The organism is Rothia sp. HMSC066H02, from assembly GCF_001814995.1.
Classification (GTDB): domain Bacteria; phylum Actinomycetota; class Actinomycetes; order Actinomycetales; family Micrococcaceae; genus Rothia; species Rothia mucilaginosa.
Map to the genome: position 1 here is coordinate 57672 of NZ_KV818688.1, position 57671 is coordinate 115342.

General features: G+C 58.7%; 49 protein-coding genes and 1 tRNA gene (2 of these 50 cut by a window edge). 20 read left to right on the forward strand and 30 right to left on the reverse strand.

The window, feature by feature from the left end; translation table 11 throughout:
- The 9 genes from pafA to HMPREF2999_RS07620 all read left to right on the forward strand — a co-directional run.
- Window positions 1-1057, forward strand: partial view of a Pup--protein ligase gene (gene pafA / locus HMPREF2999_RS07575; RefSeq protein ID WP_070697759.1) — the 3' portion only. Its footprint begins 416 nt before the window's first position; 1057 of the gene's 1473 nt are visible here — the last part of the coding sequence; the start codon falls outside the window, past its left edge; the stop codon is at window positions 1055-1057.
- A gap of 217 nt (window positions 1058-1274) precedes the next feature.
- The gene (locus HMPREF2999_RS07580) at window positions 1275-2336 is read left to right on the forward strand and encodes an FKBP-type peptidyl-prolyl cis-trans isomerase (RefSeq protein WP_070676363.1); all 1062 of its coding nucleotides are present in this window, start codon (window positions 1275-1277) and stop codon (window positions 2334-2336) included.
- Between the two features lie 130 nt (window positions 2337-2466).
- Entirely contained in the window at window positions 2467-2862 is a 396-nt protein-coding gene (locus tag HMPREF2999_RS07585) for an FKBP-type peptidyl-prolyl cis-trans isomerase (RefSeq protein ID WP_005508667.1), read from the forward strand.
- Window positions 2863-3011: 149 nt separating this feature from the next.
- Window positions 3012-5279 (forward strand): WYL domain-containing transcriptional regulator, encoded by a 2268-nt coding sequence (locus HMPREF2999_RS07590; RefSeq protein WP_070697760.1) that lies wholly within the window; start codon window positions 3012-3014, stop codon window positions 5277-5279.
- A 437-nt stretch (window positions 5280-5716) separates the two neighbouring features.
- Window positions 5717-5962 carry a Sec-independent protein translocase subunit TatA gene (gene tatA / locus HMPREF2999_RS07600; RefSeq protein WP_005506024.1) on the forward strand — a complete coding sequence of 82 codons (246 nt, stop codon included), beginning with the start codon at window positions 5717-5719 and terminating at the stop codon, window positions 5960-5962.
- Between the two features lie 133 nt (window positions 5963-6095).
- The gene (tatC, locus tag HMPREF2999_RS07605; protein ID WP_083315096.1) at window positions 6096-6977 is read left to right on the forward strand and encodes a twin-arginine translocase subunit TatC; all 882 of its coding nucleotides are present in this window, start codon (window positions 6096-6098) and stop codon (window positions 6975-6977) included.
- Window positions 6978-7261: 284 nt separating this feature from the next.
- Entirely contained in the window at window positions 7262-10339 is a 3078-nt protein-coding gene (locus tag HMPREF2999_RS07610) for a DEAD/DEAH box helicase (RefSeq protein WP_070676361.1), read from the forward strand.
- A gap of 228 nt (window positions 10340-10567) precedes the next feature.
- On the forward strand, window positions 10568-11746 hold the full coding sequence (locus HMPREF2999_RS07615; RefSeq protein ID WP_070676359.1) for an amidohydrolase: 1179 nt from the start codon (window positions 10568-10570) through the stop codon (window positions 11744-11746).
- Window positions 11747-11880: 134 nt separating this feature from the next.
- A complete protein-coding gene (locus HMPREF2999_RS07620) occupies window positions 11881-12615 on the forward strand; it encodes a polyprenol monophosphomannose synthase (protein ID WP_070676358.1) in 735 nt (244 codons plus the stop codon).
- A 218-nt stretch (window positions 12616-12833) separates the two neighbouring features.
- Here HMPREF2999_RS07620 and HMPREF2999_RS07625 read toward each other — a convergent pair whose 3' ends face one another.
- From HMPREF2999_RS07625 to HMPREF2999_RS07650, 6 genes are all read right to left on the reverse strand, one after another.
- Complete coding sequence (locus HMPREF2999_RS07625; RefSeq protein ID WP_005506034.1) at window positions 12834-13172, reverse strand: RNA polymerase-binding protein RbpA; 339 nt, start codon at window positions 13170-13172, stop codon at window positions 12834-12836.
- 189 nt (window positions 13173-13361) lie between these two features.
- On the reverse strand, window positions 13362-14357 hold the full coding sequence (locus HMPREF2999_RS07630; protein ID WP_005506035.1) for an SPFH domain-containing protein: 996 nt from the start codon (window positions 14355-14357) through the stop codon (window positions 13362-13364).
- Window positions 14358-14450: 93 nt separating this feature from the next.
- Window positions 14451-14900, reverse strand: coding sequence for an NfeD family protein (locus HMPREF2999_RS07635; RefSeq protein ID WP_070506293.1), 450 nt, complete (start codon window positions 14898-14900; stop codon window positions 14451-14453).
- Window positions 14901-15409: 509 nt separating this feature from the next.
- Window positions 15410-16480, reverse strand: a complete 1071-nt coding sequence (gene trpD / locus HMPREF2999_RS07640; RefSeq protein WP_070676356.1) for an anthranilate phosphoribosyltransferase — start codon at window positions 16478-16480, stop codon at window positions 15410-15412.
- 113 nt (window positions 16481-16593) lie between these two features.
- A complete protein-coding gene (locus tag HMPREF2999_RS07645; RefSeq protein WP_005506039.1) occupies window positions 16594-16947 on the reverse strand; it encodes a HesB/IscA family protein in 354 nt (117 codons plus the stop codon).
- A gap of 246 nt (window positions 16948-17193) precedes the next feature.
- Entirely contained in the window at window positions 17194-18588 is a 1395-nt protein-coding gene (locus tag HMPREF2999_RS07650) for a M20/M25/M40 family metallo-hydrolase (RefSeq protein ID WP_070676354.1), read from the reverse strand.
- A gap of 116 nt (window positions 18589-18704) precedes the next feature.
- On the opposite strand from HMPREF2999_RS07650, the gene HMPREF2999_RS07655 reads away from it, so the two are divergent.
- Entirely contained in the window at window positions 18705-19334 is a 630-nt protein-coding gene (locus HMPREF2999_RS07655; RefSeq protein ID WP_070676352.1) for a DUF3043 domain-containing protein, read from the forward strand.
- Window positions 19335-19520: 186 nt separating this feature from the next.
- On the opposite strand, the gene HMPREF2999_RS07660 is transcribed toward HMPREF2999_RS07655, so the two are convergent.
- From HMPREF2999_RS07660 to HMPREF2999_RS07700, 9 genes are all read right to left on the reverse strand, one after another.
- Window positions 19521-20165 carry a DUF6318 family protein gene (locus tag HMPREF2999_RS07660; RefSeq protein ID WP_070676350.1) on the reverse strand — a complete coding sequence of 215 codons (645 nt, stop codon included), beginning with the start codon at window positions 20163-20165 and terminating at the stop codon, window positions 19521-19523.
- 238 nt (window positions 20166-20403) lie between these two features.
- A complete protein-coding gene (locus tag HMPREF2999_RS07665; protein WP_049353089.1) occupies window positions 20404-22488 on the reverse strand; it encodes an AIPR family protein in 2085 nt (694 codons plus the stop codon).
- 441 nt (window positions 22489-22929) lie between these two features.
- Window positions 22930-23658: a DUF6318 family protein gene (locus tag HMPREF2999_RS07670; protein ID WP_070676348.1), complete on the reverse strand. Its 729-nt coding sequence runs from the start codon at window positions 23656-23658 to the stop codon at window positions 22930-22932.
- 451 nt (window positions 23659-24109) lie between these two features.
- Window positions 24110-25198, reverse strand: coding sequence for a quinone-dependent dihydroorotate dehydrogenase (locus tag HMPREF2999_RS07675; RefSeq protein ID WP_049341239.1), 1089 nt, complete (start codon window positions 25196-25198; stop codon window positions 24110-24112).
- A 92-nt stretch (window positions 25199-25290) separates the two neighbouring features.
- Window positions 25291-26079 (reverse strand): isoprenyl transferase, encoded by a 789-nt coding sequence (locus HMPREF2999_RS07680; RefSeq protein WP_070676346.1) that lies wholly within the window; start codon window positions 26077-26079, stop codon window positions 25291-25293.
- Window positions 26080-26254: 175 nt separating this feature from the next.
- The gene (gene recO / locus HMPREF2999_RS07685; protein WP_070676344.1) at window positions 26255-27106 is read right to left on the reverse strand and encodes a DNA repair protein RecO; all 852 of its coding nucleotides are present in this window, start codon (window positions 27104-27106) and stop codon (window positions 26255-26257) included.
- A gap of 213 nt (window positions 27107-27319) precedes the next feature.
- A complete protein-coding gene (locus HMPREF2999_RS07690) occupies window positions 27320-27595 on the reverse strand; it encodes a hypothetical protein (protein WP_049353093.1) in 276 nt (91 codons plus the stop codon).
- A gap of 414 nt (window positions 27596-28009) precedes the next feature.
- A complete protein-coding gene (locus tag HMPREF2999_RS07695; protein WP_049327177.1) occupies window positions 28010-28969 on the reverse strand; it encodes an L-lactate dehydrogenase in 960 nt (319 codons plus the stop codon).
- Between the two features lie 276 nt (window positions 28970-29245).
- On the reverse strand, window positions 29246-30790 hold the full coding sequence (locus HMPREF2999_RS07700) for an amidohydrolase (RefSeq protein ID WP_070676342.1): 1545 nt from the start codon (window positions 30788-30790) through the stop codon (window positions 29246-29248).
- 339 nt (window positions 30791-31129) lie between these two features.
- On the opposite strand from HMPREF2999_RS07700, the gene HMPREF2999_RS07705 reads away from it, so the two are divergent.
- Window positions 31130-32215 (forward strand): 2,3-butanediol dehydrogenase, encoded by a 1086-nt coding sequence (locus tag HMPREF2999_RS07705; RefSeq protein ID WP_070676340.1) that lies wholly within the window; start codon window positions 31130-31132, stop codon window positions 32213-32215.
- A 189-nt stretch (window positions 32216-32404) separates the two neighbouring features.
- On the opposite strand, the gene HMPREF2999_RS07710 is transcribed toward HMPREF2999_RS07705, so the two are convergent.
- Window positions 32405-32490 (reverse strand) — tRNA-Leu (locus HMPREF2999_RS07710).
- A gap of 221 nt (window positions 32491-32711) precedes the next feature.
- Between HMPREF2999_RS07710 and pepN the strand changes: the two genes are divergently transcribed.
- Together pepN and HMPREF2999_RS07720 are read left to right on the forward strand one after the other, a co-directional pair.
- Window positions 32712-35384, forward strand: a complete 2673-nt coding sequence (gene pepN, locus HMPREF2999_RS07715; protein ID WP_070676338.1) for an aminopeptidase N — start codon at window positions 32712-32714, stop codon at window positions 35382-35384.
- Between the two features lie 388 nt (window positions 35385-35772).
- Complete coding sequence (locus HMPREF2999_RS07720; RefSeq protein ID WP_070676336.1) at window positions 35773-37026, forward strand: HIRAN domain-containing protein; 1254 nt, start codon at window positions 35773-35775, stop codon at window positions 37024-37026.
- A 220-nt stretch (window positions 37027-37246) separates the two neighbouring features.
- Here HMPREF2999_RS07720 and HMPREF2999_RS07725 read toward each other — a convergent pair whose 3' ends face one another.
- The 6 genes from HMPREF2999_RS07725 to HMPREF2999_RS07750 form a co-directional block, all read right to left on the reverse strand.
- Window positions 37247-38419 carry an LCP family protein gene (locus HMPREF2999_RS07725; RefSeq protein ID WP_070676334.1) on the reverse strand — a complete coding sequence of 391 codons (1173 nt, stop codon included), beginning with the start codon at window positions 38417-38419 and terminating at the stop codon, window positions 37247-37249.
- A gap of 327 nt (window positions 38420-38746) precedes the next feature.
- A complete protein-coding gene (locus HMPREF2999_RS07730; protein ID WP_005506069.1) occupies window positions 38747-39001 on the reverse strand; it encodes a type B 50S ribosomal protein L31 in 255 nt (84 codons plus the stop codon).
- Between the two features lie 252 nt (window positions 39002-39253).
- Window positions 39254-40132 (reverse strand): TrmH family RNA methyltransferase, encoded by an 879-nt coding sequence (locus tag HMPREF2999_RS07735; RefSeq protein WP_070676332.1) that lies wholly within the window; start codon window positions 40130-40132, stop codon window positions 39254-39256.
- The gene (locus HMPREF2999_RS07740; RefSeq protein WP_070676330.1) at window positions 40129-40917 is read right to left on the reverse strand and encodes an ABC transporter ATP-binding protein; all 789 of its coding nucleotides are present in this window, start codon (window positions 40915-40917) and stop codon (window positions 40129-40131) included. The genes HMPREF2999_RS07735 and HMPREF2999_RS07740 overlap by 4 nt, the downstream gene beginning before the upstream one ends.
- Before the next feature lie 191 nt (window positions 40918-41108).
- Window positions 41109-41852, reverse strand: a complete 744-nt coding sequence (locus HMPREF2999_RS07745; RefSeq protein ID WP_049353098.1) for an SDR family oxidoreductase — start codon at window positions 41850-41852, stop codon at window positions 41109-41111.
- A gap of 72 nt (window positions 41853-41924) precedes the next feature.
- Window positions 41925-42641: a beta-ketoacyl-ACP reductase gene (locus tag HMPREF2999_RS07750; protein WP_005509097.1), complete on the reverse strand. Its 717-nt coding sequence runs from the start codon at window positions 42639-42641 to the stop codon at window positions 41925-41927.
- Between the two features lie 286 nt (window positions 42642-42927).
- Here HMPREF2999_RS07750 and HMPREF2999_RS07755 point away from each other — a divergent pair, with 286 nt between their 5' ends.
- The gene (locus HMPREF2999_RS07755; RefSeq protein ID WP_049354629.1) at window positions 42928-43155 is read left to right on the forward strand and encodes a hypothetical protein; all 228 of its coding nucleotides are present in this window, start codon (window positions 42928-42930) and stop codon (window positions 43153-43155) included.
- 187 nt (window positions 43156-43342) lie between these two features.
- On the forward strand, window positions 43343-44071 hold the full coding sequence (locus tag HMPREF2999_RS07760; RefSeq protein ID WP_070676329.1) for a metal-dependent hydrolase: 729 nt from the start codon (window positions 43343-43345) through the stop codon (window positions 44069-44071).
- A gap of 783 nt (window positions 44072-44854) precedes the next feature.
- On the opposite strand, the gene HMPREF2999_RS07765 is transcribed toward HMPREF2999_RS07760, so the two are convergent.
- Entirely contained in the window at window positions 44855-46453 is a 1599-nt protein-coding gene (locus tag HMPREF2999_RS07765) for an ABC-F family ATP-binding cassette domain-containing protein (RefSeq protein WP_070676327.1), read from the reverse strand.
- A gap of 293 nt (window positions 46454-46746) precedes the next feature.
- Between HMPREF2999_RS07765 and HMPREF2999_RS07770 the strand changes: the two genes are divergently transcribed.
- From HMPREF2999_RS07770 to HMPREF2999_RS07780, 3 genes are read left to right on the forward strand one after another with little or no spacing between them, the layout of a single operon-like run.
- Window positions 46747-47379 (forward strand): biotin transporter BioY, encoded by a 633-nt coding sequence (locus HMPREF2999_RS07770; RefSeq protein ID WP_070676325.1) that lies wholly within the window; start codon window positions 46747-46749, stop codon window positions 47377-47379.
- Window positions 47380-47411: 32 nt separating this feature from the next.
- Window positions 47412-48320 (forward strand): energy-coupling factor ABC transporter ATP-binding protein, encoded by a 909-nt coding sequence (locus HMPREF2999_RS07775; RefSeq protein ID WP_070676323.1) that lies wholly within the window; start codon window positions 47412-47414, stop codon window positions 48318-48320.
- On the forward strand, window positions 48310-48984 hold the full coding sequence (locus HMPREF2999_RS07780) for an energy-coupling factor transporter transmembrane component T family protein (protein WP_070676321.1): 675 nt from the start codon (window positions 48310-48312) through the stop codon (window positions 48982-48984). The genes HMPREF2999_RS07775 and HMPREF2999_RS07780 overlap by 11 nt, the downstream gene beginning before the upstream one ends.
- A gap of 78 nt (window positions 48985-49062) precedes the next feature.
- Here the strand turns inward: HMPREF2999_RS07780 and HMPREF2999_RS07785 are convergent, their stop codons facing one another.
- Window positions 49063-49917, reverse strand: coding sequence for a DUF4253 domain-containing protein (locus HMPREF2999_RS07785; RefSeq protein WP_070676319.1), 855 nt, complete (start codon window positions 49915-49917; stop codon window positions 49063-49065).
- 549 nt (window positions 49918-50466) lie between these two features.
- Here HMPREF2999_RS07785 and HMPREF2999_RS07790 point away from each other — a divergent pair.
- Entirely contained in the window at window positions 50467-50967 is a 501-nt protein-coding gene (locus tag HMPREF2999_RS07790) for an HD domain-containing protein (protein WP_070676317.1), read from the forward strand.
- Between the two features lie 81 nt (window positions 50968-51048).
- Here the strand turns inward: HMPREF2999_RS07790 and HMPREF2999_RS07795 are convergent, their stop codons facing one another.
- The 6 genes from HMPREF2999_RS07795 to HMPREF2999_RS07820 form a co-directional block, all read right to left on the reverse strand.
- Window positions 51049-51651 (reverse strand): Ltp family lipoprotein, encoded by a 603-nt coding sequence (locus HMPREF2999_RS07795; protein ID WP_070643262.1) that lies wholly within the window; start codon window positions 51649-51651, stop codon window positions 51049-51051.
- 238 nt (window positions 51652-51889) lie between these two features.
- Window positions 51890-52219 carry a metal-sulfur cluster assembly factor gene (locus HMPREF2999_RS07800; RefSeq protein ID WP_005506103.1) on the reverse strand — a complete coding sequence of 110 codons (330 nt, stop codon included), beginning with the start codon at window positions 52217-52219 and terminating at the stop codon, window positions 51890-51892.
- Window positions 52220-52258: 39 nt separating this feature from the next.
- Window positions 52259-53017: a Fe-S cluster assembly ATPase SufC gene (sufC, locus tag HMPREF2999_RS07805; protein ID WP_070676315.1), complete on the reverse strand. Its 759-nt coding sequence runs from the start codon at window positions 53015-53017 to the stop codon at window positions 52259-52261.
- A gap of 19 nt (window positions 53018-53036) precedes the next feature.
- Window positions 53037-54311 (reverse strand): Fe-S cluster assembly protein SufD, encoded by a 1275-nt coding sequence (sufD, locus tag HMPREF2999_RS07810; RefSeq protein ID WP_070676312.1) that lies wholly within the window; start codon window positions 54309-54311, stop codon window positions 53037-53039.
- Complete coding sequence (gene sufB / locus HMPREF2999_RS07815) at window positions 54311-55768, reverse strand: Fe-S cluster assembly protein SufB (protein ID WP_070676310.1); 1458 nt, start codon at window positions 55766-55768, stop codon at window positions 54311-54313. Before sufB ends, sufD begins: the two co-directional genes overlap by 1 nt.
- Before the next feature lie 220 nt (window positions 55769-55988).
- The gene (locus HMPREF2999_RS07820) at window positions 55989-56837 is read right to left on the reverse strand and encodes a helix-turn-helix transcriptional regulator (protein WP_049327159.1); all 849 of its coding nucleotides are present in this window, start codon (window positions 56835-56837) and stop codon (window positions 55989-55991) included.
- 175 nt (window positions 56838-57012) lie between these two features.
- Between HMPREF2999_RS07820 and HMPREF2999_RS07825 the strand changes: the two genes are divergently transcribed.
- On the forward strand, window positions 57013-57671 hold the 5' portion of the coding sequence (locus HMPREF2999_RS07825) for an ABC transporter ATP-binding protein (protein ID WP_070676307.1). It continues 475 nt past the right edge of the window; the window shows 659 of its 1134 coding nt (coding positions 1-659); the start codon lies at window positions 57013-57015; the stop codon falls past the right edge of the window.

Here is a 57671-nt window from a genome sequence, read left to right on the forward strand (position 1 = left end):
CGACCTGATTGCCCAGCTCGTGCCGTTCCTGGTGACCCGCCAGATTCTGGTCGGTGCCGGTAAGACCCACCCGAATGGCGGCCCGGTGCCCGGTTCGACCGACCCGGCATCCAGCACGGGTGTGCCGTCGTATTCGTTCTCGCAGCGTGCCGACCATATTTGGGAGGCGGCGTCCACCTCGACCTCGCGCGCTCGCCCGCTCATTAACACCCGCGACGAGCCGCACGCGGACGCTTCGAAGTTCCGCCGCATGCACGTCATTAATGGCGATTCGAACATGGCGGAGCCGACGACCCTGCTGAAGATTGCCAGCACCGACATGGTGCTACGCATGCTGGAGGACCGTTTCCCGGTCACCAGCCTGGATATTGTGTCCGTCCCGGCGGCTCTGCGCGCTATCAGCCACGACCTGACCGGCACCGCAACCTTCGAAACCACGGACGGTAAGCACTACACGGCGTTGAGCGTTCAGCGTCACTACCTGGATGCGGCACGCCAGTACGTGCAGCAGTACGGTGCGCACCACCACCACGTGGAATACGCCCTGGACCTGTGGCAACGCACCCTGGACGCTATCGAATCCGGCGACTACAGCAGCATTGACACTGAGATTGACTGGGCGATTAAGAAGAAGCTTCTGGATGCGTATATTGCCCGCGCCCGCGCGGCTGGTCAGCCTGCCGATTATGCGAGCGCCCGCATCCGTCAGCTGGATTTGGCGTACCACGACATCGACCCGGAGCGTAGTGTCTTCCATGCGCTGGTTCGTCGCGGTGCGGTCAAGCGCATCCTGCCTGAGGGGGCTGCGGAGGCGGCGAAGACTCAGCCGCCGAACACTCGCGCTCTGCAGCGTTCGCGTTTCATTAACGCGGCGATTGCGGCGGGGGAGCAGTTCACCGTGGATTGGGTGCACTTGAAGCTCAACGCCTACCCGCAGCACACGCTGGTGTGTAAGGACCCGTTTGCAACTGACAGTGAAGGCTTGGAGGAAGTGCTGACCCTGCTGGAGGGCAAGGCGCGTCAGCATCAGGAGGCGGCATTCCCGCCGCCCTGCTAAATAGCGCCGCTAAACAGCATTGCTAGAAACTCTCTGATGAGGGGAAACCCGCCGGCGGTCGGGGTTGTGGGCCTTCGGGAACACCTCGGCCGCGACACAGCCTGAACACAGCTACGTGCCGTAGCATAAAACAGCTAAACCTATACCTGTAAACTGTTCTGTGGCACACGGGCACTCACACGCCCCACTCGCACAGAAAACCCCAGAGGATAACACTATGACCAAACGCTCTAAGCTCACTATTTTCGGTGCCAGCGCGGCTGCTCTTGCGCTTGCACTGTCTGCATGTGGCGCGCAGTCCAGCAATGGCGATTTGTCCAAGGTGCAGTACACCTTGAAGAATGCGACCGCTGCGCCTGAGGCGTCCTTCGCGACTCCCTTCGCCGCTTCTAGCCCCTCCGCATACGTCATTGAGGAAGGTAACGGCGACTCCATCAATGATGGTGACTACGTGCTCGTTGAGGCTGCCGTGTTCAACGGCACCGACGGCAAGCTTAACGGTTCCACTTACTCCAGCGAGCCGATTCTGCTGCCGATTAACGATCAGCTGAAGCAGGCTGCACCGCAGGTGTACGAAACCCTGAAGAAGATTAAGGTTGGCGGTTCTTTCTCGTACACCACCAACGTTCTGCAGCAGCGCAGCACTGCGGGCGTGACCACTACGACCGCTTCGCCCGGTGCCGCAACTAACGTTGAGGTGTACACCGTGAAGACGAAGCTGCCCAAATACGCAACCGGTAAGGCTGTTGAGGCTGACCCGTCGCTGCCGTCCTTCACTCTGGATGAGTCCACCGGCAAGGCTGAAATCAAGCTGCCCGATAACAAGCCGGAGGTCACCGAGCTGACCGCTAAGACCCTCATTGAGGGCGAGGGCGCCGAGGTCAAGGAAACCGATACCGTGTACGTGCGTTACATTGGTGTGCAGTACTCCGACGGTAAGGTCGTCGACGGCAACTATGACGCCGCCACCCCGATGGGCATCTCCCTGCAGGGCGTTATCAAGGGCTGGACTCAGGGTCTGAAGGGCAAGAAGGTCGGCTCCCGTGTTGAGCTGGTCATCCCGGCGGATTTGGCGTACGGTAACGACACCGGCGGTTCCAAGCCTTCTGGTCCCCTCGTGTTCGTGGTTGATATTCTGGGCGCGGAGGAGAACCCGCAGACCCTGCAGCGTGCCCAGGCGGCTTCTAGCGCAGCTGCTGCGGAGGCGAGCGCCTCGGCAACCGCTGATGCTTCTGCGACCGCAACCCCGGCAGCGTCCGCTTCGGCTACCGCACAGTAGCCTGGGACCTATATTTTCGGGACCCACGTTTTTACGTCACATTTTTATACCGCGCTCGCCGCCTATACGGCTTAGGCGGCGAGCGCACCCACTATTTCGATGTATGTCGAACCAATCAAAGGAGACACCCATGTCTTTCGGTCAGCGTAACCTCGACCGCGAAAAGCCTGAAATCGATTTCCCCGAGGGCGACGCCCCCACCGAGCTGGTCATTACCGACCTGATCGAGGGTGCTGGCGCTGAGGTTGTTCCCGGCTCCCGCGTGCTCACCCACTACGTTGGTGTGGCATTCTCCACCGGTGAAGAGTTTGACGCTTCTTGGAACCGCGGCGAGCCGCTGCCGTTCCAGGTGGGCGTTGGCCAGGTTATCCGCGGTTGGGATGAGGGTCTGCTCGGCATGAAGGTCGGCGGCCGTCGTCGCCTGGAGATTCCCGCCGACATGGCGTATGGTGACCGCGGCGCTGGTTCGGTCATTAAGCCCGGTGAGTCCCTGATTTTCGTGGTGGACCTGCTGGACGTCCGCTAAGGACTAGCCGGTAAGGTTTTCGCGTTTTTCGCGCTTCTCACGTAAGACGCGCAGCCCGGTGCTTTCTCCCGATTGTGGGAGGGGCGCCGGGCTTTTGCGTACCCGCACGCAAAGTAAGTGCTGCGGAACACACACGGTATGATGGAATCATGTCCACCGCAGCCCAGCTTTACATGACTCTTCACCGCCTCGCCACCGCCGCCGAGGCACCCGATGCCGCAACCCGAACCCAGGGCATCAGCCGCAACGAGCTACTGACCCTGCTCGGTATTAGCACGCGCGCTAACGGCTCCCTCAGCGAGGCCCAGGAACGCGCCTTTGAACGAGCCAAGCAGACCCTGCGTGATGCCGGCGCACGCATTACCCACGTGACCACGGACCTGGGGGAGCGCTACCGCCTCGAAACCAGCAACGCCGCGCAGCTGCCCGCCTGGAACCCCACCGCCGAGGAGTTCCGCCTCATCAACACCATCCTGCGCGGCTGGGAAGGCACCGAACTGCAGGATGACGCCTACCGCATCCTGCGTAAGATTGCGCTGACCAGCGAGAACCTCACCGATGAGGCGCTCGCCGCCGCGAAGATCCTGGAGCCGAAGACCGGCAAGCGTCAGCGTGCGAAGAACCTGTACACCTACCGCGAGCCTCTTCAGCGCATTTACTTTAGCGATAACCCGCACCTGAATGAGCTGTTCACAGCCTATGCGGAGCGTAAGACGGTCACGTTCACCTATCAGACGGCTGCCGGTGCAACCCGCGTGCAGGAGAAGGTCAGTGTTGCCGGTATCGGTTACCGTTACGGCACCTGGTATTTTGTCGGCTACTACACCGAGAGCGCGGAGCGTAAGGAGTACACGTTCCGTGCCAGCCGTATTCAGAAGCTCACAATGCTTTCACGTATCGATTCGACCCCCATCAATGCGACGTTTAAAGCCAAGAACTGGCTTGAAGACATTAAGGGCTACGAAGAGAGCCTGATTGTTGCCGAGGTCAGCGCCGATTCTACGCTGTCGGAGCCCTTCACCGTGCCCTCGTACGGCACGATTGATAGCGCTGTGGCGGCGACCAGCTACAGCTGTGTGATCGAGCCGCCCGAGGAATCGGAGGCTGCCTCTACCCGCCAGCGTGACAGCTACGCCGCCCAGCAGCAGCTGTTGCGCACCCTCACCGACCTGCACAGTGGCGCAGTTGAAGACCCCGGCACCTGGGCAGATATCAACCAGCGCAACCGCAACAACTCCCTCGACGACCTTGTTGACCTGCTCCTGGGTCTGCACCGTGCCGACCGCTGGGCGAGCGCCCACGATGAGGCGCCCATGCCGTTGAACCAGCTCAACGCCCTCTACAGTGTGGACACCGAGAAGAACCGTGCCCTCGGCAAAACCATTGCCGAGATTTTCGCGCAGGTAGACACCGTTCCCTTCGATTCTGATCCCAAGGACCCGGACGCCCTCAAGCCCACCTACATTAACCTGCTGCCGGACTTTGGCGGCGCCACCCCGAACACGCTACTGAACTACGCGCGCCTTACCGACACTGAGCTCGCCATTCTCGTCTTCACCCTCTCTGCCGCAGATATTCTGCACCCGGCGGATGCGCGCCTGGGCAGTATCCGTGCGGCGCTCGCCGCTGCGTACCCGAACGCGCCCGTCTATGCGCAGCATCTGTGCTTCGCCCCGGAGGAGCCTCTGCTGCAGGAGGCGACTGCCGCCTTGAGTAGCGGCAATGCCGTGACCATTGGGTACGGTACTTCTGAGCGTGCCGCTGATCGTCTGGTGGACCCGTATGCGTTGGTGTTGCACCGCGACCACATGTACCTGCATGCGTGGTGCCGTACCGCTGAGGAACGCTACTATGCGGCGCGCGGTGAGGAAGTCCCCGAGTACGTACCCGAGGCTTTTGCTCACGCAGCCACCGGCGAGGCGGGAAACAACGAGACTGCCGACAGCGCGGCGACGGATAGTGAAGCAGGGGAGAAGACCCCCACTTTCTGGCGTAACTTCCGCCTCAGCCGCATCAACCACATTCAGGAGGCGGGTGCGGGTCGTACCCACCCGGTCACCGGTGACACCGTCCCGCATTGGCACGCGCAACAGCACAGCACTCAGACCAACCCCTTCGCTGAGTTGCGGATTCACCCGACCGAGCACATTCCCAGCGGTGAGCCGCTCGATACTCTCACCGCAACGTACATGCGTCGAAGCACCCACCACGTGAAGAAGGCTTCACGCACCCAGTACGTGCGCATCCACTACTACAACAACGCCCACGGTGCTGGCGATAAGAACATTCTCGATACCGTCATCGCGCACCGAGGTGCCCTTGAACTGGTCGGTCCCGCGCACCTGCGCGCGGCGCTGCTTGACCAGTTGCAAACCCTCAACGCGAGTAGCCGCAGGGGTGCGCCCGCAGAAAAATAGAACTTCACCCACAAGCAAAAACGCCCTAAAAACCCATCTAAGGCGCCAAAACATTAACCTAAAACTTGTATAATGGTGCTCATGTCTTGGTGGTTCTGGATTTTGCTATGGGGCGCGCTCATCATCTGCTCGCTCCTCTATTTGGCATGGTTCACCTACAAAGCACTCACTCGCGGTTTCACACTCCTTGACGAAACCGTAACCTGGGTCGAGTCAATCGAGGGACAATTCGACGCAGCGCAAGCGAACGCAAGCCGAAAACTCCCACGAGACACCACCCTCGGGGTATTCACACCCATCACCGAGGCATACAATAACTACGAACAAGGTAAGCAGACACGCAGGTCTGAGCGGATCAAGCGACGGGTCTCCCGACGAGATCGACTCGGCCAACCTCAAAACATCGGAGACCTGCTCTAACAGAAAGGCACACCACCATGGGCCAGATTTTCAGCCACCCCGCGACCATCATCGTCGTTATCCTCCTCATCGTCCTGCTCTTCGGCGCACCCAAGCTGCCCGGCATGGCACGCAGCCTCGGCCAGTCCATGCGCATCTTCAAGACCGAAGTTGAGGGCCTGAAGAACGACTCCAAGAAGGACCCCCGCGAGAAGGACGGCGAAGAGGTCGTCACCGCTGAGGTCGTAGACAACGGCAAGGACGGCAAGACCGAAACCAAGTAACGGTCCCGCCACCGACGCACCAAACCCGTGCCAGCCCACCGGCCGGCACGGGTTTTGCGGCACCACCCCATAAACACCCCACCAGACCCCCTCAGCCGAATCACACACGGCACCGACACCCAGAGGACACCACGTGGCAACACCTGACCAGGACGTGCGCAACCGCAAAATCAATCCTGAAGCACGCATGGAACTCAAGGAACACCTGCGCGAATTCCGCGACCGCCTCATCAAAGCGGCTATCGCAACCGTCATCGCAGCCATCATCGGTACGGTCTTCCTCTACCAGCCTTTCATCGAAATGATCTCTGCGCCCCTGCAGCAGATCAACGCAGAAACCGGCCGCAACGCAAACCTGAACTACGGTAGCGTCGCATCTCCTTTCGACCAGCTGCTGAAGGTCGGTATGTACATCGGCTTGGTGATCGCCTCTCCCGTCTGGCTCTACCAGGCACTGCGATTCCTGCTGCCGGCACTGCACACCAAGGAGAAGAAGTATCTCTTCGGCTTCCTCACCGCATCTATTTTCGCGTTTGCCTGCGGTGTCGCCATTTCGTACTTCACCCTCCCCGGCGTGGTCTACGCGCTGCTGAAGTTCACCCCCGTCAACGAAAGTAACTACATTGACGCGGGCGTGTACATCTCCTTCATCCTGAAGTTCGTTGTGACGTTCTCCTGCGCCTTCATCATCCCGGTGATTCTGGTCGGCATTAACATGCTGGGTCTGATCCGCGGCACCACCATTTTGAAGGCTTGGCGCTGGGTTGTCGTGCTCGTTGCGGTTATCGCAGCGCTGACCGCACCCGGTAGCGACATCATGATGATGTTCGTGCTCATGGCGCCGCTGCTGATTTTCTTCTTCGCAGCAATCGGCATCTGCATGATCAACGACAAGCGCCGCGACCGCAAGCTTGCCAAGCTGGCGCAGGGTTCGGATGAAGCAAGCCTGAACACCGCAACCAGCAGCGAAGACCTGGCGAAGATGGGTTACTTCGAGGAAGAGAAGACTTCCTAAATTGAATAGCTCGCTTTGAGCAACCTAGCCGAAAGGGGCGGGGTACAGAGAACCTGTACCTCGCCCCTTTCGCATATTCCGCAAAAGCGTCTCGAGGCGCACAGACGAAGAGGCGCACAGACGAATTTTTACAACGCCCGCCGGTACATCCCGGCAGAAACTGAGCATAAATTGCGCCGAAACCGCGCAGCTGATGCGCTCGCTGTTCGCCCATACCGGATTAGTGCCCGTGCAGGATGCTTTCTGAAGGCTTGCGGCGGGTGAACCGTTACACTGGACATACTATGAGCAAGCACCACGCACAGCACACTTCTGACGCACATACTTCTAACTCTTCTAACGCACAGACCCCGGCGGAGCGCACCGACTACGCTGCCGCCTACGCCGCATCCCGAGAGCGCGCCGCCTACGCGAAGACCGCCCTCGGGGCTTTTGAGGCGTCCCTTGATTTTCCGCTGGATGATTTTCAGCGTCAGGCGTGTGCCGCCGTGGAGGCGGACCGCTCCGTCCTCGTTGCCGCGCCTACGGGTGCCGGTAAGACCATTGTGGGTGAGTTCGGTATCTACCTGGCGTTGCGCCGCGGCATGAAGGCGTTCTACACGACCCCCATTAAGGCGCTGAGCAACCAGAAGTACCACGACTTTGTGCGCGCGTACGGTGAGGATTACGTGGGTCTGCTCACCGGCGATACGAGCATTAACACGGAAGCACCCGTGGTCGTGATGACCACCGAGGTGCTGCGCAACATGCTCTACGCCAACTCGACCACGCTGACCGGCCTGGGCTATGTGGTGATGGATGAGGTGCACTACCTGGCGGACCGTTTCCGTGGCGCGGTGTGGGAAGAGGCGATTATTCACCTTCCCGAGCACGTGAACGTCATTTCTCTGTCTGCTACGGTGTCGAACGTTGAGGAGTTCGGCGCGTGGCTGGATACGGTGCGCGGCGGCACGGACATTATCGTTTCCGAGCACCGCCCGGTGCCCCTGTGGCAGCACATGATGGTCGGTCACCGCGTGGTGGACCTGTTCGTACCCGAAGACAACTCCGCGCAGGGCAAGAACCACACCCAGGGCAAGAACCAGGAGCCGGAGGAGAAGCTCTCCCGCAAGCAGGCGAAGAAGGCACAGAAAGCTAAGCAGCGCGGCGCAACCGTGGAGGCGGGCGCCAACCCTCTGCTTGCCGGTCTGCGCCTGAACCCGCAGCTGAAGGCGCTACGCCCCGGCTTCCGTTCCGCACCGGGCCGTGGCCGTTACGGCGGCAAGCGTGAACGTTTCCGTCACCGCCGTGAAGGCTGGCTGAATGAGACGTTCAGCAGCGGCGAGCGCGGCCGCTCGGACCGTCGTGACCGTTTCAGCAATGATCGTTTCAGTAACGACCGGGACTTTGATGCGCGCGGTGAGCAGAAGCCTCTGCGTCCGCAGCGTATCACCCGCCCGGAGATGGTGCGCGCCCTCGACAAGCAGGGTCTGCTGCCCGCAATCTGCTTTATCTTCTCCCGTGCCGGTTGCGACGGCGCGGTCAGCCACTGCGTATCCGCCGATATTACGCTGACCACCCCCGAACAGCAGCAGACCATCCGCGCCTACATTGCGGAAGCGACCGCTCACCTGGACACCCGCGACCTGAACACCCTCGGCTACTACGAATGGCGTGACGGACTGATTCGCGGTATCGCCGCACACCACGCCGGCCTACTGCCCCTGTTCAAGGAGGTCGTCGAAACCCTCTTCGCCCAGGGCCTGATCAAGCTGGTCTTCGCCACCGAAACCCTCGCACTGGGCATCAACATGCCCGCACGCACCGTCATCCTGGAAAAGCTCACCAAATACAACGGCGAATCCCACGTAGACATCACCCCCGGCGAGTACACCCAGCTGACCGGACGCGCAGGCCGCCGCGGCATCGACATCGAAGGCCACGCCGTCGTCATGTGGCGCCCCGGCATGTCCCCGGAACACGTGGCAACCCTCGCCTCAACCCGCACCTACCCGCTGAACTCCTCATTCCGCCCCACCTACAACATGGCGGCAAACCTCATCGCCTCCTACGGCGCCGAACGCACCCGCAAAATCCTGGAATCCTCCTTCGCACAGTTCCAGGCAGACAAATCGGTCGTCGGCGTCGCCTCCCGCGTACGCAAAAACGAAAGCGCCCTAGAAGGCTACCGCGAAGCAATGGCATGCCACCTGGGCGACTTCACCGAATACGTCCAGCTCAGCCGCCAGATCACCGAACTGGAAAAGAAGGCATCCAAGAGCAACGAACGCCACGCACGCGCACAAGCACACCACAGCATCCAGCAGCTACTGCCCGGCGACATCATCTACATTCCGCACGGCCGCTCCCGCGGCTACGCAGTCGTCATCACCCGCTCCGATTCGCACGCCGACCCGCGCATCGGCATCGTCACCGAGGACGCGCACCAGCGCACCGCCTCAACCCGCGATTTCGAAGGCGCCGTCGAACCGGTCTCACGCATCAAAATCCCCAAGCGCCTAAGCCTCAAAACCGCCAAGGAACGCCGCGACACCGCAAGCCGCATGCGCCAGGCACTCTACGACGGCCGCGCCCCGCGTGCGCTCGCACAGCAGAACATCCCGGCTCGTCAGAACAGCATTGACGCGCAGCTGGAGGCTCTGCAGGCTCAGCTGCGTAACCACCCGTGCCACGGCTGCTCCGACCGCGCGAACCACATGCGTTGGGCTGAGCGCTGGCAGAAGCTCAACTCCGAGACCGAAGGGTTGCGCCGTCAGATTGCCCGCCGTACCAACACGATCGCTCAGGTCTTCAACCGCATTGCGCGTCTGCTGGAGAGCTACGGCTACGTCGAACGCACCGAGGACGGCGAACTGTCGCTCACCACCGGCGGACAGGCGCTACGCCGCATCTACGGCGAGCGCGATCTACTGACCGCCCTGTGCCTGGATGCGCACTTCCTCGACGGACTGGAACCCGCCGCCATCGCGGCAACCGTCGCCGCACTGACCTACCAGGGCAAGCGCGACGCCGTGGAATACCTGGCTCACTACCCGCACCCGTCCCTGCGCGCACCCATCGCGACGATTACGCAGCGCCTCGCCGACCTGAACGCAGCCGAGGAACAGTTCAAGGTCAACCCGACCCCGGCATGCGACTTCGGCCTGGTCGAACCCATGTACGCCTGGGCAAACGGCGCACACCTCGCAAAGGCAATCGAGGACACCGGCCTTGCCGCCGGCGACTTCGTACGCTGGGCAAAGCAGGTACTGGACGCTCTGGACCAGATCGCGCACATCCGCTCACTGGACCCGGTCATCCGCGCCCGCTGTGAAGAAGCAATCGAGGCGGTACGCCGCGGCGTAGTCGCACTGGACGTCTAACCCGCACCTTAGTGCTACACCCTGCTCGACCGGTTCGAACTACCACCCCCGCTACTGTGCATTGTTCTGCATCATCTAAGTTCCGCCTCATCTAAGGACGAACGAACTACCACAGGCAGCGGGGGTGCTTCTATACTCAAATGAGACGCTCAGCTAAGCTACGCGAGCACAATTGAAGTGCCCGCCCCGTGTGCGCTTTCGGCGCGCCTCAAAGGTGAAAGGAATCTAATGTCTACCCGTATTTTCGTAGATGGTAGCGTGTACAGCCCGGTCGACCCGTACGCAACCGCAATGCTCGTCGAAGACGGCTTCGTCCGCTGGGTTGGTTCCGACTCCGGGGCGCGTTCAATTGCCGACGAATCAGCCACCATCACCGAACTCGACGGCGCCCTGCTAACCCCCGCCTTTGCGCGCGCACTAGCACCGGTAGCAGGCAAAGAAGCACCCGAAATCCTCGACTACCTGCAGGCATACCGCGCAGCCGGCTACCACACCCACACCCTACTCGCCGGCATGGAAGACGTACCCGACCTCGTCTCCGCACTCAGCTACTACAGCGCCGAACACGGCGTACCCGACATCCGCCTCATCCTCAACGCCACCGGCGTAGAAACTGACGAACTCATCAGCGCCATCAAGGCACTACGCCCCCTCACCGAAGGCGAACGCGCCATCAAGGGCCTGCAGCTAGTCGGCATCTTTGTCACACCCACCGAAGCGTCCGCAGCAGCACAGGTCGCCGAAGACGCCGCACTCCTGCTCTCCATCGACGCATCCACCAGCTTTGCCGACGCAGCCGACGCCGCGCTCGCCGTACGCGAGAGCCGCCCCTGGCTCTCCATCCGCCTCGACGCAGCAATCAGCACCCCGCAGGACCCCATCACCGACGAACACCTCACCCAGCTGGCAGAAGCACGCATCAACCTGGGCCTGAGCGTCTGCGAACCCGAAGAAGACGAAACCGCCAACGACACCGTCCAAGCACTCCTCGCACACGCCGGGGGAGAAGCACGCGAATCTGTGGCATCCGTAGCCCGCCGCGCAAACGCAGCCGGCACCTCCATCGCGCTGGGCTCTGATGCTCAGCTGTACGCACCCGGCGCCTGGTCCCTCATCCGCGAACTCGTCAACGACGAATACGGCATCTCCGCACGCAGCGCCTTCGCCGCCCTCACCCGCGGCGTATACCGCCTAGCCCACGAAGAAAACCCCTTCACCGGCCAGTTCGCACCCGACACCCCCGCATTCGTAGCACAGTGGCGCGTAGAAGCCCTCATGGTCCAAGCACCCGACTCCCGCGTCGCATCGTGGAGCACCGACCCCCGCGCTCGCATTCCGTTGCTTCCGGTGCTGGATGAGGATTCGCCTCTGCCCATCCTGGAATCTATTTACACTGAAAGTAACTAATTTTTTAGCTTGTCGACACCTTTTTAGGCGGTTTAGGGGCAGTGGAAGCCCCCGAGGATTCAGTTACCCGCATGTTTACCCGGTATACTGGATACCTACACTGCCTGTTTTATATGCACCTGTGGGGGAGTAATATGCGCGTTCTAACTGTCATCCCGACGTATAACGAGAAGGAGAACCTACCCATCGTGGTAGAGCGTCTTCGTAAGGCAGCTCCCGAGGTGGACATTCTCGTGGTGGATGATAACAGCCCCGACGGCACCGGCCAGATTGCTGATGAGCTGTCGGCTAAGGATTCCCAGATTCACGTTCTGCACCGCACCGTTAAGGACGGCCTGGGTGGCGCGTACCTCGCTGGCTTCGATTGGGGCCTTGAGGCAGGCTACGACATTCTGATTGAGATGGATGCTGACTGCTCGCACCAGCCTGAGCAGCTTCCTTCTCTGGTTCGTGCCGTGGAGGCGGGCGCTGACCTGGCTATTGGTTCGCGTTACGTTCCCGGCGGCAAGACCAAGAACTGGCCGGCTCACCGTCAGATTCTCTCTCGCGGCGCTAACCTGTACACCCGCCTGATTCTGGGTACCTCCATTAAGGACATTACCGCTGGTTTCCGCGCGTACCGTCGTGAGGCTCTGCAGCGTCTGAACCTGGACGGTATTGACTCTAAGGGCTACGTGTTCCAGGTGGATTTGGCATGGCGTTCTGAGCAGGCTGGCCTGAATATTGTTGAGGTTCCGATTACTTTCGTTGAGCGTGAGATTGGCGCTTCGAAGATGGACGGCAACATTATCTTTGACTCCATGTCTAAGGTGACTCGCTGGGGCATGACTAACCGCGTTCAGAAGCTGAAGAAGGCTCTGGGCAAGTAAGACTTCTTACTCAGACGCTTCTCGCACCTGAGGTTTATACGAAAGGACCGGGGGCGGATACATTATGTATCCGCCCCCGGTCCTTTCACTTTCTGTAGCGCTCTATCCTGGCTCACGTGCCGACGGGAAGCCCCTACCAAAACAAGAAAGCCCGCCTCAGAGCACGGGTGGCTCTTAGCGGGCTTCTACAGCGTTTCTACGGCATGTCTACGGTGCTTTTAGAGCGCGTAGTGCTTGCGGTAGTATTCCAGGCGGTCTTCCAGGGTCTTTTCCAGCTCTTCGATGCTACGGCGTTCCATGAGCATGTCCCAGTGGGTACGTGCGGGCTTCTCTTCTTCGGCGTCTGCGGTGGAGTCGCCGTTGACGAGGTATGCTTCCTTGCCGGACTTTGCGGTCCATACCGAGGGGATTTCTGCTTCTGCCGCGAAGGTCACGAAAACGCGGTCACCGTCAGCGGTACGGTATTCGACGCGCTGGCGGGGCGCGGGCTGTACGTTCGATTCGGTTTCCATCGACTGGGAACCCAGGCGCATACCGCGCAGGCTACGATCGCTCATTTTTCCTCCAGTGTCGTCGGGTGCGCTCTTCGGCGCTTTAGGCATAACGTTGGGCGGGGGAGAGCTATTCCCTCGAACGTTTACAAAACATCCATTATATCGGTAATAGTCTCCGCCCGCCCAACGTGATGGTGTTTATTCGGCGTGATTTTTGGTGATTCACGCCTTTTTATGCGTTAGATTTCGCGTTTAGCCGTTGATGCCGTAGCTTCCGGGTGCCTGCGGTGCGCTCTTGGGTGCCTCTGCTGCGGGCTTCTTCGGTGCGTCTGCCAGGTCGGATGCGGGCAGGGTGCCGAATGCGTTGCCCAGGCCGCGCAGTGCATCGCCGAGTTCGGTCGGGATGAACCAGAGCTTGTTGGCGTCGCCTTCGGCGAGCTTGGGCAGGGTCTGCAGGTACTGGTAGGTGAGCAGCTGCTGGCTGGGGTTGGATTCGTGGATTGCTGCGAAGACCTTCTGCACGGCTTCGGCTTCACCGTTTGCGCGCAGGATTGCGGACTGTGCGTCACCTTCTGCACGAAGGATTTGCGCCTGCTTTTCACCCTCTGCACGCAGGATTGCGGCGCGGGATTCACCTTCTGCAGTCAGAATGTCGGACTGCTTCTGGCCTTCTGCGGTGAGGATTGCGGCGCGACGGTCACGCTCTGCACGCATCTGCTTCTCCATGGAGTCCTGGATGGACACCGGGGGCTGGATTTCCTTGATGTCCACGCGGGAGACGCGCAGACCCCAGCGGCCGGTGGTGGAGTCGAGTACGCCTCGCAGTTCAGCGTTGATTTGGTCGCGGGAGGTGAGGGTCTGCTCCAAGTTCAGGCCACCGACGACGTTACGCAGGGTTGCGCTGGTCAGCTCGTCCACGGCACGAATGTAGTTGGTAATTTCGTAGGTTGCCGAGCGCGGGTCGGTGACCTGGAAGTACACGACGGTGTCGATGCCGACCACGAGGTTATCTTCGGTAATCACGGACTGCGAGGGGAAGGAAACGACCTGTTCACGCAGATCGATGAGGGGCAGCACGCGGTCAACTACAGGGATGACGATGTGCAGGCCGGGGTTGAGAACGGCGTGGAATTTACCCAGTCGTTCGACGATGCCGGCTCGTCCCTGCGGGATGACGCGCACGGTCTTTGCGAGCATCGTCAGCACGAAGAGGATGAGTAGAACCGTCAGAATAAGGCTGATAGGCATTGTTTCTCCTTATCGGTGAGTTATATGGTGTGTTCTAGGGCATCTGAATTGGCATTTGGAGCCGGTATTCAGATGGGTCTTAGTTTGTTGGTCTTAGTCATGGGGGAGAGGCTCTACGATTGCGGTAGCACCCTCAATGGCTCGTACCCTCGCGTGTGATCCTGCTACGAGCGTTCCGGAGGCGGTGCGTGCCGTCCAGGTGTCGCCAGCTAGTACAACCAAACCGGTTTCACTAGTCACATCTTGAGTGACGCGCACCTCAGTACCAACGAGTGCTTCAGCATTAGTGACAGCTCCGGTGGCTGATTTATTGAGCTTTTTCAGCAGCGGCGGGCGCAGGCCAAGAACCAAAATCAGGCAGATCACCACGAAAATAACGGTTCGAATCAGCATATTATCCACGAAGGGCGATATTGCTGCGGTGATGCCTGCGCTAATCGCCAGCATGAGAAAGAACAGGTCGAGGCTGAGCATTTCTATGACGGCGAAAACGAGGGCGAGTGCAACCCAGAGTGTCCAGGGTGTCTCAAAGAGCCAATCCACGAGTTTTCTCCTTTGGTGTACATCAACCGGCGTGGTTGATGTTGAATCTGCACACGAGGCGACAGCACCTTCGTGATGCGGGGTATATCCATTATTTCAGGTGGATTGAGTGCTGGCGACAGTTCTGGTGACCGGGTGAGGTTAATACATGAACTGTTAAGACTTTATTTAGACACGGGGAATCTTGGGTTCATTCTAGACCTCCCTAAAAAGCCGATAATATACATTATGTAAAGTAGACCTATTTTTCACTACCCCACCGGCTGCCCACCGATGCTTTCTACGCTCTAGTTGGCACAGGCCAAACCTAGGCTCCTCATAATGCAACCGGTGCGACTGCGCTGTTCCATTCGTGGCTCTGAGCTCCGCGCGCCTCAGCTAGCCGTACGCTCACATGCTCCGAACCTCGGATTCCTCAACGCCTCCCGTTAAACGACAAACACCCGAGACGAGCTCACACCATTCGGTGCGCCCCATCTCGGGTGCCTATCATCAGCTACTAGGCTTCTTTATTCTGCGTGCCTGGAGCTGAACTCTACCCAGGCGTTGAGCACACGCTCTGCTGCACCGGATGCAATAGATTCGCGGGCATCAGCCAAAGCCTGCGTGAAGCGAGCCTCAAAGCTTTCGCCGTTAGTCGGGCGGTACGCGACCAGGCCAGCGGCAGCGTTCATCAGCACAGCGTCGTGAATGGCGCGCAGCGGGCTCTTCGGGGCCTCGCCCTCCCCCGCCAAAATTGCACGGAAAACGCCCGCGTTGTACTCGGCGTCGCCGCCGCGCAGCTGCTCCAACGGTGCGTTCTGCAGACCGTACTCGGTCGGGTCAAAACGATACTCGGTCAGCTCGCCGTCGACAGCCTCCCACAGGCGGCTGGTGGTGGCGATGGTCAGCTCGTCCAGGCCGTCATCACCGCGGAAAATCAGGGCGTGATCGCCGCGCTCCGCGAAGACGTGAGCCATCTTCTCAGCCATGACCGGGTTAGCAACGCCGATAGCCGAGGACTTCACGCGAGCCGGGTTGGTCATGGGGCCCAGGTAGTTGAACGCGGTCGGAATGCCCAGCAGGCGGCGGGTCGGGCCCACGTGGCGCATTGCCGGGTGGAAGGTCATCGCAAACAGGAACGTGATGCCGGTCTCGCGAGCGCATTCGGCGACTGCGGGAATGGGCATGTCGAGGCGGATTCCGAGGGCTTCGAGGACGTCTGCGGAGCCGGATTTGGAGGTGGAGGCGCGGTTGCCGTGTTTGACGACGGTGGCGCCGGTTCCTGCGATGACGAGGGCTGCCATGGTGGAGATGTTGACGGTGTTTTGCTGGTCGCCGCCGGTGCCGACGATGTCTACGGCATGGGGGTTGATGTCGACGGTTTCGGCTTTGGCGATCATACCGGCTGCGAGTGCGCCGAGTTCTTCGGGGGTTTCGCCTTTGGAGTGGAGGGCGGTGAGGAAGGATGCGAGGATCGGCTGTTCGGTTTGGCCGGTCATGATGTGGTCCATTGCCCAGGCGACTTCGGTGTCGGTGAGGTTTTGGTGTTTGACGAGCTGGTTGAGGATGTATTTCCAGGTGATTTCGTGCGTAGTCATGTGTTAAGTGTAAAACCCCCGCCGCGTATCTGCATGGTTGGGTGCAGTATGCGAGACGGGGGTTTGTGAGGCGTGTTGCACCGTGGGGTGCTTAGCGCTGGGGTGCCTTCGGTTTAGTGGAAGGAGTCACCGCATGCGCAGGAGCCTGCTGCGTTGGGGTTGTCGATGGAGAAGCCCTGCTTTTCGATGGTGTCTTCGAAGTCGATGGTGGAGCCGTCGAGGTAGGGTGCGCTCATCTTGTCGACGATGACTTCTACGCCGTCGAAGTTGCGGACTGCGTCGCCGTCGAGGACGCGCTCGTCGAAGTAGAGCTGGTAGATGAGGCCGGAGCAGCCGCCGGGCTGGACGGCGATGCGCAGGCGCAGGTCGGTGCGGCCTTCCTGTTCGAGGAGGGTGCGGACCTTGGTCTGTGCTACTTCGGTGAGGTTGACGCCGTGGGTCGGCAGTTCGGTGGTGGTTTCACTCATTGGTGTTGTCCTTTTGTTTGGTGGTTGCCCGTGTGCGCCGCGTGTGGGTGCGTGTGGGCGTTTTAGCCTTCACGATACGCGCCGGGGAGAGCTGAGCACAACCTAGGGTGTGCATAGTTCGCCGGGGGCGTGAGTTTTGGTGTGGGGGCTTGACATGTAATTCTGCTTCTAGGATACCGAAAAAGTGGGGGTTGGGGTTTGCGACCCTTCTCCCCCACTTTTTGTGGATGTTCCTAGCGAGCGCGTTTAGCGGGTACCGAGTGCGCTCAGAAGCAGCGCCTCCGCGAGGATTGCGTTCTTGAAGTCCGGGATGTAGAGGGACTCGTTGGCGCTGTGTGCGCGGGTATCGGGGTCTTCTACGCCGGTGACGAGGATCTGTGCCTGCGGGAAGAGGTCCTTCAGGTCGGAGATGAACGGGATGGAGCCGCCCATGCCGGTCTGTACGGGTTCGACGTCCCAGGCGGCGCGCATTGCGTCGAGTGCGGTCTGTGCGCCGTCTGCGTCGACTTCGGTGGCGAAGGGCATGCCGGAGTCAACGGCGGTGTAGTTCGCCTGTGCGCCGTGGGGTGCGTGTGCCTTGATGTGTTCGGCGAGTGCGCGGTGTGCGTTTTCGGGGTTGTCGCCGGGTGCTAGGCGGGTGCTGATGCGTGCGCGGGATACGACGGCGAGGGTATTAGAGGAGGTTGCGATGGAGGGGATGTCCATGCCGATGACGGAGATGGCCGGCTGGGTCCACAGGCGGGAGGCGACGGTTCCGGTGCCTGCGAGGGGTACGGAGTCGAGGATTCCGGAGTCGTTGCGGAAGTCTGCTTCGGCGTATTCGAGTTCGGGTTCGGGGGCTCGGTGTAGGCCTTCGACGGCTACGGCGCCGGTGGCGTCGTGCAGGGTTGCGAGGAGCTGTGCCATGAGGGTGTGTGCGTCGAGCATGGGGCCGCCGAACATGCCGGAGTGGATGGCGTGGCTGCCGACGCGTACTTCGATGTCGCCGGATGCGACGCCGCGCAGGCTGGTGGTGAGTGCGGGTACGCCGGCGCGCCAGTTGGCGGAGTCTGCGACCACGATGTAGTCGGCGGACAGTTCCTCACGGTAGGTGTTGAGGAAGGAGACGAAGGAGGGCGAGCCTGCTTCTTCTTCGCCCTCAATGAAGAGCTTCACGCCAAGCTTGAAGTCCTCGCCGAGAGTTTCGTTGAGGGCTGCGAGCGCGGCGAGGTGCACGAGGATGCCTGCCTTGTCGTCTGCTGCGCCGCGGCCGTAGAGGCGGTCGCCCTTGCGGGTTGCGACGAAGGGTTCGGTGTCCCACAGGTCGAGGTTGCCGGCGGGCTGTACGTCGTGGTGGGCGTAGAGCAGGATGGTCGGGTAGCCTTCTGCGGCGGGGCGGGAGGCGATGACGGCGGGCATGCCCTGCTTTTCGGTGCCGTCGGCGGTGGTGTAGGTGGCGCGTTCGATGCGTACGTTGTTGAAGCCTGCCTTGGTTGCGAGCGCGGCGACTGCCTCAGCGCTGCGGTCTACCTGGGTGAGGTCGTGCGATTCCCAGGCGATGGAGGGGATGGCGACGAGCTCGGTGAGGGTCTGCAGGGTTGCTTCGAAGTTTTTGGTGACGGCGTCGCGTAGGGCGCTGTGGTGGGTGAATTCAGTAGTCATGTTTCTACCTTACCCCCACCTTACCCGCCGCCGCCGGGTGGTTGGGGTTGTTTCAGTTGCTGGTGTGCGCTTGTGGGGGGCGGGTTTGGTGTGTGCCGTTCGGGTATGATGGGAGGGTGTTTGGTCGTAAGAAAGAGAAGGCTGAAGCGGAAGCTGTTCAGCCGCAGGTTGTAGAGGAGCCTCAGGCTCCGGTTAATCCGAAGTTCACCCCGAAGAAGGGCCGTCCTACTCCTTCGCGTAAGGAGCAACAGGCGGCTCGTCGTCAGCCTCTGGTTGTTAATGACCGTAAGGAGGCGAAGGCGCGTGAACGTGAGGCGATGGCGAAGGCTCGTGAGCGTCAGAATGATGCGTTGATGGGTGGCGATCAGCGTTACCTGCCCGCCGTGGACCGTGGTTCGCAGCGCCGTTATATCCGTGATTACATTGATGCCCGCCGTAATATTGGTGACGTCATGTTGTTTGTCATGCTGGCGTTCTTTATTTTTACCCTGTTCATCCCCGGTTTCTTTGGTTCTGCTGAGGCTGCGGAGGGTTTCCAGCGTATTACTACGTACGTCCTTTGGGGTCTGCTGCTGCTGTGGATTGGTGATTCCTGGCTTTTGTGGCGTGGCCTGAAGAAGAAGGTAATTGCGAAGTTCGGTGAGATGGAGCCTCGCTCCGGCATGTACACGTATAACCGTGTGATGGTTCCTCGTCGTATGCGCCGCCCGGTTCCGATGGTGAAGTACGGCGAGTACCCGCACTAAGTCGTTAGTGCCTTATAGGTGCTTGGGGAGAGGTCCTGAAGGTTCAGGCCTCTCCCCTATTTTTATGTTCTTACGCGACTCTCTTACGTGAGAAGCCACATGTGTTTCGAGAAGCTACTTCTTTGGTGGCTTTTCGAAACACATGTGGCTTCTGGACGTATATGTCGCGGTTAGACGCCGGTACTGTTAGGCTTCGATTCGGGAGTAGAGGATCTGCCATTTGCCGTCGCGGTGTTCAAGGGCGAAGGTGTAGATTTCTTCTTCCTTGTCGCTGCTCCAGGTTTCTTGGCGGCCGTCGGGTTCTACCTCGGTGTGTTTGTCCCATTTGTGGTTGGTTTTCAGGTAGTAGGTTTGATGGTCGTCGCTCCGGGGTATGCCTTCGGGTTCGAAGTGTTCGATGCCGTCGATGACCCATCCGCCGCGCTGGTAGAGCGCTTCTATTTCCCGGTAGATTTTGAGTTCTCCGTCGTTTGATGAGGAGAGGAATTCGCGGGCTTTGCTGTAGTCGCCGGTTTGGACGCCGTAGTTGATCCATTGGTTCCAGGCGTCCATGGTTTTGAGGATGCCGTCGGGGGTCTTTGCGCGGTATCCGTTTTCGGGGGCGTTGGGTTTGGGGACGTTCTGGGCGGGGCCTTTGGCGTCTGCTTTGCGGTATTCACCGTTACCGGCGCTGTTGCTTGAGCTGCTGTTGGTGGCGGCCCTGCCGGAGGCTGTGGATCCGTCTCCTGCAGTTGTGATGTCGTGCGGCACGCAGGCGGCGAGTAGGGTGCTGAGGCTGATGAGGGTGCCTCCGGTCAGCATTGAGCGGCGGTTCAGCATGTTGGGGTTCATGGTTGGTCCTCCACATCGTTGTAGTGCACATCGCTGTAGTGCATGGTCTCCCGCTTATCTCCATTATGCGCGAGCGCGCACTGGGAGCCTAACATTGATTTCTCAAGTTTTAAGTTACTTCTTCTTAGACATCAAGACACTAAAAATAAGTATTATTTTCTACCATATATCGGATATAAATATATGGCGTACCCCGAATCTTCAACAGTTTCGAGGTACGCCATATATTGTAGCAATTCTATCTTGCCAAAATTGCATCAATCTGCTTAGCAAAATCCGGACTCTTATTTATTTCATTTCGCTCGACTCCGGCATTATGAATGGTTTCAATTGCCTCATCAATAACATCTTTTGATTCACAAAAAACTTCTTCAAGGTCCGTGAATCCATTTTCAAACTCTTTAAGATACACCTCGAGAAGATTTTTCATCTTCCGCAGGTTACCATGATTAGTAACATCATCCAGAATAGAAATATTTTTCTTCGAATACAAATCCCGTTGGATTATTCTAGATACCGCATACATAAGATGCCATCGATTGCGCTTATACTCAGTGAGAATCTTTTGATTCCTCAGCCAATCATCCAAATCAACATAAATTCGTGCAGCGAGATAGTAAGACTCACAGTTATGGATCTCGGAAAATATACCCGGATTGTCGCGCGTTGCTAGCTTGCTGAGCTTCCCATAGTATCGAGCACTATCATGGGGACGGTTGAGATAGATGCTTGCAAACGATTTCATTAACTCAACGACACCGATTTTATGCTTAAAAGATCCAATTGAATTGAGATATTGATTCTTCCTTCTTTCGTAGACCAAAACCCCTTGGTTTTTGTTTTTAAAATAATATTCCAGCTCTTTATTAAATGAAGAGCGCGAGGAAAGAACCAAGTCATTGACGGGATTTTGAGTGTTAGTAGATGAAATAATCATATCAATAACATCATCATTTTGCGTGTGAATTATTCTAATTGGAATGCAAATAGAAGACTCCACATCTTTAATAAATGCTTGATGCTCTTTAAGGTTTTCAATATTTGAAGTAAGATTCTCTATCCAATCTTCACCGAGATTTTCTCCCGACTTCATAGCCTTATAGATACTCTTCATAATACCTGTCTCATCCTTGTCAAGATATTCTATAGGAACTTTTTTTTGCAAATCTTTTAACTTATTTTTTAATTCCGTGTAATATTCATGAAGTATGTGACTCGTCTGACACCCATTGACAATCTGATAGCCCCTAATACGCATGAGGGTGGCCGAGCCCTTGGGCTCCTCGAGATTTTTAGCAATAATCGTAATTCCGTTATTCATTGCGAAGAAAAGATCTCGACCAATCCTTCGATCTTCCTCCGTTTTCGTATTGCCTTGATTCCTTCCATTACGAAGAGAGTCTTTAATTGATTTATTAATATTTGCAGTATCTAGATACCCTCGAACATTTTCACTGAAAATCCCACCTTTAAGATTCCCAGATTCGTCATGAATTATATTCAGGTATTCCCCAAGAGATAGGTATCCTGTATATATTTTATTAATACCGTGCCTTGATATATTATTACTTTCCTCAAAGGACTTCAGCGTACCCTTGTAAAACTCTGCCGTAGATCCAATAAAAATATCCTCATAAATACTGCGAATTGTTTCACTACCAGCAAATAGGGTATCATGCACAGAATATTCTCCCACTTTTTCAAGGTTTCTAATATTCTGCGCAATCTGCTCCTTTGCCCCCTCTAGGCTATCATTTTTATTTTTTTCACTTGCAGCAACTGCATAGCAGGTATATACATTAATGTTCTTTCCAAAGGGTAATTTTTTCACCTTTCCATCTATATTTATCTTTCCACTTTCTATAACGTTCTTAATTTCAGCAAAATTACGAAGTGAAGGGGTTACTCCCTCTGGAAGTTTTTCAGATTCCAGAATTGAACATACCCCAGAAATAAACTTGCTGTGATTCCCCAAGATATCCGAATATTTATCAGAGTATTTTGACTGTGTAAAAACGTATGACACTTCCATCATATTGCCAAAATCTTTATATTTTTCTTCAAGATACTCAACGTTAGGAACAACGATCCCATCAATAATTACAGCCGCTGAATCAATTGACCTTTCACTCCCTGGGGTGCCTTTACTTTGACCAGAGCAAATATCTTGTATATCAAAATTATAATCTGAGGCATATTTACAGGTCATCAAATAGGCAATAAGTTTTTCAAAAACCTTCTCGCCTTCTTCACCGGGTTCTATATCTTTATCAAAAAGAATTCTAAATTGATTTATAATGTCATCAATGAGCATTTTTGACATTTCAATCTCCTTTGAATGTGTAGTGTGGTGGTGCAATCGTCGGTGCTGCACCACTCTGATAGTACTATCGCTCCAGGTCAGGGTGCAATCCACAACACACCAAACGTCAACAGAATCTCAAGTAAAGCTTCAGGTCTCCTCCCCTCAGATCTCAGCACAACCATCCCTTACACGTTGAGTAGGCATGCAAAAGAGAGCACCACATCCACCCCAACGGGTAGAGAACGGTGCCCCCTTTCAGTGCGCCGAGTCAGCACGCCGGGGAGCTTGAAGCCCCGCCTGTACACCTTTTAGCAGCGATCGACGAAGCCGAAGCGCTTGCCCTGATAGAAGCCTGCTGGCTGCACGCCGCAAACAGAGCGGATGCACCAAAGAAAGTAACGCCACTCAACACTGCACGGCGGCTCAATACATCAGAATCCTGCAAAAATTTCTCCATGATTAGTCATCCACACCTTCGTAGCCTACAATTTCCCACTTTGTTCCGTTATGTTTAAATTCATATTTAAACGTATCATCGGTCTTATCGTCGTTATTCCATCCACGCCAGCTACCATCATATTCAACATATATCTCACGATTCCATTCTCGGTATACCTTCCAGAAATATGTCTCTCCATCTTCTGACCAAGGCGGTTCATTAGCAACCATATTTTCTATTCCATCAATTACCCAACCTCCACGTCGATAAAGTTCTTCAATATGATCGTATTCTTTTAGTTCACGTTCAAAAGTCGGTGATATAAACTGACGAGCCATTGAATAGTCACCAGTCTGCACGCCATAATTACCCCATTTAATACATGCATCCATCGTCTTACGGATACCTTCAATAGACTTTTCGTTACAGCCTTCTTCAGGGGCGTTAGGTTTCGGAACATTCTGAGCGTTACCGTATTTATCGGCAGGGCGATACTCGCCGTCGGGGGCCTTCGAACCACCCGAATAGCCACGAACAGTAGACGGGGTGGCGCTCGCAGAGGGAGATTCAGATGCCGCTGCGGAAGCCGATGCCGATTCGCTCGGCGCGGCAGATGCGGTGGCTACCGCCTCGTTATTAGCCTGCTGGCCACACGCCGCAAGCAGGGCACCAATGCCCACAAGTGCGCCGCTACCCAACAGGGTACGGCGATGAATTTGGGTACGGTAAAGGAAGGTACGAGGCTCCATGACGGTGCGCTCCTATCATCGGTGATGGTGTGTATGCACTTGTCAGGCTGGTAAAAAATGGTCGTTACTTGACCACCGGAAGAACCCAGCCGCACAGCGTACCCGGCAGACGCAACAATGCATCACGGGACGCTACATATAAAACCCTACCGCATATTTACAGTCGTTTGCTTTGCAATGAGTGTAATAGCAACAAATCGCCACTATTCGAACAATTCAATGCTTTATGCATCAAATAACTACGCGGGCTCAGAAGCCACATGTGTTTCGAAAAGCTACTTCTTTAGTGGCTTTTCGAAACACATGTGGCTTTTCGGCGGAATAGTGGGCACACAAAAGGGGGCACCGCCTCCACCCCCTACGGGTAGAGAACGGTGCCCCCTTTCAACACGCAGAGTCAACACGCCAAGTCAGCACGCCGGGAAGCATAACGCTCCCGCCTGCAAACCTTTTAGCGGCGAGCGCGGCGCAGCTTCACCAGGCCGCGGTTAATGTGTGCCGCCCAGAGCGGACCCTCGTACAGGAAGGCGGTGTAGCCCTGCACCAGGTCGGCGCCAGCGTCCAGGCGTTCCTGCACGTCCTCGGCGGTGGTCACGCCGCCAACGGAGATGATGGCGAGGTCGTCACCAATTTCGCGCTTGAGCAGGCGCAGCACCTCGAGGGAGCGGGGCTTCAGCGGCGCGCCGGAGAGGCCGCCGGCACCGATTTCCTTGACCTTAGTCATGTCGCTGGTCAGGCCCAGGCCGTCGCGGGCGATGGTGGTATTGGTGGCGATGATGCCGTCCAGCTTCAGTTCCTTAGCCAGGGCTGCCACCTCGATAACGTCCTCATCGACCAGGTCCGGCGCGATCTTCACGGTCAGCGGTACGTGGCGGTTGGGGCATACGCGGTCTGCCTCTTCACGCACGGCAGCAAGCAGCGGGCGCAACGACTCGATAGCCTGCAGGGTGCGCAGACCCGGAGTGTTCGGGGAAGAAACGTTGACGACCAGGTAGTCTGCCTGCGGTGCCAGGGTGCGGGTAGAGATCAGGTAGTCCTCGATAGCGTTCTCGAGCTCAACGACCTTGGTCTTGCCGATGTTCACGCCGATAACCGGGCGTACGGCGCCGCGGTATTCGGTTTCGAGGTCTGCGCGGGCGGCGGCAACGCGCGGGCCTGCCGCTGCGGCACCGTCGTTGTTGAAGCCCATGCGGTTGATGACCGCCTTATCTTCCACGAGGCGGAAGAGGCGCGGCTGCGGGTTGCCGGGCTGCGCCTGACCGGTGATGGTGCCGATCTCGACGTGGCCGAAGCCGATACCAGCCAGCGCGGCAATTCCCTTACCGCCCTTGTCGAAGCCCGCGGCCAGGCCGAAGGGCGAGGGGAAAGTAATGCCCATGACGGTGGTTGCCAGTTCGGGTGCGGGCTGGAAGTACTTGCGCAGCGCGCGGGTGATGCCGACGTTACGCAGGGTCTGCACGCCCCAGAAGCCGACGTGGTGTGCCTTCTCGGGGTCCATGCCCTTGAAGAAGATGTTGAAGAAGGTCGGGTAGATGCGCATTTGTTCTCCCTAGTGTTGGAGGTGTGGGTGGTTTATGGGCGGCGAACCGGGTCGTCGCGTTGGGGCGCTAACGCCTGGGCTTAGTGGTCGGCCTACTCGGTGGCGACGGCGTCGACAGCGCCACCGTAGCGGCGGTCGCGGCGCGCATACTCTTCGACAGCTTCCCAGAGGGTGCGGCGGTCAACGTCAGGCCAGAGCACGTTCATGAAAATCATCTCGGCGTAGGCGCTCTGCCACAGCAAAAAGTTCGAGATGCGCTGCTCACCGGAGGAACGCAGGAACAGGTCAACGTCGGGCAGGTCGGGCTCGTCCAGGTACTTCTGGATAGTCTTTTCGGTAATGTTGCCGGGCTTGATCTTGCCCGCCACAGCGTCCGCTGCGATAGCTGCCGCCGCGTCAGCGATTTCTGCGCGGCCGCCGTAGTTCACGCACATGGTGAGGGTGCAGACGGTGTTGTCGATGGTTTCGCGCTCGCAGTGTTCGAGCTCTTCGATGACGTTCTTCCACAGCTTGGGTCGGCGGCCAGCCCAGCGGATGCGCACACCCCAGGTCTTGAGGGTTGCCAGCTGACGCTGCAGCACCTCGGTGGAGAAACGCATGATGAACGCGACTTCGCTGGGTGAGCGCTTCCAGTTTTCGGTGGAGAACGCGTAGGCGGTCACGTACGGGATGCCCATTTCGATAGCGCCCGCAACAACGTCCAGCAGTGCCGCCTCGCCGGCGCGGTGGCCCTCGGTGCGGGGCAGGCCGCGTTCGTTCGCCCAGCGTCCGTTACCGTCCATGACGACGGCGACGTGCTGCGGAATGAACTTCTTCGGAATCGGCGGCGGGGTTACCCCGGTGGGGTGTGCGGGCGGGGGTACGGGCTGGGTGCGTGCCATGTGTGCCTTTCTTCCCTGGCGGGTTCTCCCCCGGGGTCGTTTGCCTAGATATGCGCCAGATATAAACCTGGCGTGCTGTTAGCTATTTTACCGTGACATAGCGCGCATGGGTGGGTGCTTCGGGGGTTATTTTGCGTCCTGGTTAGCCCATGTTTGACGCGCCGGCGTGCATCTTTTACGATGCAGGAATTTCTGCTTCGAGGGCGCTCGCCGTTTTCAGGGGGTGTTCGAGCAGGTTTTGGGTGGTTTTCAGGTAGAGTCCCAGAATTTTGGAGGCGACCGGCACCGGTGCTGCGTCAATAGTCACCCAGGCGCGCGGATCTGCCGATGCGGTAGCGAGCGCATAGCCGAGCTCTTCGGCGCGCAGGCCGGTCAGGGGTGTGTCGGTGGCGGGTGCACATTGGGGGCAGAGGACCGTGTGGTGCCCGTAGGTGTGGGCGGTGTGGAAGGCAATGTACCTGCCGCTTCCGCTTGTAGCGCCGGGGGTGCTACTGTCTGCCCCGTTATCGCCCCGGCCATCGGTGCTCGCGAGCGGGTTGCCGCATCGGGTGCAGTTCTCACCGATGAGCGGCCAACCGGCGGCATTCATACTGCGCGCCAGGTAGCGGGTCAGAATCCTCTGCGGCACGTGCTGCCCGTGCGCGAGCGCGGCAAGCGCCCCGTGGGTGAGGGTGTAAATATCGGCGGTGCTGTCGGTGTCTTTGGTGAGTGCTTCCGCCAGTTCGGCGATGGTGGAGGCGCACGTGTACGCATCGTAGTTCGCCATGATGGGTGCGGTGTAGGCGTGCAGGGTTGCCGCCTGGGTGATGGTGTGCAGGTTGGTTCTGCCGCGGCTGAAGGACAGGTCGGTGTGCATGAACGGTTCGAGTCGTCCACCGAATTTGGAGGTGGGTTTGCGTACGGCTTTGGCGACGGCGTGGGTGATTCCGCCGTCGCGGGTGAGCATGATGATGATACGGTCGGTTTCGCCGAGTTTTTGGGTGCGGAGGATGAGGGCGGCGTCGCGCCAGGTGCGGGGTTCGCTCACGGGTGTCTCCGTTCTCGGTGCATGCTCGGTGGGTATTAGGCGGGTGGGTTTTCGGTGGGCTTCTCAGTAGACGTTGCACTCAGTAGGCGCTGAGGAGCGGGCGCTTGGTAGGCGCTGCGCGGGTGTTGCGGGTACGGTTCGACCCCTGCCGTATTACCCCGCATAGGGGGTACCGGTCAGGGGTCGGTCCGTAACGTATGGGCGAGGCGCTATTTAGTCCTCGTACTCAATATCGTCGTCGATGTCGTCTTCGTCGTCGAGGATTTCTTCAAGGTCATCCTCATCTTCATCACCGTAGACGCTCAAGGGGGTGACCTCGTTGTGAGCCTCGAAGAGGGCATCTTCGTAGGCTTCGAAGGCGTTGGCGATTTCTACGTACGCCTCATCGACGGCGGGGTCGTGCTCGCCAGTTCGGTTTACGACGGCGGTCAGGTGCGCCTCCAGCGCGTCAAGGAGGCGGGTGAGTTCGGTGCGAGGATCAATGCTCATGCCATTTATTCTACTACCTACGCGCCTATGGTGTGCGCCGGGCGGTCATACGGCGGTTTAAACGCGAAACTATGAACGGGCGCGACAGGTGAATCGGCAGGTAAATTCGGTGCCGTGAAGAGAACACCAAAGCCAGAGCGGTAAGCCCGGTTAGTCAAGCCAGGCTCGGCAAGCCAGGTCGATAAAGCCAGATTGGGCAAGCGAAGCAGCACGCGGCACATCAAGTCCCGTAAAAAAGACCTTACAGACACAGCGAACCCGCCGTCCCCAGCTTCCCCACTCCTCAAGGGAGCGGGTGCCGGGTGCGGCGGGTTCTTCTGTCGGTTAGCTCAGCTTGACGCTGCGCCTACTGAATGTTTGCTTCTTACGGGTTGAGCCCGAGAGAATTAGAAGCCGGGGTTTTAGAAGCCGGGATTAGAAACCGAGGGATGCTGCGGATGCGCGGATTGCCTCAGCGGATGCCTTCAGCTGTGCCAGCTCAGCCTCGTTCATGGGAACCTCGAGCACGCGCTGGATGCCCTCGCGGTTCACGATGGTGGGCAGGGACAGTGCAACGTCCTTGAAGCCGTACAGCTCACCTGCAATGGTGGTGGAGACGGGCAGCACTGCGTTCTGGCCGCCGAGGAATGCCTCAGCGATACGTGCACCGGAGATACCGATTGCGTAGTTGGTGGAACCCTTGCCCTCGATGACCTTGTATGCTGCGCGCATAGCTTCGTTTGCCAGCTCTGCACGGACCTCGTCGGTGAAGACGAGCTTGCCGTCCTGCTCCCACTCGGTCAGGGGAACCATACCGATGTTTGCTGCAGACCAGACGGGGAACTCGGAGTCGCCGTGCTCGCCAACAACGTTTGCGTGAACGCTCTTGATGGAGACGCCAGCCTTGTTAGCAATCAGCCAACGCAGGCGGGAGGAGTCCAGAACGGTACCGGAGGACAGCACGCGGTTTGCGGGCAGGCCGGTAATCTTCTGAGCCACAACGGTGAGAACGTCACAGGGGTTGGTGACGAGCATGATGATTGCGTTGGGTGCTACGGACAGAATGTTCGGCAGCAGCTTCTCGAGGATTGCGACGTTTGCGCCTGCCAGTTCGAGGCGGGGCTGGCCGGGCTTCTGGCGAGCACCTGCGGTGATGATGACCATGTCGCAGTCGCGCAGCAGCTCGATGTCGTCGCCACCGGTTACGGTTGCTTCGTGTGCGAACATTGCGCCATGTGCGATGTCCAGTGCTTCAGCGTGTGCGCGCTTGCCGTCGATGTCGTACAGGACGATTTCGTCTGCGGAGCCGCGGACCATAGCTGCGTATGCGGTTGCGCTACCGACGCCGCCTGCACCGATGACGCCGAGCTTGGTGGGGTTGTTGACACCGTTCATTGCTGTATGCCCTCTTTTCGTGAGAGTTATCCGTGTGGTGCGAGAGGATTCTCGCGTGGTCTATAAGGAAGCGGGTGTGTGCCTCGGGGTTGAATTTCCTTGGGCGGGCGTCCTTCCCCGGTGAGCTTGCTTCGTTATGTTCTATTATGCCGCAGATTTTGCGTTTTGTGTTGGGTTATTTTGCTTTTTTCGATGGGTGCTGGTGACTTTATGGGCTATGAGGGGTGTTTTTCACTCACAAAACCAAATAATGACGTTCTGACCTTTTGAGCAAGCTCACATGCCGCTAAAGTAGCCCTCCACATCCACGGCGCCGCCGGAAGCCTCAAAATCAGCACGAACCGCATCCGCCAGCTCGTCGTCGACTAGGAAGTCCAAAGCCACAGACGCCAAACCGAACGCCGCGTCCAGGGCAGCATCCACCGCCGCCGGGGTGTCCGCACAGTGCGCGAACTCCACCGTATGCATGCCGGTACCCTCGGGCGCAATCTGAATCAGCGGGTGAATACCGGGCACGCGCAGGCTCACATTACCGAAATCAGTAGAAGCCGCCAGGGTGTCGCTGACCGTTCCGGGCGGGTACGGGTGGCGACCCACCGAACGCTGAGCCGAAACCCAACGCTTCAACAGCGGACGGTTCGTACGCACCGGCATGGTCATCGGCGAAGAATCCCACGTCACCTCCGCACTCACGCCAGCCATGAGCGCCGCACCGCGCAGCACCTCCTCAACCCGTCGCGACAGCGCACGCAAAGTCGGCGCGTACTTAGAACGGATATTAATATGCAGGCTCGCGGAGGCAGGAATCAGATTCGGGGCGTCCCCGCCGTGGTCGATAATCGCGTGAATACGGTCAGAACCGGGAATCTGCTGACGCAACAACCCCAGGCCCTGATACGCCAGATTCGCCGCATCCAGGGCGTTACGACCCATAAACGGATGCGAGGAAGCGTGCGCACTCACGCCCGTATAGGTTACGCGGCATTCGCGGCGACCCAACCACGCCTGATCAGCCACATCCATAAAGTACGGATGCACCATAATGGCGGCATCCACCTGCTCGAATGCGCCGGCGCGTGCCATCAGCTCCTTACCGGCGTCGGATTCCTCGGCGGGCGTGCCGTAGTAGAGGACCCTGCCACTGAACGCTTCGGGGCCGGTAGCGAGCGCATCCGCCAGGGCAAGGAAAGCGCCCAGCCCGGATACCGCGATGACGTTGTGGCCGCAGCCGTGACCGATGCCCGGCAGCGCGTCGTATTCGGAGAGAATCGCGATGGTGCGGTGTGTGGCGGGGTCGTAGTCGGCGCTGGTGAGCTCCACTTTGAACGCGGTATCCAGACCGAAGGCGGGGTACTCAATCCTGAGGTTCGGGTAGGCTTCGCGGACCGCATCAACGAGCGTGCGGGAGGCAAAATACTCCTCGTAGGCAGTCTCAGGATGCGCATGAATCGCCATAAGAATTTCGGTCAGAGAGTCCGCGCGCGTGGCGACGGATTCGGCGAGGTCACGGCGAATATGTGCCAGTCCGCTGTCATCATCGAGGCGGTGACCGTGGCCCTTTCCATGACCGTGGCGCTCGCCGTGGCTACGTTCCTGCTCGGGACGCGCGTGCCCGCGCTTGCGGCGGTGCTCAGCGGCACGCTTACGCTGCTCAGTTTCAAGGGCAAGGATCTCGGAATACTCGCTACCGCGCACGCAATCGGCATCAGGCGCCTCGTATCGGCGGGTTGTTGCGGCGGGTCGGTTCGGTACCGTTCGACCGGATTCGTCGGAAGTGGGCTGGGTGTGGGCGGCGGTGCCCTGTGCGTTCGCGTCAGTCATGCTTCTACGCTACCGTCTGCGCTCGTCGGGCGCTAGAGGGTCGAGCATGATGGAGTCGAAAACACCCAAAAAGAAATTTGTGTCACATAAAAGAAAATTTGTATATATCCTAGGAATCTTTGATTCATAGGAGTAGCGTTAAGCACATGGGAGCGACAATCCAGTCGCACCCATCACCATCCGGCGCTAGCGATGCGAATGCCGGCAGGACAGTTCACAACCGGTCCAAACCATGTCGTTTGGGCCTCTGTCAATACTGTGACAGACCCATGGATGCGAACCGTACCGGCAAGCACACACCGCAGTGAGCGCCACAACCACGCTAAGGAGCTCCATCCCATGAAGGCAGCACGCTTCTACGACCGTAACGACATCCGCATTGAAGACATCCCCGCACCCGAAGCCGCTGCGGGCGAGGTTCTGGTCAAGGTCGCATGGTGCGGTATTTGCGGTACCGACCTGCACGAATACCTGGACGGCCCCATCTTCTGCCCCCAGCACGGTCACCCCCACCCCATTTCTGGCGAGGACTCCCCCGTCACCCTCGGTCACGAATTCTCCGGTGTTGTTGAGGCACTGGGCGAAGGTGTAGACGACCTTGAGGTTGGCGACCACGTTGTCGTCGAGCCCTACATCATTCGTGATGACGTCTACACCGGCCCCGACTCCAAGGACTACCACCTGTCCAAGGACATGAACTTCATCGGCCTGGCAGGTCGCGGTGGCGGTCTGTCCGAGAAGGTTGCTGTGAAGCGCCGCTGGGTTCACAAGATCCCCAACACCATTCCCCTGGACGAGGCTGCACTGATTGAGCCCCTGAGCGTTGGCTACCACGCTGTTGAGCGTGCAGGCGAGTTCGAAGAGGGCGCATTCGCACTGGTGACCGGTGCTGGCCCCATCGGCCTGCTGACCTCCGCAGTTCTGAAGGCTAAGGGCGCTAAGGTTATTATCTCCGAGCTGTCCCCGCTGCGCCGCCAGAAGGCTCTGGACTCCGGCGTTGCTGACTACGCTTTCTCCCCCGCAGAGACCGACGTTCTGGCTGAGATTCACAAGCTGACCGACGGCCGCGGCGCCGACATCGCATTCGAGTGCACCTCCGTTCAGCCCGCACTGGACCTGATCCTGGATGCCCTCAAGCCCACCGGTAAGGTCGTCATCGTCTCCATTTGGGGTAAGCCCGCTTCCCTGGATGTTCAGAAAGTTGTGCTCAAGGAGCTCGATATCCGCGGCACCATCGCATACGTGAACTCCCACCCCGAGACCATCAAGCTGGTTGAGTCCGGCAAGATTGACCTCAAGCCCTTCATCACCGGCAAGATCGCTGTGGAAGACCTGATTGACAAGGGCTTCGACACCCTGATCCACCACAACGAGACCGCTGTGAAGATTCTGGTCACCACCGACCCGGAGCGTCTGGCTGAGTAATCTCTTCGAACGATACTGATTCGTTCAGTTTCAGCTGATGCAGCTGTTCTTCTAGCTTCCTTAGCGTAGCTAGTGTGGGGTGAGGTTCCCTTCAAGGAGCCTCACCCCACTACTTTTTTGCGTGCTTTTTACCGGACATACAACCGAGCATACAAAAATCCCCGGTTCCGAAGAACCGGGGATTATCTGTGCGCGAGGGGGGACTTGAACCCCCACCCTCTAATACGAGGACTAGCACCTCAAGCTAGCGCGTCTGCCTATTCCGCCACCCGCGCAGGTGACTTTCGAACGTTTTCCTTTCGGTGCCGTTCGAAGCAACACGTAATACTATACGGGCTTTCTGAACACTCCGCAAATCGAAAGCATATGTTCTGCATCACATATTAGAGGTTGATTGGTTCCCCACCCACGGGTGATCTTCTCGCACCTTGAGTAATATGACCGGCACGCCCATTCGACTGCCATATTTTCGGTCATAACGACTAGAATAAAGAGCATGAATAATGAGAACCTCTCCCGCGAAGAAGCCGCAGAACGTTCGGCTCTCATCAGTGTCGACACCTACGACGTGCATGTTGACCTGACTAACGCCAAGGACCCCGAATTCGAGTCCTACCCCACCGTCACCACCGTCCGATTCTCCTGCAACACCCCCGGCGCAGAAACCTTCATCGACTACATCCACCACAGCGTCGACTCCGTTAAGCTCAACGGCACCGAACTGAACCTGGCTGATGTCGTCAACGGCGCACGCATCACCCTGCCCAACCTGCAGGCAGAAAACGTGCTCACCATCCACGGTCGTTCCTACTACTCCCGCTCCGGCGAAGGTATGCACCGCTACTTCGACCCCTCCGACGGTCGCGTCTACCTGTACACCCAGTACGAGCCCTCCGACTGCCGCCGAGTCTTCCCGAACTTCGAGCAGCCCGACCTGAAGGCAGTCTTCAACTTCCGCATCACCGCACCCAAGGACTGGGTCGTCAGCTCCAACGGCGTACTCGAAAGCCAGGTCGTAGACCCCACCGACGACTCCATCACCAAGCGAGTCTTCTCCCCCACCGCAAAGATCTCCACCTACATCACCGCAATCGTTGCCGGCGAATACTTCACCGCAACCACCACCTACAAGCCCAAGAGCAAGGTCAACAGCGGCGACATCCCCCTGGTCGCATACTGCCGCCAGTCCCTCAAGCCGCACTTCGACTACGACCACATCTTCATGGTCACCAAAAACGGCCTGGACTTCTTCCAGGACCTCTTCGACTACCCCTACCCGTACCCCAAGTACGAGCAGGCATTCGTGCCCGAATACAACATCGGCGCAATGGAGAACCCCGGCCTGGTCACCTTCACCGAAGACTACATCTTCGTCTCCGGCGCAACCGAGGACGACCTCGAAGGCCGCACCAACACTATCTGCCACGAAATGGCACACATGTGGTTCGGCGACCTCGTCACCATGAAGTGGTGGGACGACCTGTGGCTCAAGGAATCCTTCGCAGACTTCATGGGCACCCTCGGCGCTAAGGAAGCCAACAACTTCAACGACGCATGGGTCACCTTCGCGAACAACCGCAAGGCATGGGCATACATGCAGGACCAGCTGCCCACCACCCACCCCATCGTCGCTGACATCCCCCACCTGGAAGCAGCATCGCAGAACTTCGACGGCATCACCTACGCAAAGGGCGCATCCGTGCTCAAGCAGCTGGTCGCCTACGTCGGCTTCGACACCTTCATCGAGGCAGCACGCGTGTACTTCAAGCGCTTCGAGTGGGGCAACACCTCCCTGAACGACTTCCTGCAGGTACTCAACGAGGTGTCCGGCCGTGACATGCAGGCATGGGCTAACGCATGGCTGCAGACCTCCGGCGTGTCCGCACTGGGCACCAAGCGTGTCTACGGTGAAGACGGCCAGCTCACCGACCTGATCCTCACCCAGGAACTGCCCGCACAGCAGCCCGCAGGTCTGGGCCGCCCCCACGTGGCAAAGCTGGAAACCTTTGCACTGACCGACGGCAAGCTCGTCTCCACCGGCCTGCTCTCCCTCGAGTACCCGGCAGAGCCCGTCTCCGAGCACCGCGTGGAGCTCACCGAGGAGCAGAAGAAGCTCGTTGGCGAAGCTGACCTGCTCATGCTCAACGCAGAAGACCACACCTACGCCAAGGTTGCTCTGACCGACGAAGACGGCCTGCAGGCAGCTATCGAAGGTGTCTCCACCCTCGAATCCGCACTCTCCCGCGGCCTCATCTGGGGCTCCCTCTGGGAGAACGTGCGCGATGCACGCCTGCCCGTCACCACCTACGTCGACGCAGTCGTACGCAACGTCTCCAAGGAACCGAGCGCATCCCTGCTGGGCACCATGGTCAACAACGCACAGGTCGCTATCGCAACCTTCTCCGCACCCACCGGCCGCGAGCGCCTCTACGACGCTCTCTACGACGCATTCGCAGCCGCACTGGCGCAGGCTAAGCCCGGCTCCGACGAGCAGCTGATTCTGCTGCGCGCCCTGATTTCGGTCTCCACCAACGCGACCAAGGGTGAAGAGCTCTGCCGCGATATTGCCCGCGGTGCTTTCGAAGACACCACCGGCGATATTGCTGACGCAACCGGCATTCCTTACGACCAGAACCTGGGTTGGAGCGCACTGGGTGCGCTCGCAAGCCGCGACCTGGTGACCGTTGAGGATCTGGACCGTGCGGCGAAGTACAGCCCCTCCTCGATTTCTTCGAACGGTTACGCGTACGCGATTGCTGCCCTGCCCTCTGCTGAGCGTAAGGCTGCCGCGTACAAGACCATCATGGAAGACGAGTCGCTGTCGAACGACGCTCTGGCTTCGACCATTAACGGTTTTGCTCGCGGTCCGGTTGAGCTGCGTGAGTCCTACTACGACTCCTACTTTGAGGCTCTGCTGCCCATTTGGGCGTCCCGTTCGATTGGTATGGCGACCCGCATTGTGCGTGGCCTGTACCCGAAGGCTCCGTACAACACCGGCTCCACCGAGGGTCTGGGCGTTGAGGGTAACCCCTCCGTTGCTCTGGCTCAGCGTTGGCTGGAGGCGAACCCCGAGGCTCCTTCGGCTCTGCGTCGTCTGGTTCTGGAGGCTCAGGATCACGGCCACCGTTCGATTGTGGCTCAGAAGTTCAACGCCTCCCTGCAGGACTAAGCTACATGGTTTGAGGGCTTGTGGCGGGGTGCGAGCCGGTATCTAGGCTAGGTTCCGCTCTCCCCCGCTAGGTTCTCTAGCCTCTTTGAGAGACTGCCGTTCGGCACGCCCCCGGTAACGCACCGGGACGCGCCGGGCGGTGGTCTTTTTCTGGCTCATCTATAGAATTCATAGCGGCGGTATGCCGTCTAAATATTTCCCTCATACAGTCGTTCAGACGCTGACATGCCCGCTTATTACCGGGGCAGTTTCACCAGGGCACAAAACTATATGCACCCGGTGCTAAAAGACAGATAAATGTCACCCGTTTTTGTGAGCTGTCCACCCTGAAAGCATGAGAGAATAGACTAGGTATCCGCTCGCTTAGACACATCAGAAGGAGTTTTCAGTGGTCGATTACGCACTCGGTGACCGCGGTAGCGTTGACATTGTCACCGATGATTACTACGAAGCAGAAACCCTCCAAATCTTTGAGGAACTGCACATCGACCGTGAACGTATCTGGTACGGTGAAGCGCGCCTCGTTCCCGAACCGGATAACCCCTACGAGCCCAATAGCATTGCCGTCTACATTGACGAATTCAAGGTAGGCCGCATGAGCCCGGCAGACTCCGCCGCGTACTGGGATTCCATTACCCGCGTGGTCGCCTCCGGTTACGAACCCATTGCGCACCTGCAGCTTTCCGCCGTTGCCGTGCGTGCTGAAGGCGGCGGCATGCACGTGAAGAGCACCGGTGTGCTCTCCCTGTCCGCACCCGGCTCTCTCTTCCCCCTCAACGACGCACCGACCCGCGCGACCCTGCTACCCCAGGGCCCGTCGATGAAGGTGCTTGATGAGAAGGAACACTCCGAATACCTGCACAGCATCCTGCCGCCCAGCGGTGAAGGTCGCGTGATTCTGACCCTGGAAGCGAACCAGCTCAAGACCTCCGACGGCCGTTTCGTTGACAGTGTTGAGGTGCGCCACGACCGCAAGCTCGTGGGCCGCCTGAGCACCCAGATGTCTGAGCAGCTGACGCCCGTCATCCGTTACGCTTTTGAGAACGACCGCCTCACCAGCGCGTGGGGCACTATCCGCGGTAACACCCTCGAGCTGTCCCTGACCGTTCAGGCTGCACGCCCCGCCGATATTCCGCAGGAATGGTACGAGACCCTGCCCAACAACGTTCCGGCTCTGCTACCCGTTGGTGAAGAGTACGATGTGCCCGCCGCATTCGTGCCCACCGAAGGTGAGCGTCACTACCTGGAGTCCTCCGCACAGCAGGCACCGAAGAGGCGTCGCGGTTTCATGAGCTCCCTGACCGGCGGCTCCTCCGCACCCGAGCCGGCTCGTAGCGAACTCGCCGCAGAGAAGCCCGTCATCGAGTACAGCATTGAGGAAGAAGAATACTACGAGCCGAACGAGCGTGACCGTCTGCTGAACCTGGTCAAGGGTGCAGGCCTCGCCGTTCTGGTCGCCGGCCTGATTTCAATGCTGTGGACCCCGATGCTTGGCATCCTCATCGCAATCCTGGGTGGCGCTATCGCGGCTGTAGCATTCTATTTTGGCCGCCAGCCCTACTACGAAGGCTACGAGGACTACGACGAGTACGAGGAAGAATATGAAGAGACCGACGAGGCTGAAGAAGACTCGAAGGCATAAATTCCTCTGCTACAGGGCGTAAAGATACAACGCAACGATACAAAAGGGGCGGCTACCCCACCATCACGGTGAGGTAGTCGCCCTTTTGTGCGCCCCAGCAGCTCTCTAAGCGCCAACGAGGTACTTCCAGGTATCTACATTCCGACAGCTTTTCGGGAACAGTTAAAAACCAGCGGGGGCGAAAGCCTCATCAGCTTTCACCCCCGCAAGGAGTCAGATCTTAGTCCTGGCCGTAAGTCGCCATGAACTGATCCATGCTGTCATGCTGCAAAGCATAGGACAGGTTAGCATTCGCAGCCTGGTTCACGATAACAATCGACTGACCGTCGTAGGACCAACCCGGGCCTGCGTTCGGCAGGGTGGTCATACGCATCGTGGTATCACCGCTAGTCAGCACCGGAGCCGCAATCTGGGCAATCTGCGCAGCGTCCAGGCCAGAGTCAACACGCATATAACCAGCAATAGACTCAACAGCAGACTGGAAAGAGCCCACATTCTCCAGTGCACCCTTAGACTTCATCGTGCTGTACAGACCGCGCAGGAACGCACGCTGGTTACGAACACGCTGGTAGTCGCCGTCAGCGAACGGGTAGCGAGCACGAACGAACGCAAGAGCCGCACCACCATCCATATGCTGCATACCCTGCTTGAAAGACCACGCATTGATATCGAAGTCGAAAGGTACCTGGACATCCACGCCATTAACAGAATTCACCAGAGCCTTGAAGCCCTCGAACTCGATCTCTGCCACGTGATCAATCTTGATACCCAGCAGGTTCTCAACGGTCGCCACCTGCAGAGAAATACCGCCATAGTTCAGCGCCGCGTTAATCTTTGCCGAACCGTAACCGGGGATATTCACCCAGGTATCACGCATAATCGAAACCAGGTACACGCCCTTACCATCGGCAGGGATGTGAGCAAGCATGATGCTATCTGCACGGGAGCCGCTCACCTGAGCTGCTTCAGAACCGGAACGGGTATCGCTACCGAGCAGCAGGATGTTCTTACCCGGACCCTTCACGACATTGTAGCTGTAACCGTCATCCAAGATGCCGTCGCCGTCCTTATCGTGATCGCTCGCGTTCGCTGCAAGAGCCGCAGCAGCATCGGAGCCGTTCTTGCCGGTATTCGAGTTGGTGACGGTCGGAGCCTTCAGCTCCGTCACGTTGAGCTTCTTAGCCTCGCCAAGCTGCTCCTTAATTTTGCTGAGGTCTTCGTCCACCTTAGTGATGGAGTCGAATTTCTCGGTCTTGCTATCCCAGGTGTGGCCAGCACGCCAAATAAAGAAACCAATACCGAGGGTAATAACCAGCAGAAGAATCAGCAGGATCAGCAGGACACGCTTGACCCATTTCTTCTTCTGCGACGGTTCAGAGTGAGCGTCGCTCATTAAGTTGTCCTTTGTTTGAGGTGGTGATACGCGAGGTGCGTAGCGCATCCAGCGAAGTCTCTAGAGTACAGAGAGCCGGAAAATAACCCGCCGATATGGGGCGGTGCTGGAGGGCACAGAAAATGCACAGCTCGCAAAATACTTTCCCATTGTAACGCCGTCAGCGGGTCTACGCACCAGTGAGCGAAAGGTTTTACATTACAACTTTCCTCACGTTTGTGCGAGTTATTTTGCTATGTGCCGCAGAACGCACAATGCCCCGCCTCCCTGAAAGCCAAGGAGAACGGGGCATTGATTTCGCTATAGAGCAAAACTGGGAAAGAAGACTTACTTCTTGCCGAAGTTGCCGAAGCGTGCGTTGAAGCGCTCGACGCGACCTGCGGAGTCCATGATGCGCTGCTTACCGGTGTAGAACGGGTGCGACTCGGACGAGATTTCAACCTCGACGATCGGGTACTCGTTGCCGTCTTCCCACTTCTCGGTCTTGTCCGAGGTCATGGTGGAACGGGTCAGGAAGACCTTGCCGGATGCGAGGTCGCGGAACAGAACCAGGTTGTAGTCCGGGTGGATTTCTGCCTTCATTGATTACCTTCTTCTGCTACTGGATTTTGCCAGTAGCCCTTATATAGATGGAGTAGGTTTTTCGATGTGCAGCTATCGAGAAAATCTCAGAGCGCATCACCATTGTGCCCGCATAGGGCGTGCACAACCCATTAAGGGTACCACCTTCACGGATTAAATCCCAGTACGTTCCCTCACAGGCACCAACCTACATACCGCGAGGGCGCCCGAAGAAGGCACTCACGCGGGTTAAGAATCAGGTGAGAACTCAGGTTATGAACGCGGGCGGGTCTCCCAGAACGCCACGGCACTCGCCGCCGCAACATTCAAAGAATCCACGCCGTGCGACATCGGAATCATCACCGTATCGTCACACGCCGCGAGGGTGCGGGGCGACAGACCGTGGCCCTCCGTGCCCAGAATCAGCGCAAGCTTCTCATCCCGGCGGGCAGAAAGCTCCTCCAGGGTCAGCGAGTCCTCTTCCAGTGCGAGCGCTGCGCTCTTAAAGCCCAGCTCGTGCAGGGTCTGCAGGTCGGCAGGCCACGACTCCAGGCGAGCCCACGGCACCTGAAAAACAGTACCCATCGACACGCGAATCGAACGGCGATACAACGGATCGGCGCATCGCGGAGTCACCAGCACGGCATCCACGTTCAGCGCGGCAGCCGAACGGAAAATAGCTCCCACATTCGTGTGGTCCACAATATCTTCCAAAATCGCCACGCGAGAGGCACCCTGCAGCAACCGTTCCAGAGGCTGCGGCGCCGGACGAGCCATCGCCGCCAACGCGCCACGATGCAGATGAAAACCGGTCACCTGCTCCAGCTGCTCCTCACTACCCACATACGCGGGAGTGTCAGGATGGGCGCGCAGAACATCCGCCAAATCATCAGCCCACTTCTCACTCATCAGGAAAGAAACGGGCTGATGACCGGCAGCGAGCGCACGACGAATCACCTTCGAGGACTCCGCAATGTAAATACCCCACTGCGGCTCCATGGCGCTACGGAGCTTCACATCGGTCAGTTGCGTGTAGTAGCGTAAAGCCTGCTCGGGTGCCTGCGCCAGAGCTGTGACCGACTCGATGGCGTAGACACGCTCGGCACGCTCAGCGATCTGTTCGGCGCTCAGCTGCTTCGGGGCACGACTCATGCGCGCTTAAACGCGGAGTAACGACCCGCGGAGGTGACGGTCAGAGCCAGATCCATGTCGTAGGTTGCTGCGAGGTTCGCCTCGGTGATGGTGGACAGGATCGGGCCGGCGGCGACCACGCCACCGTCACGGACCAGCAGGGCGTGGGTGAAGCCTGCCGGGATTTCCTCGAGGTGGTGGGTGATGAGCACGGTAGCCGGTGCGTAGGGGTCAGCGGCAAGCGCGGTCAGACGCTCGACCAGGTCCTCACGACCGGAAATGTCCATGCCTGCGCCGGGCTCGTCCAGCAGCAGCAGTTCGGGGTCGGTCATGAGGGCGCGGGCAATCAGTGCACGCTTACGCTCGCCGTCGGAGAGGGAGCCGAAGGTGCGGTCAGCGAGGGTATCGACACCCCATTCAGCCAGCAGCTCGGTGGCACGCTCGTCGTCCATGACGTCGTATTCTTCCTTCCAGCGGCCGGACACAGCGTACGCTGCGGTCACAACAACGTCGGAAACCTTCTCGTTGGCGGGAATCTGGGTTGCTGAAGCACCGGAGGACAGACCAATGCGCGGGCGCAGGTCGAATACGTCAACAGCGCCGAGGGTCTCGTCAAGGATTTCAACCTCGCCGCTGGTCGGGTGCAGGCGGGCTGCCGCAATCGAAAGCAGAGTGGACTTACCGGCGCCGTTGGGGCCCAGAACGACCCAGCGTTCACCTTCGTTCACAGTCCAGGAAACGTCGTTGAGAATCTTGCGGCCGCCGCGAATCACGGAGACATTCTGAAGGTTGAGTACGGTGCTCATGGTTCTTCTTCCAGTGAGTTAGATGGATGGGATGCGCCTCCTACCCCGCAACCCGTGCCGGGTTATCGGAGCGGTTGGCGCATAGTGCGCGGGTACCCCACATTGGGTTCCTCACGCAAAGAATAAGGGGCTACAGGTGCCGCCACGGAAGGCGTGAGCGCATCCGTAACGGCACCTGAAGCGACAGAGTATTAGTCGATGAAGCCGCGTGCGCCACCAACCAGCTCAACGTGGCCGGTCTCAACGTCTGCGGTGACCATCTTAGCGATTTCCTGCGCGAACTCGTTGACGGTGTAGAGCTTGCCGGCGGTCTCGCGGCGCTGCTCAATAGCGCCGGGGTGCAGGCGGTTCAGCAGGGTTGCGGTGACGGTGCCTTCAATCATGTCAGCGGACACGACGACCAGGGAGATACCCTTCTCGGAAAGTGCGGGAATCTCGGCGATCAGTGCGTCTTCGCCAGCGCGCTTGGACTCTGCGACGGGCTTGTACTCGTCCATGGTCTCAACCTCGCGGATGAAGTGTGCCTGGTGGCTGGTCACGAACACAATGCGTGCGCCCTCGGGCATCTTCTCTGCAGCCAGGCGTGCCAGGTTCAGCTGTGCATCGCGGTTCAGGCGCATTGCGTAATCCTCGCCCATGCCGGTTTCCATACCGCCCGAAGCGTTCAGAATCAGGTAATCCAGGGAGCCGAAGGTCTCCACTGCGGTGTTGACGAGGTTCTGCAGGTCCTCAGCCTTGGTCACGTCAGCCTGCACTGCAACTGCCTTGCCGCCAGCCTCTTCAATAGCCTTGACAATCTTGTTTGCGCGCGGTGCCTTGGAACGGTAGTTCACCACAATGTTCGCGCCCTCAGCGGCGAGAATCTGTGCGGTGTCTGCGCCAACGCCGCGGGAGGAGCCGGTGATGATAATGGTCTTGCCGGTCAGCTGTGCCATAGTTTTATGTCCTTAGGTTTAGAAAGGGTGCGCCCACACTCGGGCACTTCATGCAGTCCGTACGGGGTGGGCTTAGTGGCCCATGCCCAGGCCGCCATCAACGGGGATAACAGCGCCAGAAATGTAGCTAGCTTCATCGGATGCGAGCCAGCGAATCACGCGAGCAACCTCTTCCGCCTCCGCGAAACGACCAGCCGGGATGGATGCGAGGTAGTTCTTCTTGGTTTCCTCGGGCAGAACCTCAGTCATTGCGGTGTTAATGAAGCCCGGTGCCACCACGTTAGCGGTGATGTTGCGGCCGCCCAGCTCGCGGGTGATGGAGCGTGCCATACCAACCAGTGCCGCCTTAGATGCGGAGTAGTTGACCTGGCCGGGGGAACCGTACAGACCCACCACAGAGGAAACCAGGATAATGCGGCCGCGCTTGAGCTTCAGCATGCCCTTGATAGCGCGCTGAACCACGCGGAAAGAACCGGTGAGGTTGGTGTCGACAACGTCGGTGAAGTCGGATTCCTTCATGCGCATCAGCAGCATGTCGCGGGTGATACCTGCGTTGGCGACCAGCACCTCCACGGGGCCGAACTCTGCTTCAATTTCCTTGAATGCTTCGTTAATGCTGTCGGCATCGCGTACATCTGCCTTGACGGCGAAAAATTCTTCGGGGGCTTCACCGCTACGGTAGGTGATGCAGACATTGTGTCCTGCTGCCTGGAATTCCTTGGCAATTTCGTAGCCGATGCCTCGGTTGCCGCCGGTGACCAGCACGGTCTTGGGAGTGTTCTCGCTCATGAGCTTCCTTGATGAGTCGACCCCTCACGATCAGAGCCGATGCAGCGGCTACGCGGTTGGGGTGTGGACGGATGGACAGACAAACCCTATTTTACCGCGTTTTAGCGCAAAGGTGCCGCAGGCTACACTCCACTCTTGAACACTGAACACCTGCTCCCCTTCTTTTACATGCCTCATCGGGCGCGTACACTAGCTGAAGCGGAACAGCCCGCACCCCTTTTCTGCCCGGTCGCGCGGGCACGGAATAACACCGCACGTCCAGGCGCAATAGTAAGGATAAGAAGACATGGATCTGCTCGGTTCACTTTCTCAGGATGCACAACCCGAGTACGCCAAGTGCTCCCGCAAGGGCTGCCAGCAGGCGGCAGAATTTCAGTTGCTCTGGAACAACCCGAAGGTGCACACCCCCGAGCGCCGCAAGATTTGGTTGGCGTGCTCCGAGCACGTGGGCTGGCTGGAGAATTACCTGCGCGAGCGTGAGTTCTGGAAGCAGACTCTGCCCTTTAAGGGGTAGTGCCACTTGAGAGGTGATGCCGCGTGAGGTAGCGCCGTTTGAGGGACAACCCCATCTATCGAAAGTAGTTTCGATATATGCTATATTTGTTCTAATTAGTTCGAGTGAACATCCCGGCGCACTGGGTAATCACACTCGCAGGGCAACCACACTCGCTGAGCAATCGCATTCAAGGAGGCACCTCCCCATGATGGGCTATTCGCACACCGTCAGCGCCGCAGCTGGCTGGCTAGTGCTCGTCGAGACGGGAGTGGTGCAGGTTCCCGATACCCCCACCCTCATCGTGACCACCCTGGCGTGCGCCGGTGCGGGCATGCTACCGGATATTGACCACCACAACGGCAGTATCGCCAACTCCATTCCGCCCATTTCACGCTGGGTAGCACGCATTGTCGGGGCAGTCAGCGGCGGACATCGCAAAGGAACGCACTCCATTTTGGGTCTGGTAGCTTTCTGGGCAATTGCCTATTTCAGCGCCAACCTGAGCTACAACGGAATCCCCTGGGCTTCACTGCTTCTTGCCGCATTCTCGGGAGGCCTGGCATTGCGCGTGCTCGGCGCACCGGGTGGATGGATCGGTGCCGTCGCCCTCGGGTACGCCGCCTACACAACCGATTCGCTAGCACTACTCCCCTGGGCTATTTCGGTAGGCGCCACCATCCACCTGATTGGCGATCTGCTGACAACCCGCGGACTACTGCCCCTCTACCCCATTGTTATCAAACCCCTAGTGGCATCCCCCCTATGGAAAAAGAGCGGCTACATGGCACTGCCAATCCTGGGTGATGCTGGCAGCGTACGCGAGAAGACACTCGTTCTAGCACTGACCGGGTACGTCGCCTGGTACGCGGCAGCCATGATGGGCTTTACCGAATACCCTCTGCAAATGTTCGGACTGGGTATTCACGCCGCATAACGTGCCGCATAACTAACTTCTCACCAAGGACAGCAAAGCGCCCCGTCACTTCCCTACGGAAGCGGCGGGGCGCTTTTCTAATCCTTATCCCGACCTATCGGGGTGAGAGATTAAGCGTCCTGGATGGGCCAGAAGACGTCAACCTCAACGTTCTCTTCACCGGAGGTGGGGTACTTCTCGAACTCAGTGTTGTGCATTGGTAGTTCTCCTTCGTGAGCGGGCGGGAATCTCTTCTCCCCCGCGTTAGCTCACCATCAGTAGTGAGCCCTAATGTTTCGCATTTGCGTCCTCGCAATGGCGGGAACAGTTATAAGTCTACGCCCCACGTATGTTGTGTTTCTACCATTTTTCCCACAATGTATGTAGAGACACATGAAAAATTCAAAAAGCCCACACAGACCCCCTGAAATATAGCCTGAGAGCTTTTCTTTCCCGCAGAAAAACCCACAAGGCAACATTTTTTCCCGTCAAATACGCCGCAAGTTTCGTGTGTCAGAACCCACAAATCACATGCACGGGAACGCAATTACACCACATATGATCAGAAAACAATACAACCCCACGGGTCAGGTCACATTTTTCCGCACTATTCACGAGAAAAATACCGGCAATATCTCCGCAACACATTTTCAGAACACAGAAATACGCCCTGGATAATACGCCACAAACAATACGCCCCAGACAATAAAACAACGCGCAATACACACAAGAGGCTCCGGTACCACGCGGCACCGGAGCCTCCCCCGTACTTTTATGTCGGCTTTTATGTCAGCGAATATTGCTTTAAGCCAGCGAAATCAGGTCCTGGTATTCCTTCGACCACAGGTCCTCCACCGCATCCGGCAGAAGCAGCACACGCTCAGGATCCAGCGCCTCCACGGCACCCTCATCGTGAGAAACCATCACGATAGCGCCCTGGTACGCCTTCAACGCGTTCAGAATCTCCTCACGCGAGGCGGGGTCCAGGTTGTTGGTCGGCTCATCGAGCAGCAGCACATTCGCGCTCGACGCCACCAGGGTCGCCAGGGACAGACGGGTCTTCTCACCGCCGGAAAGCACACCGGCAGGCTTATCCACATCATCGCCGGAGAACAGGAACGAACCCAGAATCGTGCGCACGCGGGTGTCATCCAGATCCGGCGCGGCAGACTTCATGTTCTCAAAGACAGTGCGGTCGCCATCAAGAATTTCGTGTTCCTGCGCAAAATAGCCCAGCTTCGCGCCGTGACCGTACACAACCTCACCCGTATCAGGCTTGGTGGAACCAGCCAGCATGCGCAGCAGAGTGGTCTTACCGGCACCGTTCAGGCCCAGCACCACCACGCGCGAACCGCGGTCAATCGCCAAATCAACGTCCGTGAAAATCTCCAGAGAGCCATAGGACTTCGACAGGCCCTGGGCAGAGAGCGGAGTCTTACCGCACGGCGCCGGATCCGGGAAGCGAATCGCCGCAACCTTATCGCTCTGACGCTCATCCTCCAGGCCGCGCAGAAGCTTTTCAGCACGCTTAATCATCTGCTGAGCGGCAACAGCCTTCGTCGCCTTCGCACGCATCTTATTCGCCTGCTCCATCAGAGCGTTCGCCTTCTTCTGCGCATTCGCACGCTCACGCTTGCGGCGGTGCTCATCCTGCTCACGCTGAGTCAGGTAGTTCTTCCAGCCCATGTTGTACTGGTCAATCACGCAGCGGTTCGCGTCCAGGTAGAAGACGCGGTTGACAACCAGCTCCATCAGCTCAACATCGTGGCTAATGACCATCAGGCCGCCCGAGAAGTTCTTCAAGAAATCGCGCAACCACAGAATCGAATCGGCGTCCAGGTGGTTGGTCGGCTCGTCCAGAAGCATGGTGTCCGCATTGGAGAAGAGAATACGCGCCAGCTCCACGCGGCGACGCTGACCACCCGACAGAGTAGACAGTGGCTGGGCGAGCACACGCTCCGGCAGGTCCAGGTTGGAGGTGATGACCGCCGCCTCCGACTCAGCCGCGTAGCCGCCGCCAGCAATGAACTCAGCCTCAAGACGGTCGTAGCGGCGCATACCCTTAGCACGCACCACCGGGTCCTCACTCGCCATATCGTCCTGCGCCTGACGCATCTTGCGCGCCACACCGTCCAGGCCACGCGCCGAAAGGATGCGGTCACGCGCCAGCTGGCTCATGTCATCCACCTTCGGGTCCTGCGGCAGGTAGCCGATAGTGCCGCTGCGGGTCACCGTACCGTCGGCGGGCAGGGTCAGACCGGCAAGCACCTTAGTCATAGTGGTCTTACCGGCACCGTTGCGGCCCACCAGACCGATCTTGTCGCCCTTATCAATGCGGAAGGTGACCTCTTCCATGAGCAGGCGCGCGCCTGCACGCAATTCGAGGTTCTGTACAGCAATCATGGGTGCCTTTCCGGGTGGCGGTCTGGTGTGTGGGGTGATAGTGCTCGGTAGGCGGGATTTGCCGGGTTAGAAGCGGCAAGCGCGCAGAGCACCTCATCAATTTTAGTGCAGGCGTGCCGAGTGCGCATGTGGGGCACCTTTTGTTTTTGTGGTGTGCGGTGTACTATACATACCGGACACCATTTATAGAACATTGTTCAAAAACTGGGTTGTGACAAGCAAGTCAACCACCGCTACCCTCAACTCTATAGAAAAATCTGCAGAGCAATACGTACCAAAGGAGTACCACCCCAATGACCGATTCCGTGCGCGAATCAGCTCAGGCAACCCAGGCACCGCGCCGTAACGTAGCGGCAAAGACCTCCCTCGCCACCGACCTCTCCCTCATCGCAGTGTTCGCGGGCTTCATCGCCGCGCTCGCCATCATGCCCGCCGTCAGCTTGGGCGGCATTGCGGTTCCCTTCACCTTCCAGACCCTCGGCATTTACATCACCGCTCAGGTACTCGGCGGCAAGCGCGCCACCGCCTCCGTGGCGCTGTACCTGCTGGTTGGTTTCGCTGGCCTGCCCATCTTCGCTAAGGGCGGCGCCGGTTTGGGTACGCTCGCCTCCCCGAGTGCCGGCTACCTGCTCGGCTTCCTGCCCTTCGCCGCTATTGCCGGTACCCTCGCCTACCTGTTCACCCGCAACACCCGTTCGATTGGTGCGACCTTCCTTATGGCTCTGGTCGCGAACTTCTGCGGTTTTGTGGTTCTGACCGCCTGCGGTATCGCCGGTATGATGGTGAACGCCCACATGACTTTTGATGCCGCATTCAGCGCGGCAATGGTGTTCGTTCCCTGGGATCTGGTGAAGTCCACGATCGCGGTTCTGGTTGGTTTGTCGGTACGCCGCGCCTTCCCGTCCCTGGCTTCTGCCCAGCGTTAAAAGCACACGATGTGCCACACGAGAGGATAGCTATGTTTTTTCGCCGCTCCACGCGCCAGCCTGCACCGCAGCAGGTGCAAGGCGAGCAGGCGGTGAGCGCCTCTACCAGCATGCCCGCCCTTGAGCTTGAATCGGTGAGTGTTTTCACTGAGCTGCCCGAAGGCGGGCATCGCCGTATCCTCAAGGATGTGAGCCTGCGGTTCACGGCGAAGCGCACCGCGGTGCTGGGTCTGAACGGTAGCGGCAAGTCCACCCTACTGGGGCTTTTCAATGGGCTCACCCACCCGGATGAAGGTATTGTGCGCGTGAACGGTGTCGACACCCTGGAGGCACCGAGCCGCGACTCGAAGGGTGCGAGTTCTCGCGCTGGTTCACATGGCGCTTTTGAGGGTGTGGGCATGCTCTTCGCCCAGCCGGAGGCGCAGCTGATTATGCCCACCGTTGCGGAAGATATTGACTTGAGCCTGCGCCGTGCCGCCGCCGTTGAAGGCAGTGCTCTCAGCGGTGAGCAGCGCCGCGAACGGATTCGTGAACTGCTCCGTGAGCGCGGCCTCGAACACCTTGAAAACCAGAGCGTTTTCACCCTCTCAGGAGGCGAAAAGCAGCTGGTCGCTCTCACCAGCGTACTGGCGGCACGCCCGCAGATTCTTCTGCTCGATGAGCCGACCACCCTGCTGGATTTGCGCAATCGCGCGCGGCTACTCAAGCACTTGGAGTCGCTGGATCAGATGCTGGTGCTCAGCACGCACGACCTGGATTTGGCGGCATCCTGCGATGAAGCCGTGATTATTCATGACGGCCGTCTGCTCGCCCAGGGGGATGCGGGGCAGCTGGTGCAGCAGTACCGCACGTGGTCTGCCGAGGGGTTCCCGAACGAGGGCGCCGATATCGAAGATGCAGGCGACAGCACGGACACTGCAGGAGGCGTCCATGGGCGCTAACACGCCGCGCGTGAATCCTCGCCCCGCCGGCCAGGGCTCGGATTTCAACCCCGGTACTCTGCTGGTGGGTTTCTACCAGCCGTTGAACACGCCGGTGCATCGGGCGCCGCTATGGTTCAAGGGCACGCTCTTCTTTGGGCTGTTCCTGTTGTTGGCGGTGACCGGCTGGCAGGTGGCGTTGGTGGCTTTGGTAGCGTCCACGTTCTGCGCGTTGTGGGCTGGAGTGCCTGCCTCCCAGCTGTGGCTGGTGGTCCGCACGCTGTCTCTGCTGCTATTAATCATGGTCGCTTATTACGTGTTTACGGGTCAGTACGCCTCCGGCGCGGATGCTATCGCGACTATGCTGACGGCTTTTTATGCGTCCCGCGCTCTGCTGGTAAGCACTCCCCTGCCGGTTCTGATTGACGGCTTTGTGAGGTTGTGTTCGCCGTTGCGTTTCGTGGGTCTTTCTCCCGAGCGTCTGGGTCTGCTGATTGCGTTGATGGTCCGGTCGATTCCGGCGCTCATGGACCGTTGGGGTGCGTTGCGCAGGGCCGCAGTGGCGCGTAATCTGCCCAAGCGCATGTATTGGCGGCTGCTGATTCCGTGGGTGGTGCAGGCGGTTGATTACGCGACGGCGACCGCTCGTGCTTTGCGGGCGCGGCACGTGGACGAACTGAAGTAGCGCAGATACGCGAGAGGGACGGGGTGAACCGTACAGGTTCATCCCGCCCCTTCGCTTTAATCGCCCAGCTAGGCTGGTTTAGGGCGTTTCAATGAGGAGCGCCGCCGGGAGCTGCTCCCACCACAGGTACCAGTCGTGCTGACCGTAGAGCGCCTCCACGAGCTTGTCGAAGCCGCGGTAGACGCGCACCGGCATCGCCGAGGAAACCATCGTGTGCTCGACCGCCAGGATTTCGGCGTCGCGGCGGGTCGTGACCGGTACCGGCGTGTAGAACTCAATAAAGTCCGAGGCGATAACAGCCGGGTAGGCGTCATCGCGTTCAAACCAGTAGCGGGCAATGGACAGCATCGCCTCGGGGCTGGGGCTGGAATCCCACCCGCCGAAGGGCAGGTAGGCAAATACCCCGGATACATCCCGCAGCGGCAGGTCCATAATCAGCAGTTCCGCGGCGCGGTCGATGTCGGTAGCTTTGACTTTCTCATTGATGATGCCGGCGGTCAGTTCGAAGGGGTACTCCGCTTTCAGCGGCATGCCGAGATCGTCTTCACCGAGTTCGCCGTTCTCCATGAGGCGGCGGTAGGTCTGCAGGTAGGCGCTCTCGTTCAGCTGTCGGAACGCCTCGTGCGCGGCGACTTCTACACCGACTTGATCCAGGTAACGATGCTGGTCGGTGATGAGCTCATGTGCGTACTGCTCAACGGTGTCGGCGGTGATGTTCTGCACTGGGGTTGAGGTGCGCAGGGAGACGTTATTCTCAATGGTCCCGAGCAAGGTCGGGTCGAGGGCAACCACGATGGGGGTTGTTCCCCGGTTCTTGCCCTCGCAAAGGTGTTCGAGGTATCGCCGGTTAAGTTCGGCTCGTGGGGCGCCGTGGCGGATTCGCTCGTGTGGGTAGGGGTACAAAGCGACGAAGCGCTCGTAGAGCTCTGCCATGGTGTTCTCCGATGTTTGGTTGCCCCCAGTTTATCGCGTATTCTCGCGGAAAAATACGGGTTTCTGGAGGTTTTGGGAGGGCACGGAGGGCGTGTAATTTTTTCGTTTGATGAGTGTGTATCGGTGTGTGCTAAACACGCTTAAACTGCCTTAGTGTTGGGCGGTTTGTGCGCCTGTTTTCGTCAGAAAAAGTTAGAAATTTTTCGCCACCATGTGAGATTTTGGGCGGGTTACGCTGGGCGGCACCAAAGGGTGCGGTGGACACTTTCGTGGAGGTGGCGGGCGCCTCCTGCAGATCGGTATCCGCTGCCAGAACTCGGGTAGAACCGGCACCAAGTTCATGATTTACAGCCATAAAACACCCTATTTTCTTCTTCTGCGCGTCATATTTGACGTATTACGGGTATTTTGGGCGAGTTCCGCCACCTCCGCGTAGCTGCTGACGTAGAGTGTTGGTACCAGCTACCGTTCCGTATCGGCTTAGCGCAACGTACCGGCGCGGTGGCGGGTGCCGTGAACTCGCAAGAGTTTTAACCAATGGAGGTTCTCATGTCGAATAACTACTACAAAGAGATGGTTCGCCTGGCAGACAGCATCGCTGATAAGGCGCATGAGGGGCAGACTGACCGTAACGGCTGGCCCTATATCTCCCACCCTCGCCGTGTGGCTCTTGGGGTACGTAAGCTTGCGTGTGAGTTGGCTGCCGCCGTTCATCCCGATGTGTCTTTGGAAGAGCTGAAGACCGAGGCTCAGATTGTGGCGCTGCTGCATGACACGGTGGAGGATACCGGCGTTTCTCTCGCTTTCTTGGCGCGTCATTTCTCGGCGCGTATTGTGGATGCGATTGATGCCTTGACCCGCCGCCCGGGTGAGTCGCGTGAGTCGTATCTGAGCCGGGTGCGTGTGAATGATTTGGCTCGTCTGGTGAAGCTTGCCGATATTGCGGATAATACTGACCCGCAGCGTTTGGCGCTTCTGGAGGAACCGACTCGTACCTGCCTCATGATCAAGTATGAGCACTCGCTGAAGCTACTGCACCTGAACGATTAGGTTCAACGCTAACCGAAAATAGAAGCCGCCCGGTATGGAATGTGTTCCATGCCGGGCGGCTTCTATGAATCATCTATTGAATTAGTCCAGGTGAGAGACTGCGTAATCAGCTTCTTCCTCGGTAAATCCTTCAGCAGATGAAGTCAGCTGGGAACGGATTGCCTCGGGAGACATGTTCATCGTCTTCTGGTAGCTCTTTGCCGATTCCAAAGCATTTGCGTTCCAGTCAGCCTTCACGTTATCCACGGCGTACTGAGCCGCCTCTGGGCTAAACTTTTCGGCAGAACTTGTCAGCTGGTTATAGATACCCTGCTTCGACATATGCATAAGGCGGGAGTACGACTGCGCCGAGTTCAACGCTGATTTGTACTCGGTCGGTACTTTATCGCCCTGCTTTGCCTTGGATTCCGCCGCCGTGGTGGCAGGAGCCGCAGAGGTACCGGCATCTGCCGCAGAAGAGGTATCAGTACCTACCGCAGCGGAAGAAGCACTAGTCGCAGACGAATCAACAGCCGCCGAAGATGAGGGGGCACTTACCTTAGTGGAGCTCTTAGAGCCGCCCATCATCGAAGCGCAACCACCAAGAAGAAAAATAATTACGAGAGTGATAAACCACCAACGGAGGTAGAAAGGCTTCTTCTTAACGTAGACAGAACCGTCAGCGGCAATAATCTTTTGTGCCATGATTTCCTTTCGGCTTTCCTCAAGCAACCGTTGCATGAAGAAAACCAATATGAAGTGAGTGGATAATTCACAAGGAAATATACTTGACCCCCCCCCCATTGTCAAAGTGGCAAAAATTGGCGTTGCTCAGAACAAGCATCCACTGCTCACATATCTGATATCGCATAAAAGTACCCGCCCGGTGCCGAAGGCATACACCTTCCGCACCGGGCGGGTACCTTATCTGCGAGTCAGGAGCTTAGATGTTGAAGCCCAGCGCGCGCATCATATCGCGGCCGTCCTCAGTAATACGCTCCGGGCCCCACGGCGGCATCCAAACCCAGTTCACACGCCAAGAATCAACCAGGTTATCCAGGTTGCTCTGAACCTGCTCCTCAATAACCTCCTGCAGCGGGCACGCCGCAGTGGTCAGAGTCAGGTCCAGAATGAGGGTTCCATCCTCATCCCAGCGCAGACCGTAGAGCAGACCGAGGTCAACAATATTGACGCCAAGCTCCGGGTCAATGACCTCCTTGAGGGCTTCCTCAATCTCTTCCTGAGGAACACGACCCTGCACAGTCTCAGTCATAGTTCTATCTTTCTGTCAGAATCCGGTCAGGGAAGAAGCTTACTTCTTACCTACGTAAGCTACGTAGCCCTCTTCTTCCAGGCGGTCAGCCAGCTCGGGGCCGCCCTGGTCAACCATCTTGCCGTCCACGAACACGTGCACGAACTGCGGCTTGATGTAGCGCAGGATGCGGGTGTAGTGGGTAATCAGCATGACGCCCATGTCGTTCTCGTCGTGCGCACGGTTCACGCCCTCAGACACGATCTTCAGTGCATCAACGTCCAGACCGGAGTCGGTCTCATCCAGGATGCCGAACTTGGGCTTGAGCAGCTCCAGCTGAAGGATCTCGTGGCGCTTCTTCTCACCGCCGGAGAAGCCCTCGTTCACGTTACGTGCGATGAAGTCGGGGTCAATCTCCAGGTTCTTCATGGCTTCCTTAACGTCCTTGGTCCAGGTACGCAGGGAGGGAGCCTTGCCGTCCACAGCGGTCTTAGCGGAACGCAGGAAGTTAGACATGGTCACGCCGGGGATTTCAACCGGGTACTGCATAGCCAGGAACAGGCCTGCGCGGGCACGCTCGTCCACGCTCATCTCGGTGATGTCCTCACCGTCGAGCAGGATCTGACCGGAATCAACCTGGTACTTGGGGTGGCCAGCAATGGTGGAAGCCAGAGTGGACTTACCGGAACCGTTCGGGCCCATGATTGCGTGAATCTCGCCCGAGTTGATGGTCAGGTTAACGCCCTTCAGGATGGGCTTGGTGGTTTCGTCGTCGAGGATAACCGAGACGTGAAGGTCCTTGATTTCAAGAGTAGACATTGATTTCTCCTGGTAAAGCTTAGTTGTTGCTGAGGGCGAGCTCTGCCTCAAGGGCCTCGGTGAGCTGCTCTTCAAGTTCGGGAACACGGATCTGCTGAATGATCTCGTTCAGGAAGCCGCGCACGACCAGACGGCGTGCCTCAGCCTCCGGAATACCGCGAGCCTGCAGGTACCACAGGTGCTGCTCATCGAGCTGGCCGGTGGTGGATGCGTGGCCGGCGCCCTCAATCAGGCCGGTCTCAATCTCCAGGTTCGGCACGGAGTCGGCGCGGGGGCCAACTTCCAGCAGCAGGTTACGGTTCAGCTCGTAGGTGTCGGTGCCTTCTGCATCCTTACCAATCAGAACGTCACCAACCCATACGGAGTGCGCACCCTTACCCTGCAGCGCGCCCTTGTAGGTCACGCGGGACTTGCAGTTGGGTACGGAGTGGTCCACGAACAGGCGGGACTCAATGTGCTGACCTGCGTCTACGAAGTACAGGCCGTACATTTCAGTCTCAGCGCCGGGAGCGGTGAACTTGGTGGAGGGGGTCACGCGCACCAGGTCGCCGCCGAGGGACACCACAACGTGCTTGAAGCATGCGTTGCGGCCTAGCTTAGCGTAGTGTGCGGAGGCGTGGATTGCGTCGTCAGCCCACTGCTGCACGGAAACAACGTTCAGCTCAGCCTCGTCGTTCACCACGAACTCAACGTTCTGTGCCAGGACGGTGGAGCCGGTGTGGCGCAGAACCACGACAGCCTTCGAGAAGGGCTTAGCCTCAATCACGATGTGCTGTGCGGCAGCCTCATTACCGGTGCCGGTGATGTCGATTTCCACGTGCTCAGCCAGTTCAGCTTCGGCGGGGATGGTCACCACGGTTGCTTCGGTGAAGCTGGACCACGCGTTCGCTGCCACACGGTCCTCGGGGATACCCGCGGAGCCGATGCGTGCATCCTCGCGGGAGACGGTCTCAACCTGAACCTGCTCGGGTGCAGTAATCTGCGGTGCCGGTGCGGTGCCGGTCAGCTTCTCCAGGTGCAGGCCGCCCAGACGCTTCAGCGGGGTGAAGCGCCAGTCCTCTTCACGACCGGTCAGGGGCGCGAAGTCCTCCACGTTGTAGGAGGTCTTACGCTCTGCACGGGATGCTTCGAGTACCTTCTGGACGTTGTTCGGGTTGGAGCCCTGGTGGTGTGCCTCGGTGGCGCGCATCAGGGTGTCATCGTGGGCGAACTCGGTGGCGAGCTTCTCGCCCTCCTGGTCCATGCCGGGGATGATCGGGGAGTGGTAACCCAGGGTTTCTTCGTTGGTCGGCATTAGCCCACAGATCCTTCCATCTGAAGTTCGATCAGGCGGTTCAGTTCGAGTGCGTACTCCATCGGCAGCTCGCGGGCGATAGGCTCAACGAAGCCGCGGACGATCATCGCCATTGCTTCTTCTTCGCTCAGGCCGCGCTGCATCAGATAGAACAGCTGGTCCTCGGAGACGCGGGAAACGGTCGCCTCGTGACCCATGGTCACATCATCCTCGCGGACATCCACGTAGGGGTAGGTGTCGGAGCGGGAGATGGTGTCCACCAGCAGCGCGTCACAGACCACGGAGGACTTGGAGTGCTTAGCGCCCTCACGAACCTGAACCAGGCCACGGTATGCGCTACGGCCGCCGTTACGTGCCACGGACTTGGACACAATGGTCGAGGAGGTGTTCGGTGCAATGTGAACCATCTTCGAACCGGTGTCCTGGTGCTGACCCTCACCCGCGAATGCGATGGACAGGGTCTCACCCTTAGCGTGCTCGCCGACCATGTAAACAGCCGGGTACTTCTGGGTGACCTTCGAACCGATGTTGCCGTCCACCCATTCCATGGTGGCGCCCTCGTGCGCAACCGCACGCTTGGTCACCAGGTTGTAGACGTTGTTCGACCAGTTCTGGATGGTGGTGTAGCGAACGCGTGCGTTCTTCTTCAGCACAATCTCAACCACTGCGGAGTGCAGGGAGTCGGACTTGTAGATGGGGGCGGTGCAGCCCTCAATGTAGTGAACGTAGGAGTCTTCGTCCGCAATAATCAGGGTGCGTTCGAACTGGCCCATGTTCTCGGTGTTAATGCGGAAGTACGCCTGCAGCGGGATCTCCACGTGAACTCCCGGGGGAACGTACACGAAGGAGCCACCGGACCATACGGCGGTGTTCAGTGCGGAGAACTTGTTGTCACCAATCGGGATGATGGAGCCGAAGTATTCCTTGAACAGTTCGGGGTATTCGCGCAGACCGGTGTCGGTGTCGACGAAGATCACGCCCTGCTTCTCCAGGTCCTCACGGATCTGGTGGTACACGACCTCAGACTCGTACTGTGCAGCCACACCCGCGACGAGGGAGTTACGCTCCGCCTCGGGAATGCCCAGACGCTCGTAGGTGGTGCGGATATCCTCGGGCAGTTCCTCCCAAGAAGCCGCCTGACCCTCGGTCGAGCGCACGAAGTACTTGATGTTGTCGAAGTCGATTTCGGAAAGATCCGCACCCCAGGTGGGCATGGGCTTACGCTCGAAGAACTTCAGCGCCTTCAGACGCATATCCAGCATCCACTGGGGTTCGTTCTTCTTCGCAGAGATGTCGCGCACGACGTCCTCGTCCAGGCCGCGCTTTGCTACCTGGCCTGCTGCGTCGGAGTCTGCCCAACCGTACTCGTAGTTGCCAATGCCCTCGAGTTCGGGGTTCATCTCCAGGATCTCTGAAATGACGGTGTCGTTGGCGTTCTGCCCAACTTTCTCAGTCATTACGGCCTTTCTTCGATGGTTATTACATTTCTCTCCGCCACCTGCCGGTTGCAGGCGCGGTAGTTTAGGGGGCTGATGCCGCGCTCGACCACGGCGTTTAACGTAGCGTGGGGCGGGCGGGTTCCAGCGTGCGGGTCGCACCCTTGAGGGGTTCATTGGGGTGCGCCGCGAGGTACTGCGGTAAGCGTTACGCGGAAGGTTTCTCTAGGAATAGGTTTCTCTAGGATTCTTCTGCGTTCTTCTCACCCTCGGCGGTGACGCGGTTCAGGGGCACGTGCGTGGTACACACGTGAGCACCCGAAGCCATGGTTGAAAGCCTACGGACATCAACGCCGAGCAGGTCAGAAATAATCCCGGTTTCCTGCTCGCAGAACACTTGGAAGTCTCCAGCGAGGTCGCGTACCGGGCAGTGACCCTGACAGAGCTGAATACTTGCCAGGAAATGCTCGGGAACGGTTCGTCCTGCAGGAGGCGCGGTGACCTGAGCGGTCGCCACGAAACCGTCCTTGCTCATTGCCTCTGCGAGCGCCTGCGCTCTGGCTGCCACGTCATCACCGGCGGCTTCTACGACGGGTCGGTAGCGGGCTTCCATTTCTGCGGCGCGGGCGGAGGCGAAAGCTTCGAGGGCTTCCTGCCCAACCGTGTCGCGGAGCATTTGTAGGGCGTCGCGGGCGATGATGAGGTAGTCGTTGCCGAGGCGTTCGTGGCCCTGGGGGGCGATCACGTAGCGGCGGGCGGGTCGTCCAGCTCCGGCGCCGTGCTTTTTGATGGGTGCGACCTCGATCATGTTGTTGGATTCGAGGGCGTCGAGGTGGCGGCGTACCGCTGCGGGGGTGAGGCTGAGGAGCTCACCGAGGGTTGCTGCGGATACGGGTCCGTTGTTGAGGACTTCACGCAGGACGCGGTCCCTGGTGCGTTCTTCTGCCTCGGCTTTGCGCTTGGATGTGCGTGCCGCGGAGGACTTTGTACTGGAAGCACCAGTAGAGCCCGAGGCGGCGGTTCGGGTGCCGTTTCGGGTCTGCGCCTCGTTCGTTGAGGCGCGCTGAGGGGTCTTATTCACGGAATACACAAATAAAGTATGTCCTAATTAGTTTTTCTTTGGCTAGTTAGGTACCCCTACTTGCTAACTTTTCTACCTTAAAGTGAACTTTTGAGTCGTAACGGGCGTGCTTTGAACGTGAGTTAGGGCATAAGATGAAGGGGCACACACGCTCCTTCATCGCAAAAATCGAAAGTGACTGTCTATGGAGACCACCACCGCGGGCCAGCAGGACCACCCTGGGCGTGCATCCGCCGCGCCAACGGCACACGCTGAGCACCACACGGAGCCCAGCGCCTCCCCCACCGCACGACGACGCATCGTCACCGAAGAACCGGCGCTCAGCATTAAAGACCTCATCAAAGAGTTCAAACCCTCACGCGCCTTCCGCACCAAATACCCCGAACGGCTCACCGCCAGCGGACTCTACCGCGCCGTCAACAAGGTCAACCTGCGCGTCTTCCCCGGTGAAGTGGTCGTCCTCCTCGGAGCTAACGGTGCCGGTAAAACCACGACCCTCGCCTGCGCCCAGGGCCTGCTCAAACCCACCCGCGGTACCGTGCGCCTGCTCGGAGAAAACCCGCTGCAGGCGGACCCGGAGCTGCGCGCCAAGGTCGGCATTATGCTCCAGGACGGCGGCCTGCCAAACGCCATGCACCCCATTCCGCTACTCGAGCACATCTCGACCATGTACACCGACCCGTACCCGGTCGAAGAGCTTGCAGAACGCCTCGGCATTGATGCCTTCAACGGCACCACGATTCGCCGCCTCTCGGGTGGTCAGAAGCAGCGTGCCTCCCTCGCCGCCGCCCTCATTGGACGCCCGGATGTGCTCTTCCTCGACGAGCCCTCCGCGGGTTTGGA

Coding starts and splice junctions, on each gene's coding strand:
- HMPREF2999_RS07620 (WP_070676358.1), top strand. CDS start 11,881: ATGCGCGTTCTAACTGTCATCCCGACGTATAACGAGAAGGAGAACCTA.
- HMPREF2999_RS07775 (WP_070676323.1), top strand. CDS start 47,412: ATGTTTTTTCGCCGCTCCACGCGCCAGCCTGCACCGCAGCAGGTGCAA.
- HMPREF2999_RS07615 (WP_070676359.1), top strand. CDS start 10,568: ATGTCTACCCGTATTTTCGTAGATGGTAGCGTGTACAGCCCGGTCGAC.
- HMPREF2999_RS07780 (WP_070676321.1), top strand. CDS start 48,310: ATGGGCGCTAACACGCCGCGCGTGAATCCTCGCCCCGCCGGCCAGGGC.
- HMPREF2999_RS07725 (WP_070676334.1), bottom strand. CDS start 38,419: ATGAGCGACGCTCACTCTGAACCGTCGCAGAAGAAGAAATGGGTCAAG.
- HMPREF2999_RS07695 (WP_049327177.1), bottom strand. CDS start 28,969: ATGAACGGTGTCAACAACCCCACCAAGCTCGGCGTCATCGGTGCAGGC.
- HMPREF2999_RS07705 (WP_070676340.1), top strand. CDS start 31,130: ATGAAGGCAGCACGCTTCTACGACCGTAACGACATCCGCATTGAAGAC.
- HMPREF2999_RS07730 (WP_005506069.1), bottom strand. CDS start 39,001: ATGAAGGCAGAAATCCACCCGGACTACAACCTGGTTCTGTTCCGCGAC.
- HMPREF2999_RS07670 (WP_070676348.1), bottom strand. CDS start 23,658: ATGGAGCCTCGTACCTTCCTTTACCGTACCCAAATTCATCGCCGTACC.
- tatA (WP_005506024.1), top strand. CDS start 5,717: ATGGGCCAGATTTTCAGCCACCCCGCGACCATCATCGTCGTTATCCTC.
- HMPREF2999_RS07590 (WP_070697760.1), top strand. CDS start 3,012: ATGTCCACCGCAGCCCAGCTTTACATGACTCTTCACCGCCTCGCCACC.
- HMPREF2999_RS07765 (WP_070676327.1), bottom strand. CDS start 46,453: ATGATTGCTGTACAGAACCTCGAATTGCGTGCAGGCGCGCGCCTGCTC.
- HMPREF2999_RS07755 (WP_049354629.1), top strand. CDS start 42,928: ATGGATCTGCTCGGTTCACTTTCTCAGGATGCACAACCCGAGTACGCC.
- HMPREF2999_RS07735 (WP_070676332.1), bottom strand. CDS start 40,132: ATGAGTCGTGCCCCGAAGCAGCTGAGCGCCGAACAGATCGCTGAGCGT.
- sufB (WP_070676310.1), bottom strand. CDS start 55,768: ATGACTGAGAAAGTTGGGCAGAACGCCAACGACACCGTCATTTCAGAG.
- HMPREF2999_RS07745 (WP_049353098.1), bottom strand. CDS start 41,852: ATGGCACAGCTGACCGGCAAGACCATTATCATCACCGGCTCCTCCCGC.
- HMPREF2999_RS07750 (WP_005509097.1), bottom strand. CDS start 42,641: ATGAGCGAGAACACTCCCAAGACCGTGCTGGTCACCGGCGGCAACCGA.
- HMPREF2999_RS07610 (WP_070676361.1), top strand. CDS start 7,262: ATGAGCAAGCACCACGCACAGCACACTTCTGACGCACATACTTCTAAC.
- HMPREF2999_RS07660 (WP_070676350.1), bottom strand. CDS start 20,165: ATGAACCCCAACATGCTGAACCGCCGCTCAATGCTGACCGGAGGCACC.
- HMPREF2999_RS07650 (WP_070676354.1), bottom strand. CDS start 18,588: ATGACTACTGAATTCACCCACCACAGCGCCCTACGCGACGCCGTCACC.
- HMPREF2999_RS07665 (WP_049353089.1), bottom strand. CDS start 22,488: ATGTCAAAAATGCTCATTGATGACATTATAAATCAATTTAGAATTCTT.
- HMPREF2999_RS07700 (WP_070676342.1), bottom strand. CDS start 30,790: ATGACTGACGCGAACGCACAGGGCACCGCCGCCCACACCCAGCCCACT.
- HMPREF2999_RS07770 (WP_070676325.1), top strand. CDS start 46,747: ATGACCGATTCCGTGCGCGAATCAGCTCAGGCAACCCAGGCACCGCGC.
- sufD (WP_070676312.1), bottom strand. CDS start 54,311: ATGCCGACCAACGAAGAAACCCTGGGTTACCACTCCCCGATCATCCCC.
- HMPREF2999_RS07580 (WP_070676363.1), top strand. CDS start 1,275: ATGACCAAACGCTCTAAGCTCACTATTTTCGGTGCCAGCGCGGCTGCT.
- pepN (WP_070676338.1), top strand. CDS start 32,712: ATGAATAATGAGAACCTCTCCCGCGAAGAAGCCGCAGAACGTTCGGCT.
- HMPREF2999_RS07680 (WP_070676346.1), bottom strand. CDS start 26,079: ATGGCACGCACCCAGCCCGTACCCCCGCCCGCACACCCCACCGGGGTA.
- HMPREF2999_RS07795 (WP_070643262.1), bottom strand. CDS start 51,651: ATGGCACAAAAGATTATTGCCGCTGACGGTTCTGTCTACGTTAAGAAG.
- HMPREF2999_RS07800 (WP_005506103.1), bottom strand. CDS start 52,219: ATGACTGAGACTGTGCAGGGTCGTGTTCCTCAGGAAGAGATTGAGGAA.
- HMPREF2999_RS07625 (WP_005506034.1), bottom strand. CDS start 13,172: ATGAGCGATCGTAGCCTGCGCGGTATGCGCCTGGGTTCCCAGTCGATG.
- HMPREF2999_RS07760 (WP_070676329.1), top strand. CDS start 43,343: ATGATGGGCTATTCGCACACCGTCAGCGCCGCAGCTGGCTGGCTAGTG.
- sufC (WP_070676315.1), bottom strand. CDS start 53,017: ATGTCTACTCTTGAAATCAAGGACCTTCACGTCTCGGTTATCCTCGAC.
- HMPREF2999_RS07690 (WP_049353093.1), bottom strand. CDS start 27,595: ATGAGCATTGATCCTCGCACCGAACTCACCCGCCTCCTTGACGCGCTG.
- HMPREF2999_RS07790 (WP_070676317.1), top strand. CDS start 50,467: ATGTCGAATAACTACTACAAAGAGATGGTTCGCCTGGCAGACAGCATC.
- HMPREF2999_RS07645 (WP_005506039.1), bottom strand. CDS start 16,947: ATGAGTGAAACCACCACCGAACTGCCGACCCACGGCGTCAACCTCACC.
- HMPREF2999_RS07675 (WP_049341239.1), bottom strand. CDS start 25,198: ATGCGCATCTACCCGACCTTCTTCAACATCTTCTTCAAGGGCATGGAC.
- HMPREF2999_RS07630 (WP_005506035.1), bottom strand. CDS start 14,357: ATGCCTATCAGCCTTATTCTGACGGTTCTACTCATCCTCTTCGTGCTG.
- HMPREF2999_RS07740 (WP_070676330.1), bottom strand. CDS start 40,917: ATGAGCACCGTACTCAACCTTCAGAATGTCTCCGTGATTCGCGGCGGC.
- HMPREF2999_RS07785 (WP_070676319.1), bottom strand. CDS start 49,917: ATGGCAGAGCTCTACGAGCGCTTCGTCGCTTTGTACCCCTACCCACAC.
- HMPREF2999_RS07585 (WP_005508667.1), top strand. CDS start 2,467: ATGTCTTTCGGTCAGCGTAACCTCGACCGCGAAAAGCCTGAAATCGAT.
- trpD (WP_070676356.1), bottom strand. CDS start 16,480: ATGACTACGCACGAAATCACCTGGAAATACATCCTCAACCAGCTCGTC.